We start from the raw sequence: 55641 nt of genomic DNA, 5'->3' as shown, positions 1-55641 counted from the left end.
CTGGGGCGGCGCAGGGTGTTCCTGGTCGCGCTCGGTGTCTTCGCCGTCGCCTCGTTGCTCGGTGGTGTGGTGGACGACGGCGCGCTGCTGATCGCGGCCCGGTTCGTCAAGGGTGTGGCCGCCGCGTTCACCGCGCCCGCCGCTTTGTCGATCATCACGACGACCTTTCCCGAAGGCCCGGAGCGCAACAGGGCGTTGAGCATCTTCACCGCCTGCGGCGCGAGCGGCTACTCGCTCGGCCTGGTGCTGTCCGGCCTGCTGACCGAGATCGGCTGGCGGTGGACGCTCCTCATGCCGGTGCCCGTCGCGGTGATCGCGCTGGTGGCCGCGTTGAAGGTGCTGCCGAAGGGCCGGGAGGAGCGGGCCGAGGGCGGCCACGACCTGATCGGCGCCGTGACGATCACCGCGTCGATGTTGCTGCTGGTGTTCACGGTCGTGCAGGCGCCCGAGGCCGGCTGGGCCTCGTTCCAGACGATCGGCTCGCTCGTGGGCGTCGCCGCGCTGCTCGGCCTGTTCGTCCTCGCCGAGCTGCGGACGCGCCACCCGCTGGTGCGGCTGGGCATCCTGAGGTCCGGGCACATCGTGCGGGCCAACCTCGGGCTGCTCATCCTCATGGGCTCCTACGTCTCCTTCCAGTTCGTGGCCATGCAGTACTTCCAGAACCTGCTCGGCTGGTCGGCCCTGGGCACCGCCCTGGCGTTCCTGCCCGCGGGCCTGCTCGTCGCCGTCACCTCGACGAAGATGGGCGACTTCGCCGACCGGTTCGGCACCGGCAAGCTGATCGTGATCGGCGCCGCCGCGCTGGCCGGCGGGTACGCCGTCTTCCTCGGCATCGACCGCACGCCCAGCCTGGGCGGCATGGTGATCCCCGGCATGATCCTGCTGGGCATCGCGTTCGCGCTGTCGTTCCCCTCGCTCAACATCCAGGCCACCAACGGCGTGGACGACGACGAGCAGGGCCTGGCCTCCGGCCTGCTGAACACCTCGGGCCAGGTCGGCGGCGCGATCGTGCTGGCCGTGGTGACCGCCGTGCTCACCTCCGGCGGCGGCCAGACGCTCTCCATCGGCTCGCTGCGCGCGGCGATCGTGGTGTCGCTGGTGCTGGCCCTGGTCGGGCTGGTGATCTCGGCCACGGGGCTGCGCTCCCGCAGGAGCGTGCCGGCCGTGACGGAGAACGTGAAGGCGTACGAGACCGTCTGAGCCGCCCCCGACAGGGCCCCGCCGGCACCGGTGGGGCCCTGTTCCGCGGGGAATGTCCGGAACGGCCTGCGAGGCTTGGCGCCGATCCGCCGTGACGCCGCTTGCAGGCCCGCACGCTGGGCATCTACCGGGCATGCGCTCGTCAACCCCGCCCCGCGGCCGGCCGTCGCGCGCGGCCGTTCCGCTCGCCTGCCGCGCCACCCTGCTCGCCACCCTGCTCGCCGCCCTGTTCGCCACCCTGCTCGCCGCGTGCGGCACCGCCCAGCAGACCGCCACGCTGCCGCGCCAGACCCCCACCGGGTCCGCCGCGCCGACCAGCACCGCCGAGGTGGACGTCGACCGGTCCGGGATCGAGCCCGCCGAGGTGACGGGCGTGCGGCACGCCGCGCACGGCGCGTACGACCGGCTCGTCGTGGACCTCAAGGGCGACATTCCCGGATACAGCGTGAAATGGGTGGACGAGCTCGTCCAGGACGGCTCAGGAAAGCCCATCGACGTGCCCGGCGGCGCGTACCTCCAGCTCACGCTCTTCCCCGCGAACGCCCACGACGAGGAGGGCACACCCACCTGGACCGGCGGGCCCGTCTACCCGGCCCGCCTCGGCAACCTCAAGGACGTCGTCAGGACCGGCGACTTCGAGGCACGCGTCGGCATCGCGCTGGTGCTGGGCAAGCGGGCGCCGTTCCGGGTCACCGAGCAGGGCTCGCCGAGCCGGCTGATCCTCGACGTGGCACACTGACGTGCGTGGTGAGAAAGATCGAGGGCCCGGCCCGCATCCCCGTACCCGGCGGCAAGCTCATCGACGAGCACATCGGCCGCGTCAGCAGCGGCGACGAGGCGGTCTCCATCGCCCACATGACCGCTCCTCCCGGGTGGGAGGAGCCGGCGCAGACGCCGTCGTTCACCGAGTACACCGTGGTCCTGCGCGGGACGGTGATCGTGGAGCACGCCGAGGGCACGACCCGCGTCGAGGCCGGGCAGTCGCTGGTGACCTCGCCGGGGGAGAAGGTGCGCTACAGCGTGGGGCCCGGCGGGGCCGAGTACGTCGCGGTGTGCCTGCCCGCGTTCTCGCCGGAGTCGGCGGGCCGCGACGACTGACCACGCGGGGGGACGGCCGGGCCTGGGCGCGCGGGCGGGCGGTGCTCATATCATGGCCAGATGAGCCCCACGCATGACGAGATCCGGCGCGCTCCCAAGGTCCTGCTGCACGATCACCTCGACGGCGGGCTCCGCGCCGAGACGATCGTCGAGCTGGCCAGGGAGAGCGACTACACCCGGCTGCCCACCACCGACCCCGCCAACCTGCGCCAGTGGTTCGAGGAGGCGTCGGACTCGGGGTCGCTCGAACGTTACCTGGAGACGTTCGACCACACGGTCGCCGTCATGCAGACCCGCGAGTCGCTCGTCCGCGTGGCCGCCGAGTGCGCCCAGGACCTCGCCGACGACGGGGTCGTCTACGCCGAGGTGCGGTTCGCGCCCGAGCAGCACACCACCAGGGGCCTGAGCCTGGACCAGGTGGTGGAGGCGGTGCTGGAGGGGTTCGAGCAGGGCTCGCGAGGCCGCCGCGTCCGGGTGGGCACGCTGCTGACCGCCATGCGGCACCAGGCGCGCTCCCGGGAGATCGCCGAGCTGGCCGTGCGATACCGCGACGGCGGCGTGGTGGGGTTCGACATCGCGGGCGCCGAGGCCGGCTACCCGCCCACCCGGCATCTCGACGCGTTCGAGTACCTCCAGCGGGAGAACGCCCACTTCACGATCCACGCCGGCGAGGCGTTCGGCCTGCCGTCGATCTGGCAGGCCATCCAGTGGTGCGGCGCCGACCGGCTCGGGCACGGCGTGCGCATCATCGACGACATCTCCGTGTCCGAGGACGGCTCCGCGAAGCTGGGGCGGCTGGCCGCCTACGTGCGCGACAAGCGCATCCCGCTGGAGATGTGCCCCACGTCCAACCTGCAGACCGGGGCCGCCGCCTCGATCGCCGACCACCCGATCGGGCTGCTGCGGCGGCTGAACTTCCGGGTCACGGTCAACACCGACAACCGGCTGATGAGCTCCACCAGCGTGTCGCTGGAGTTCCACAAGCTGGTGCAGGCGTTCGGCTACGGCTGGGACGACCTGCAGTGGTTCTCGGTGAACGCGATGAAGTCGGCGTTCATCCCGTTCGACGAGCGGCTGGCGCTGATCAACGGCGTGATCAAGCCCGGGTTCCAGCAGATCAAGTGGCAGCCGTGAAGCAGACCTACCGTTCCAGGACCGCGTTCGTGCTGGCGTGGGTGTGGCTGGCGTTCGTCGCGTTCAACGTCTGGGACCTGATCGTCCGGTTCAACGGCAAGCCGTCGCTCGTCGCGCTGGCCGTGCTCGGGGCGCTGACGGCGCTCGTCTACGCCGTCGCGCTGCGCCCCGCCACGGTGTTCACGGAGGAGGGGCTGGTGGGGCGCAACCCGTTCCGCACCACGTTCCTGCCGTGGGCCGCGATCGAGGACGTCACGGTGTCGCACGCCATCACCGTGCAGTACGGCGACGAGCGGGTGCTGCGGCTGTGGACGCCGATGAGCAGCGCCCGCGAGCGCGCCAAGGCGCAGCGCCGCGGCACCGCCACCGAGCAGCGGGGGCGGTTCAAGACCGAGCCCACGCTGCCCAGGGCCGAGCAGGCGGCGGTGGAGGCGTTCGCCGGCAAGACGCACGCCGACTGGGTGGGCGACCAGATCCGCGAGCGTGCCGAGTCGGCCAGGCGCCGTGGCGAGGAGGCGGCGCCGGCCCGGCTGAGCTGGTCCTACGACGCGATCGGGGTGCTGGTCGCCGCGGTCGCGCTGGTGGTCGCCGCCCTCGTCATCCCCTGACGCCGCTCCTGCTCCTGTTGACGAACGCGGTCATGCCGGCCTGGGCGATGCCCGACGCCTCCACCTGCCCGGCCGCCTCCGTCTCCGCCCGGAAGGCCCGCTCCACCTCCGCGGCCGACGGCCGCAGCAGGGCCAGGTGCACGGCGGTGGCGGCGCCGGGGGCGCTCCAGTGGCGCACCCGGGCGATCGCCGCCTCCACCAGCGTCCCGGCGGGCACGAGCTCGTCGAGCAGGCCCGCGGCCAGGGCGTCGGCCGCGCTCATCCGCGTCGAGTCGAGCACCAGCCGCAACGCCCTGCCGCCGACGAGCCGGGGGAGCAGGTAACTGGCGGCGTTGGAGACCGACAGGCCGATGTGGTTCTCCGGGAAGAAGTACTCGGCCGCGGGGGTGCCGAGGCGGGCGTCGAAGCAGAGGGTCCACTCGGCGGCCCCGCCCACGGCCAGGCCGTTGACCGCCGCCACCACCGGGACCCGCGTCTCCAGCACGGCCCTGGTCATGTCGTGGAACAGCTCCACCTCCTCGACCAGTGACCGGCCGACGGCCTGGTTGATGTCCTCGCCGGCCGAGAACGCCCGGCCGGCGCCGGTGACCACGATGCCCCTGACGCCCCTGGTGCCCGTGCCGTGCTCGCGCACGGCCGCCGCCAGGTCCGCGCGCATGGCGGCGGTGAGGGCGTTGAGCTTGTCCGGGCGGGCGAGCGTGATCAGGGCCACCTCGTCGCGTACGGTCACGTCGATCATCGCTGCTCCTTGTCGGGCTGGGGAACCTGGATGGCGGGGGCGGCGCGCTGGTCGCGCCCGGGGCTGAGCAGGTGGCGCTTCTCGATGCGGGCCGACGGGGTCAGCGCGAACTCCTCGACGAACTCCACGTACGCCGGGATCTTGAAGCGGGCCAGGCGCTCCCGGGCGTGCCCGATCACGCTCATGGCGGTGTCCCGGGTGCCCGCGTGGCCGGGACGGAGCTGGATGAACGCCTTCGGGACCTCACCCCACAGGTCGTCGGCGACGGGGACGAGGGCCGCGGACAGGACCGCGGGGTGCTGGGCGAGCACGTGCTCCACCTCGGCGCAGGAGATGTTCTCGCCGCCCCTGCGGACCATGTCCTTGATCCGCCCGGCGTGGCGCAGGCGGCCGTGCTCGTCGCGGACGCCCAGGTCGCCCGTGTGGTACCAGCCGCCTCTGAAGGCGTGGGCGGTGGCCTCGGGATGGTTCCAGTAGCCCTTCATCATGGGGACGCCCCTGACCAGGATCTCGCCGGTCTCCTCGTCCAGCGTGACCTCCTTGCCCGGCGGCGCGACGCCCAGCGCGCCGGTGCCGACCGTGTCGGTGGCGCCGAGGGGCGAGATCAGGTCGGGGCCGCTCTCCGTGGAGCCGTACAGCTCGCGCCACGGCGCTCCCCAGCGCTCCTCGAACGTGGCGTGCAGGCCGGGCTGGATGCCCGAGCAGAGCACCACGCGCATGCGGTTGTCGCGGTCGTGCGGGTGGGGCGGCTGCTTGTGCAGCAGGAGGGGCATGGTGCCCAGCACGTACGTGAGCGTCGCGCCGTGCTCCCTGGCCGAGGCCCAGAACCCGGAGGCGGAGAAGCGGGGGAGCACCACCAGGGGGATGCCGCCCATCAGGCAGAGGAGGGTGACCCACTGGGGGTCCATGTACGAGTACGCCTGCGCGATCATCATGACGTCGTCGTCGCGGAGCTCGACCTGGCCGGCGGCGATGCGGGCGGTCCTGAGCCAGTAGTCGTGGGTGAGCATGCAGGCCTTGGGAAAGCCCGTAGTGCCCGACGTGTACTGAAAATTTGCGACATCGTCGGGGTCGGCCTGCCGGGGAGGGCGAGGCGTGCCGTCCCGTAACGCGTCGAGGAGGTGCACGGCGCCGGGGACGTGCGGGGCGTGCTCGCCGGTGGTGATCGTGGCCACGGCGCCCGAGTCGCGCAGGACGTGCTCCAGGTCGGCGGCCCGGTAGCGGACGTTCACCGGCACGGTGACCGCGCCCGCCTTGAGCACGGCCAGCCAGCTCAGCGGCCAGCCGGGCACGTTGTCCATCATGATCGCCACGCGGTCGCCGGGGCGCACGCCCTGGTCGATCAGGGCGCCGGCCATCCGGCCGGAGCGCTCGTCGGCCTCGGCGAAGCTGAGGGAGGTGTCGGGGAAGCGGAGGAACTCGCGCGCGCCGTACGTGCTAGCGGCGTGCCTCATCAGGTCGGGGATCGTCGTCTCGGTCATCCAGCGGCTCCCACGGATAGTCGGGCAGCAGGGAGAGGTCGGCGGTCGCGAGGGACGCGACGGCGGGGGCGCGGACGGCGGCCAGGCCGATCGCGACGAACTCGGCGCACACCTGCTCCAGCGAGGAGCGCCCGTCGGGGCGGTACCACTCGCTGGTGCCGGTGCACATGGACATCAGGGCGAGCCTGGTCAGCCGCTCGTCGGCGACGCGGAAGGCGCCCTCGGCCACGCCGTCGGCCAGCGCGTCCTTCCAGTGGGCCTCGTAGGCGTCGCGCAGGCCGATGATCTCGTCGCGGGCGGCCGAGCCCGGGGTGAGCGAGCGCAGCTCGCCGTCCATCACGCGGGTGGTCATGGGGCTGCGGGCGTGGACGGCGGTGAGCGAGCCGATGAGCAGGGACAGGCGGTCGGCGGGCCGCCGGTACGGGGCGAGCATGCGCTCGGTGGCGTCGATGAGGCCGCGCTGGGCGACCCGCATGAGGTCGGCCAGCAGGGCTTCCTTGCTGGTGACGTGGTGGTAGATGCCGGCGTTGGTCATGTTGACCGCCTTGCCGAGGTCTCTGATGCTGGTGGCCGCGTAACCCTGCCGTGCGAACAGCAGCACCGCCGCCGTCCTGATCCGCACGCCGGCGTCGGTGTCGCGGTCCGTGAGGTCCTGGATCATGTCCCTACCGAACGTTCGGTCGCCCGCTTTGTCCAGAACGCTACCCCAGCGCGTGGGAATTGGCCATAGTTGACTCTGACACCGTGTCAGCCCCTACACCTGGAGAGGACATGTTCAGCATCGGAGAGTTCGCCAGGCTGGGGCTGGTGTCCGTACGCATGCTCCGCCACTACGACGCCATCGGCCTGCTGCGGCCCGCGCACGTGGACCCCGTCTCCGGTTACCGGTCCTACCAGGCCGGCCAGCTCGCCAGGCTCAACAGGATCGTCGCGATCAAGGATCTCGGCTTCACGCTGGAGCAGGTCAGGGCCATCCTCGACGAGAAGGTCGGCGTGGAGGAGCTGCACGGCATGGTGCGCCTGCGCCGTGCCGAGCTGGAGGCCAGGATCAGCGCCGACCTGGCCAGGCTGCGCAACGTCGAGGCACGGCTGCGGACGATCGAGACCGAGGGGCAGATGCGCCCGGCGGAGGTCCTGCTCAAGAGCGTGCCCCGCACGCGGGTCGCCCGGCTCGCCGCCAGGGCGGCCGGCTACGAGCCGGAGCACATCGGGCCGGTCATCACGCCGCTGTTCGACGAGCTGTGCCGGCGGCTGGAGAGCGCCTGCGTCCGGACCGCCGGTCCCGGCATCGCCCACTACGCGCAGGAGGACGACGGCTCGGTCATGGTGCACGCCTGCCTGCCGGTGAACGTGCCGCCCGGCCCGTACGGCTTCGACGTGGTGGACCTGCCGGCCATCGGGACGGCCGCCACGATCATCCACCACGGGGCGATGGAGGCGGCGTGGTCGACGTTCCAGACGCTGGCGCACTGGATCGAGGAGAACGGCTACCGCTCCCGTGACCTGGCGAGGGAGATCAGCCTGCACGTACCCTGCGACAGGGACGAGTGGGTGACAGAGCTGCAGATCGAGGTGATTCCGTGCTGAGCCCGGACCTGGACCATCAGGACCCGGAACCCGCGGACCTGGAGCGCCGGGACGCGGGACTCGCGGGCCTGCAGCCGGACCTGGAGCGCCGGGACGCGGGGCTCGCGGGTCTGGAGCAGGACCTGGAGCGGCACCGCGCCGAGCTGGCCGGCTACTGCTACCGCATGCTCGGCTCCGGCTTCGAGGCCGAGGACGCCGTGCAGGAGGCGTTCGTCCGGGCGTGGCGGACCTACGACCCCGCGCGCGGCCCGCTGCGCTCCTGGCTGTTCCACCTGGCCACGAACGTCTGCCTCGACATGCTCAGAGGCCCGCAGCGCCGCGCCCGCGCCATGGACCTGGGCCCCGCCGCCACCCCCGGGGCCGCCCTGGGCGAGCCGCTGCCGGAGAGCCGCTGGGTCCAGCCCGTCCCCGACGCCCGCGTCCTCGACCCCGCCGACCTGGCCGTCACGCGCGAGACGGTGCGGCTGGCGTTCGTGGCGGCCCTGCAGCACCTGCCGCCCCGCCAGCGGGCGGTGCTCATCCTGCGCGACGTGCTCAAGTGGAGCGCCGCCGAGACGGCCGCCCTGCTGGCCACCACGGTCACCTCCGTCAACAGCGCACTCCAGCGCGCCAAGGCCAGGCTCCCCGCCGTGGCGCCGCTCGACGCCGACGTGGACGAGGAACTGCTGGCCCGGTACGTGACGGCGTTCGAGCGCTACGACGTGGACACGCTCGTCTCGCTGCTGCACGAGGACGCGACGACGTCCATGCCGCCGTTCACCTGGTGGCTGCGGGGCCGGGAGGCCGTCCGCGCGATCCTGCTCGCCTCCGGCGCGCCGTGCGAGGGCTCCCGCCTGATCCCGGCGCGGGCCAACGGCTGCCCCGCCTTCGGCCAGTACGACGCGAACGGGGCGGCGTTCGCCCTGGTCGTGCTGGAGGTCTCCGGCGGGCTGATCGCGGGCGAGACCACGTACCTCGACCCCGGGCTGTTCCCGCTCTTCGGGCTGCCGATGAGTTTCGAGGCCGCGCACCGTACTGAGGGGTGAAGGAGGAAACATGCCACAGATCATCGAGTTCCCCGAGCGCCCGTACATCGGGGTGCGCCGCACCATCACCATGACCACCTTCGGGCTGGTCGCGGACCGCATCGGGGAGATCATCGGCTGGCTGGCCGAACGCGGCGCGCACCCGGCGGGGGCGCCGTTCCTGCGCTACGAGAGCATCGACATGGCGGCCGACCGGCTGGTGGTGCAGGCGGGGGTGCCGGTGTCCGCGCCGCTGGAGAGCGAGGGCGACCTGTTCGCCGCCGTCCTGCCCGCCGGGCGTTATGCCACAGTCACCCACCACGGCCATCCCGACCAGCTCTTCGGCGTCATCGAGTCGCTGCTGAAGTGGGGCGAGGAGCAGGGGCTGACGTGGGACATGGCGGAGAAGGACGGGGCTGAGCACTGGGGGTGCCGCCTGGAGCTGTTCCAGACGGACCCGCGGGTGGAGCCCGACCCGCACAACTGGGACACCGACCTGCAGTTCCGCCTGGCGTGACCGTCCTCTGGCGCTGGGCGGAGGCTCAGCGCCAGAGGGTCAGCGCCAGAGGGTCAGCAGGTGCTCCGGGGCGAGGTGCCGGTCGCCACGGTCACGCTCACAGACCCAGCCGGAGGGCGAGGTCCGACCTCAGGGCGTCGAGCCGCTGCTCGGCCACCGCCCTGGCCTGCGCCGGGGTGCCCGCGACGGGGACGACGACCTCCAGGTAGCACTTCAGCTTGGGCTCTGTCCCCGACGGGCGGACCACCACGCGGGCGTCGTCCGAGAGGCGGTAGCGCAGGCCGTCGGTGGGCGGCAGGCCGCCGTCGCCGCGCGCCAGGTCGTCCACCCGCTCCACCGCCAGGCCGCCCAGCGCCGGCGTGCGGTCGGCGCGCAGGCGGGTCATGGCGGCGGCGATCAGCGAGAGGTCGGCCACGCGGAACGAGAGCTGCGCCGTCGCGTGCAGGCCGTAGCGGCGGGCCTGGTCGTCGAGGAGGTCGAGCAGCGTGCGGCCGTCGCGCTTGGCCGCCGCCGCGATGGCCGCCACCGTCAGGGCCGCGCCGATGCCGTCCTTGTCCCTGACCGGCAGCCCGTCGTCGGAGCCGATGCTGTAACCGAGGGCCTCCTCGTAGCCGAAGACCAGGCCGGGGCCCGCCTTGATGATCCACTTGAAGCCGGTGAGCGTCTCGCCGTAGCGCACCCCGTGCTCGCGGGCGAGCTTGCCCAGCAGCGAGGAGGAGACGATGGTGGTGGCCACCATGCGGTCGCCGGTGGTGTGCGTGATGACGTGCTCGGCCAGCAGCCCGCCGACCTCGTCGCCGCTCAGCATCCGTACGCCGCCCCCGGGCAGCGGCACGCCCACCGCGCACCTGTCGGCGTCGGGGTCGTTGGCCAGCACCAGGTCGGCGTCCAGCTTGGCGGCCAGGGCGACGGCCAGGTCCATCGCGCCCGGCTCCTCCGGGTTGGGGAAGGCCACCGTCGGGAAGTCGGGGTCGGGGTTGCGCTGCTCCTCGACCGCCATCGGGCTCTCGAAGCCGGCGCGCAGGAAGGCGTCGGTGAGGGTGGCCGCGCCGACCCCGTGCAACGGCGTGTACGCCACGCGCAGGCCCCGGGCCTCGCCGAGCGGCAGGGCGGTCACGGCGGAGAGGTAGTCGTCGACGATGCCCTCGCCCAGCTCGGTCAGCGTGCCGGGGCCGTTCAGCGGCAGCTCGTCCACGCGGCCGACGGCGTCGATGGCGGCCGAGATCTCGCCGTCGACCGGCGGCGTGATCTGGGAGCCGTCGCCCCAGTAGACCTTGTAGCCGTTGTCGCGCGGCGGGTTGTGGCTGGCGGTGACCGTCACGCCCGCGTCGGCGCCGAGGTGGCGGACGGCGAAGGCCAGCACGGGCGTGGGCAGCGGGCACGGCAGCAGCGAGGCGTGCAGGCCGGCGCCCGTCAGCACGGCCGCGGTGTCGCGGGCGAACACGTCGGACTTGTGCCGCGCGTCGTAGCCGATGACCACGTGCTTGCCCGGCCCGAGCACCGCGGCCAGGCCGGCGGCGGCGCGCATGACGGTGACGCGGTTCATCCGGTTGGGGCCGGCGCCCAGCTCGCCGCGCAGGCCCGCGGTGCCGAACTCCAGCTTGGCGCCGAAGCGCTCCTCCAGGGCGGGCAGGTCTCCGGCGTCGACCAGGGCGGACAGCTCGGCCCGGGTGTCGGGGTCGGGGTCCTGCGCCAGCCAGGCGCGGGCCGTCTCCAGGAGGGTCACAGCCGGTCCACCACCTTGGACAGCAGCACGCCCATGCGCGCGGCCGTGGCGCGGCCCACCTCCAGGACCTCCTCGTGGTCGAGCGGCTCGCCGGACAGGCCCGCCCCGGGGTTGGTGACCAGCGAGATGCCGAGCACCTCCAGGCCGGCCTCGCGGGCGGCGATGGCCTCCAGGACGGTGGACATGCCGACCATGTCGCCGCCCAGCGTGCGCAGCATGCGGATCTCGGCGGGCGTCTCGTACGTGGGGCCGCGGAAGGCGACGTAGACGCCCTCGGCCAGGGTCGGGTCGATCTCGCGGACCAGCGCGCGCAGGCGGCGCGAGTAGACCTCGGTGAGGTCGATGAACGTGGTGCCGGTGATCGGGTTGGCCCCGGTCAGGTTGATGTGGTCGCTGATCAGGACGGGGTCGCCGACGTTCTGCGTCTCGGGCCGCAGGCCGCCGGCGGCGTTGGTGAGCACGAGCGTGCGTACGCCTGCCGCCGCCGCCGTGCGTACGCCGTGCGCCACCGCGTCCACGCCGAGCCCCTCGTACAGATGGGTGCGGCCGAGGAAGATCAGCGCGTGCCGCCCTGACGGGGTGCGGACGACGCGGATCTTCCCGCCGTGGCCCGCCACGGCGGGCGCCCGGAAGCCGGGCAGGTCCGTGAACGGGATCTCGCGTACCGTCTCACCGATCGCGTCGGCGGCGGGCACCCACCCCGACCCCATGACGAGGGCAGTGTCAAAGCCGGCGTCGGAGGTGTCGAGGCCGGCGGCGCTGCGCAGCGCCGCCGCGGCCTCGCTGGCCAGGGTGTATGCGTCTTTGGTCACACCTCAGTAGTTTAGGAGCAGCCTGTCCAGAACCCGCACCCCGAACTGCAGCGCGTCCACCGGCACCCGCTCGTCCACGCCGTGGAACATCGCCGCGAAGTCCATGTCGGCCGGCAGCCGCAGCGGCACGAACCCGAACCCGCGCACTCCGAGGTCGGCGAAGAACGTCTTGTTGTCGGTGCCGCCCGACATGCAGTACGGGATCGCCCGCGCGGCCGGGTCCTCCTCCTTCAGCGCCGCGATCATCGACTCCACCAGCGCCCCGTCGAACGTGGTCTCCAGCGCGATGTCGTGGTGGATGAACTCGCGCCGCACCTTCGGCCCGAGCAGCCCGTCCACCGTCTTGAAGAACTCCTCCTCGAACCCCGGCAGGAACCGCCCGTCCACCACGGCCGTGGCCTGGCCGGGGATGACGTTCGACTTGTAGCCGGCGCCGAGCTGGGTCGGGTTGGTGGTGTGGCGCAGCGTCGCGCCCACGAAGCGCACCAGCGGCCCGATCCTGTCCAGGATCGGCTGCGGGTTCTCCTCGTCGAACGGGATCCCGAACGCGTCCGCGACCTCGGTGAGGAAGCGGCGGACCGTCGGCGTGTAGGTGAGCGGCCAATCGTGGCCGCCGATCCTGGCCACGGCCTTGGCGACCTCGGTGACGGCGTTGTCGTCGTTCAGCATCGAGCCGTGGCCCGCCGTGCCGTCGGCGATCAGCTTCATCCAGGCCAGGCCCTTCTGGGCCGTCTCGATGAGGTAGAGCCGCAGCGACGGGTCCACCTCCAGGGAGTAGCCGCCGACCTCGCTGATCGCCTCGGTCACGCCCTCGAACAGCTCGGGGTGGTGGGCGGTGAGGTACTTGGCGCCGTACACGCCGCCGGCCTCCTCGTCGGCCACCCAGGCGAAGACGAGGTCACGGCGCGGCCTGCGGCCCTCGCGCTTGATCTGGCGCAGCACGGCCAGCATCATCGCGTCCATGTCCTTCATGTCCACGGCGCCGCGGCCCCAGATGTAGCCGTCGCGCACCTCGCCCGCGAAGGGGTCGACCGACCAGTCGGCGGCGTTGGCCGGCACGACGTCCAGGTGGCCGTGGACGAGCAGGGCGGGCAGCGACGGGTCGGTGCCCTCGATCCGGGTGATCACGTTGCCGCGGCCCGGCTCGCTCTCGACGTAGGTGGCCTCGATCCCGACCTCGGCCAGCCTGGACATGACGACCTCGGCGGCGGCGCGCTCGCCGGGGCCGCTGCCGTCGCCGTAGTTGCTGCTGTCGACGCGGATCAGCTCCACGCACAGGTCGGCGACTTCCTTCTCAGCAGGGGTCATGGTGTTCTCTCCAGTGTGAGCAGTCCGGACTTGTGGAGGTGGCCGCGCTTGTAGGCGCGGGTGATGAGCGTGAGGTCGACGTCGGTGATCTCGTCGTACCGGCCGACGACGCCGGTCATGAAACGGTAGAGCGCCGCCTCGTGCGCCGCCACGACCTGCACGATGAGGGAATGCGTGCCCGTGGTGGCGGCGCAGTAACGGACGCTGGGGTGCGCGGCCAGTTCCTGGCCGACCAGGTCGAGCCCGTGGGGGCGGACCTTCAGCCAGAGCATGGCCTCCACCTCCAGGCCGAGCAGCGCCGGCTCCACCTCGGCCCTGGGCAGCAGCAACCGCCGCTCGATCAGCGAGGTGACCCGCCTGCGCGCGGTCGGCACGGAGATGTCGAGCCGCTCGGCGACGGCGGTGAACGCGATGCGGCCGTCGGCGGTGAGCAGGTCGGCTATCTCCTGCTCCAGGGGCGACAGCCCCTCCTCGTCGGGCAGGGACTCGGCGGGCGGGCCCGGCCGCAGCTCGGCCACCTCCGGCTCGGTCAGGTAGGGGGCGTGCCACTCGGCGACGGTCCTGAACGTGTGCAGCACGACCTGGGTCTGCGTCTGCAGCACGCCGTCGATGTCGGAGACCTGCGAGGACAGGATGCGGTGCAGGTCCTCCCTGGACGGCGAGACCAGCTCGCAGCCGAGGTCGGCGGCCCCGGTCAGCGAGTAGACCGAGCGCGTGTCGGGCCGGTCGGCCAGCGCCTTGGCCACCTGCGCCGCCGTGCCCGGCCGCACCTGGACGTGCAGGTGCACCGGCCGCCCGTGCCCGGTGCGCAGGTCGTCGTAGATGGCCGTGACCCGGACCACGCCGTCGGTGATCAGCCGCTGCAGCCGCCGGGCGACCGTGCGCTCGTGCTCGCCCACGGCGCGCCCGATCTCACCCCACGACGCGCGGGGGCTGACTTGCAGCGCGGCCACGAGCCGCCGGTCGAGAACGTCCACCTGCACCCGTTTCATTGTCGGGAAGTTAAATATTTCAAGGAATATTTGACTGTTTCGGTCGCCCGAATGCACAGTAGGCCATTACCGCACTTGTCAGCAAAGGAGCCCACGTGGCGACCTCCCCCCTCGCGCCATCACCACTCGGCATCCCCAAGAGCCGCGTCCGCCAGCTCATGGCGGCCAGCATCGGCAACGTCGTCGAGTGGTACGACTGGTACGCCTACACCTTCCTGGCTGTCTACTTCTCCGAACAGGTCTTCCCGAAGGGCTCGGCCAACAGCCTCGTGCCGCTGCTGAGCTCGTTCGCCGTCTTCGCCGTGGGCTTCTTCATGCGCCCGCTCGGCGGCCTGCTCGTCGGCGCCTTCGCCGACAGGTACGGCCGCAAGAACGCCATGACGTTCACCATCGTGCTGATGGGCGCCGGCTCGCTGCTCGTCGGCCTGACCCCCACGTACGCGACCGTCGGGCTGCTCGCGCCGATCATCCTCACCCTGGCCAGGCTCATCCAGGGCCTGTCGGTGGGCGGCGAGTTCGCCGCCGCCACCACGTTCCTCGTGGAGTCGGCCCCGCACGGCCGCCGCGGCCTGTTCTCCAGCTTCCAGTACGTCAGCACCACCATCGGCCAGCTCATCGCCTCCGGCCTGGCGGCGCTGCTGGCCACCAGCCTCGTCGAGGCCGACATGAACTCCTGGGGCTGGCGCGTCCCGTTCTTCGTGGGCGCCGTGCTGAGCCTGGTCGGCCTGTGGATCCGCAAGGGCGCCGACGAGACCTCGGCCGTGGCGGAGGAGATCCGGCGGGGCGAGGCCGAGCGGCCCAAGCTGTTCGACTTCCTCAAGCACCACCCGCGCTCGGCGGCCACCATCGTGGGCATCACCATCGCCGGCACCGTCGCGTACTACACGTGGACCAGTTTCCTGCCCACGTACGCGCAGATCACCGTGGGCTTCGACAAGGCGGACTCGCTGCAGATCGGCACGATCTCGCTGGTCTTCTTCATGATCCTGCAGCCGCTGCTCGGCATGCTGTCGGACCGGGTGGGGCGCAGGCCGATGCTGATCACGTTCGGCCTCGGGTTCCTCATCCTGCCCGTGCCGCTGCTCGGCCTGCTCACCGACTCCTACGGGAGCCTGCTGGTCGTGCAGCTCGTCGGCATGGTCTTCCTCGGCTGCTTCACCTCGATCTCGGCCGCGGTGAACTCCGAGCTCTTCCCGACCCGGGTGCGGGCGGCGGGGGCCGGGTTCCCGTACTCGCTGACCGTGGCTCTCTTCGGCGGCACCGCGCCGCTGATCGGCACGGCGCTGCAGGAGGCGAAGAACCCGGGGCTCTTCCCGTGGTACATGTCGGCACTGGCGCTGATCTCGACGCTGGTCTACCTCTTCGTCCTGAAGGAGACCAAGGACCAGCCGCTGCGCTAACCCCCGAACGAGGTGCAGGGGCGCTCCCGCAACTCCTTGACGTAGTCGTCGGGGGCGCCCGCGCGCTCGGCCGCCTCGGCCAGGCTGCCCAGGTAGCGGGCCGAGGGCAGGCCGCCCTCGTAGCCGTCGAGCACGTAGAACCAGGCCACCACCTCGCCGTCGAGGGTCTGCACCCGGAGACGCACCTTGTGGTACGCGCCGCGCACGGCGCCCTCCCACTGGTCGAGCGAGGTCTCCTCCCAGTCGGGCACGTCGTAGAGCACCACGAACACGTGCTCGTCAGGGTCCTCGACGATCGTGGCGATCGCGCCCTCCCAGGCGAGGTCCATGCCGCCGAACGTCAGGCGCCAGCCGGGCAGCCATCCCACACCCCAGACCGGTGAGTGGGGGGCACGCATCGCCATCTGCTCGGGATCCATGTTGGTGCCGTACGCGCCGTACAGTCTGAGATCACTCGGCTTGCCCGAACGGTCCGAAGGCCATGCCACGATCCACCCCTCCCGCCGGGTGCCACTCGTCATCCCGCTACCCGCGCCATCCTGCCACGCTTGGGAGCCGCGCCGGTCCATCGCATCGGGCGGCGGGAGGTCGTGTCAGTTCTCGTCGCTCAGTCCCAGAAGTACACGTGCGGGATCGAAGGCGGGGCGTCGGCCGTGTGTGCTGGTGGGGCGCCTTGGTCGGAGGGCGTGCCGCACCTGTCCATCCCTCGTCCATCCAGATGGATGCGCTGTGATCACGGCCCCGTTGTCGCTTCGTCTGGCTGGTGCGGGAGAATGGATACGTGACGAGGATCGTGATCATCGGTGGCGGACCAGGCGGCTACGAGGCGGCGCTGGTGGCCGCTCAGCTAGGCGCGCAAGTCACGATGGTCGAGCAGGACGGCCCGGGTGGCGCGTGCGTGCTGACCGACTGCGTGCCGTCCAAGACGCTGATCGCGACCTCCGTGCGCAAGCAGGCGCTGCTCGACGCGCCCTCCCTGGGCGTGTCGTTCTCCGGCGGGCCCGACGGCGACGCCGGCGTGGTGGGGGTCGATCTGCCGCTGGTCAACAAGCGGGTCAAGGAGCTGGCGCAGGCGCAGTCGGCCGACATCGCGACGCGGGTCGAGGCCGAGGGCGTGGAGATCATCAAGGCGCGCGGGCGGCTGGTGGATCCGCAGGTGGTCAAGGCCGGCGACCGGACGATCAGGGCCGACGTGGTGCTGGTGGCGACCGGGGCGACGCCGCGGGTGCTGCCGGGGGCCGAGCCCGACGGGGAGCGCATCCTCACCTGGCGGCAGCTCTACGACCTGGAGGAGCTGCCCGAGCACCTGATCGTGGTCGGCTCGGGGGTGACGGGGGCGGAGTTCGCGGGCGCCTACCGGTCGCTCGGGGCCGAGGTCACGCTGGTGTCCAGCCGGGACCGGATGATGCCCAACGAGGACGCCGACGGCGCCGAGGTGCTGGAGGAGGTCTACCGGCGGCGCGGGATGAACGTCATGGGCCGCTCGCGGGCCTCGTCCGTCAAGCGCACGCCCGACGGGGTGGTCGTGACGCTGGAGGACGGGCGCACGGCCGAGGGCTCGCACGCGCTGATGACGGTCGGCATGATCCCCAACACCTCCGGCATCGGGCTGGAGGAGGCCGGGGTGCAGCTCGACCGGGGCGGGTTCGTCAAGGTCGACAAGGTGTCGCGCACGTCGGCACCCGGCGTGTACGCGGCCGGCGACTGCACGGGCGTGCTGATGCTGGCCTCGGTCGCCGCCATGCAGGGCCGGATCGCGGTGTGGCACGCGATGGGCGAGGCCGTGCAGCCGCTGCGGCTGGCCACGGTGTCCTCCAACATCTTCACCGACCCCGAGATCGCGGCCGTCGGCGTCGCCCAGCGGGCCATCGAGGCCGGCGAGATCGAGGCGAACGTGGTCAAGCTGCCGCTGGCCACCAACGCGCGGGCCAAGATGCAGGGGTTCAACGACGGCTTCGTGAAGCTGTTCTGCCGCCCGCACACCGGGATCGTGCTGGGTGGCGTGGTGGTGGCGCCGCGCGCCTCCGAGCTCATCCTCGCCGTGTCGGTGGCGGTGCAGCAGCGGCTGACCGTCGATCAGCTCGCGCACACGTTCGCGGTCTACCCGTCGCTGTCGGGGTCGATCACGGAGGCGGCGCGGCGGCTCATGCAGCCCGGGGTGTCCATCTAGGCCTTCCATCCGGGGTCTCGCCCGATGAAGGCGAGCAGCCTGTCCTGGGGTGAGGCGTCCGCGCCGACCTTCACCTCGGGGCCGAACACCTCCACGCCGGGTGCGAACGCGCCCGGCGTCCTGAACTTCTCCAGCAGGCCGGGCGGCAGCGCGCCCATGGCCGCCCAGCCGCGCTCGACGTCCTCGGGATGGATCGTGTCGTCCTGGGAGGTGGCGCGGGCCAGGTCCCAGCCGTGCAGCGGCAGGTCGTCGCTGATCACCTGATCGATGTTCCGCTCCGCCGTGACGCGTCCGGCGGGGGTGTCGCACTGCTGTCCCGCGCGGGCGGGGTCGTCGAGGATCGCCTGGACGTCCGCGCGGGCGGCGCGGAAGGCGGCGAGCGGGTCGTCGTCCACCGACGGGGCCGGGCTGAGGGCCAGGCCCAGCGGGCGCAGCATCACGTCGTGCATGTCGACGATGTGCCTGACGACGTCACGGGCGGTCCACCTCGCGCACGGCGACGGGTCCGCCCACTGCTCGGGCCGCACGGCGGCGATCTTGTCCTCGAACGCGGCGGCGCGCCTGCGGTAGCGCTCGGCGATCTCGTTCATTCGGGCCGTCCTCCCTTACGCGGGTCGTCAGAGCATGGTAACCCCGTTGACGTTTGTTGGTATGGACAGCAAACTAATTCACGAGTTGGCGCAGCCGTTCCGAAGGAGCCTCCATGCCCTATCGCCCGCCGCTGGTCGCGCACGAGTACTTCGTCGCCGACCCGCCCGAGTTGCCGGTCCGTGAGCGGGGCGAGGGCGGCCTGTCAGCGCTCACCTCCGCCGAGCTGGTCGCGGCCGACGGCGCCGAGGTGCTGCTGAAGGCGGTCACCGCGGCGGAGGAGACGCTGGTCGTGCAGGTGGGCGTGGCGGGCGAGGGAGTCATCAGGGTCCGGCTGTCGGAGGACGCGACCGCCAGGCCGCGCTCCGAGCGGGCCATCGGCCTGGTGTCGCCCGGCACGTACTCAGGGGCACGTGTCGAGGCGGCACCGGGCGCGCCGATCGTGATCGACGCCGGCGCGCTGCGCGCCGAGATCAGCCTGCACCCCTGGCATCTGCGTTTCACCGACGCGGCGGGGCGGACGCTGGTCGAGCAGGATCGCGGCCACATCGACATCAGCGGCCGGCTGCGTACGCTGCCGTTCGGGCGCTCCAGCTCCGCCGGTACGCCCGTGGCCTATCACGAGAGCTTCGCCGCCGCGCCCGACGAGGCGTTCTCCGGGTTCGGCGAGTCGTTCACCCGGCTGGACAAGCGCGGCCAGCGCCCGGTCATGTGGAACTTCGACGCCTTCGGGGCCGAGTCGCAGCGGGCGTACAAGAACGTGCCGCTCTACCTGTCGAGCAGGGGTTACGGCGTGCTCGTGGACAGCGGCGCGCCCACCGAGTTCGACGTGTGCCAGTCCACGCACAGCGTGGTGCAGATCGTGGTGCCCGACGACGTGCTCGACTACTACGTGCTGGCCGGGCCGACGCCGCCCGAGATCCTGGACCGTTACGACCTGCTGACCTGCCGGCCCTCGCTGCCGCCGAAGTGGGCGTTCGGCACGTGGATCTCCTCCGGGTTCTGCGTGGACAGCCAGGAGCGGGTGCTGGCCAGGGCGCGCACGATCAGGGAGCGCGGCATCCCGTGCGACGTGCTGCACCTGGACACGTACTGGCAGGCCGACGGGCACTGGTCGGAGCTGAAGTGGGACGCGGTGAACTTCCCCGACCCGGACGGCATGCTGGCCGAGCTGGACGGGATGGGGTTCAAGGTCTGTCTGTGGATGAACCCCTACGTCTCCCACCTCAGCCCGGCGTTCCACGAGGCCGCCGAGGCCGGATATTTCCTGAAGGACCAGGCGGGTCAGGCGTACGTCGCCGACTGCTGGCACGGCTCGTTCCCCGCCTGCGGGATCGTCGACTTCACCAACCCGGCCGCCGTCGAGTGGTTCCAGGGCCTGCTGCGCCCGCTGCTGCGCCAGGGCGTGGCCGTCTTCAAGACCGACTTCGCCGAGGGCGTGCCGAGCGACGCCGTGGCCTTCAACGGGATGACCGGCGCCGACCTGCACAACGTCTACACGCTGCTGTTCAACGACGTGGTCGCCGCCGTCACCCGCGAGGTCAACGGGCACGACCTGGTGTGGGCGCGCTCGTCGTACCTGGGCGGGCAGCGCCACAGCGCCCAGTGGGGCGGCGACACCTACACCAGCTACGCCGCCATGGGCAGCACGATCAGGGGCGGGCTCGCGCACGGCCTGTCCGGCGTGCCGTTCTGGAGCCACGACGCCGGCGGCTTCACCGGGCGGCCCACGGACGACCTGTACGTGCGCTGGAGCCAGTTCGGCGCGCTGTCCCCGCTGCTGAGGCTGCACGGCACCACGACCAGGGAGCCGTGGGAGTTCCCCGAGGTCGAGGCCGAGGCCGTGGCCGCGCTCAGGCTGCGCTACCGGCTGATGCCCTACCTCTACTCGGCCGCCGTCGAGGCCGCCCGCACCGGCGCGCCGATGATGCGGGCGCTGTGCGTCGACTTCCCGGACGACCCGGTGGCCTGGCAGGCCGACCTGCAGTACCTGCTCGGCCACGACCTGCTCGTCGCCCCCATGACCGCGCCGGAGGGCACCCGCCGGGTGTACCTGCCGCGCGGCCTTTGGGTGGACTACTGGACGAACGAGGTGCTGGAGGGCGCCCGTTACGTCACGGTCGGCAAGCCGCTCGACCAGATCCCCCTCTTCGTCCGGCACGGCGCGCTCATCCCCGTCCAGGAGCAGCAGGACACGGTGGACGTGCCGGCCGAGATCGCCCTCGTCGCCTTCGGGGGCGGCGACGGGACAACCGAAATACACGACGCGGACGGCGTGACGGTCGCCGTCGCCACCAGGGACGGCGAGGAGCTGCGTGTCGCCGTCACCGGCCCGAAGCGCGTCACCGGGGTCGAGATCGCCCCGGTGGCCGGAGCTCCCGTCCGGGCCGTCATCTCGTAACACCCCCTGGAGGGATCATGGTCAGATTGAGAGGCGCCGCGGTGCTCGCCGCCGCCGCGCTCGCCCTGTCGGCGTGCGGCTCGGGAGGAGACTCGGGCACTCCCAGCCCGGCGGGCACCGAGCCGCGCGTGCTGAAACTGTGGCACTACGAGACCGCCGACAGCGCCATGGGCAAGGCGTGGGCCGAGGCGATCAAGAAATTCGAGGCGTCGCACCCGAACGTGACCGTCAAGTTCGAGGAGAAGGGCTTCGAACAGATCCAGAAGACGGCCAGCATGGTGCTGAACTCCGACGAGGCGCCCGACATCATGGAGTACAACAAGGGCAACGCCACGGCCGGGCTGCTGTCCAAGCAGGGCCTGCTCGCCGACCTGAGCGAGGAGGCGGCCAAGCGCGGCTGGGACAAGCTGCTGCCCGGCGGCCTGCAGACCACCGCCAAGTACGACGACCGCGGCGTGATGGGCACGGGCAAGTGGTTCGGCGTGCCGAACTACGGCGAGTTCGTGATGGTCTACTACAACAAGGAGCTCTTCGACAAGCACAAGGTCGCCGTGCCGGCCACGTTCGAGGAGTTCACGGCCGCGCTCGACACGTTCGTCAAGGCCGGCGTGACGCCCATCGCCAACGCCGGCGCCGAGTACCCGGCGCAGCAGATCTTCTACCAGCTCGCGCTGACCAAGGCGCAGAAGCCGTGGCTGGATGCGTTCCAGTCCTACAAGGGCAAGGTGGACTTCCGCGGCCCCGAGTTCACCTACGGGGCCGACACGTTCGCCGACTGGGTGAAGAAGGGCTACATCGCCAAGAACTCGGCCGGGATCAAGGCCGAGGACATGGGCGTGGCGTTCATGAACGGCAAGTTCCCCATCGTGATCAGCGGAAGCTGGTGGTACGGCCGCTTCGCCTCCGAGATCAAGGACTTCGAGTGGGGCCACTTCCTGTTCCCCGGCGCCACGATGTCGCCCGGATCGAGCGGCAACCTCTGGGTCGTGCCCGAGAAGTCGGAGAACAAGGACCTGGCCTACGACTTCATCGACATCACGATGAGCAAGGACATCCAGAACCTGCTCGGCAACTCCGGCGGTGTCCCCGTGGCCGCAGACCCGGCCGCGATCACCGACGCCAAGAGCAAGGAGCTCATCGAGAGCTTCAACAAGCTCACCGCCGCCGACGGCCTGGCCTTCTACCCCGACTGGCCCGCGCCCGGCTACTACGACGTGATGGTCGCCGGGGTGCAGGAGCTCATCAACGGCAGCAAGACCTCGGCCCAGGTGCTGGACGAGCTCGCCAAGCCGTACGAGGACAACCTCGCCGACCTTGGTAACTAGATGAGGGATCGTACGAGGGGATACTGGCTCTACCTGATCCCCAGCCTGCTGCTGTTCCTGGCCGTCATCGTCGTGCCGTTCCTGATGAACGTCGGCGCCAGCTTCACCCGCTGGTCGGGGGTGGGCACGCCGAGGTGGATCGGGTTCGACAACTACACCAGGCTGCTGGCGGACGAGCGGTTCTGGGAGTCGTTCCAGCACAACGTGGGGCTGATCGTGGCCATGGCCGTCGTGCCGACCATGATCGGCCTCGTGCTGGCTGCCGCGCTGTTCGACTACATCGGCAAGCGCTTCGGCACGCGCACGGCCTCGGCGCTGCGCGCGATGTACTACCTGCCGCAGGTGCTGCCGGTGGCGGTGGCCGGCGTGGTGTGGGGGTGGATGCTGCACCCGTCGTACGGCGCCGTCAACCAGATCTTCGGGCTGGACCTCGACTGGCTCGGCGATCCCGACCTGGCGCTGGCCACCGTCATGGGCGTCATGGTCTGGTTCCAGCTCGGCTACCCGGTCGTGATCTTCATGGCCGGGTTGCAGCGAGTGGACCCGTCCTACTACGAGGCCGCCGAGATCGACGGCGCCTCGTGGTGGCGCAAGTTCTGGCACATCACGATCCCGCAGATCCGGCCGGAGATCTTCGTGGTGCTGCTGACGTGCACGATCGCCGCGTTGAAGGTGTTCGGGCCGATCTTCGTGCTGACCCGCGGAGGGCCCGGCAACGCGACGATGGTGCCGTCGTACTTCTCGTACCTGAGCTTCTTCCAGAAGAGCAACGTCGGGTACGGGTCCGCGATCGCCACGGTGCTGGCGTTGATCATCATCGTGGTGACGTTCCTGTTCCTGCGCGTGCAGGAGCGTGAGTCATGAGGGGCCCGGGACGCTGGGCGGTGCTGTTCGCGCTGGTCGTGCTGGCCGTCGTGATGATCTTCCCGTTCCTGATCGTGGCGATGAACGCGGTCAAGTCGCCGGCGGAGTACAGCTCGCAGGGGCCGCTGAGCCTGCCCGACGGGCTCTACCTGCAGGGGATCGTCGACTTCTGGAACCGGGTGGAGTTCGGCACCAAGCTCTGGAACAGCCTCGTCATCAGCGCGTCCGTGTCGGTGCTGGCGGTCGTGCTGTCGGTGCTCAACGCGTACGCGCTGGGCATCGGCAGGGTGAAGGGGCGGCTGTGGATCCTCGTGCTGTTCCTGGTGGCCAACACGCTGCCGCAGGAGGCCCTGGCCTATCCGCTGTACTACCTGGCCAAGGCCGTCGATCTGTACGACACCCAGCTCGCGGTGATCATCGTGATGACCGCGATCCAGGCGGCGTTCGGCACGTACCTGCTGAGCGCGGTGCTGGGCCAGTTCCCGAGGGAGATCCTGGAGGCGGCGGCGATCGACGGGGCCGGGCGGCTGCGCTCGTTGTGGCGGATCGTGGTGCCGATCAGCCGGCCCACGATCAACGTACTGCTGATCTTCTTCTTCATCTGGACCTGGAACGAGTTCTTCCTTCCGCTGATCTTCCTGATCTCGAACGACACGCAGACGGTGCCCGTCGCGCTCGGCGTGCTGCAGGGCCAGAGGTACATGGACGCCACCATGTCCAGCGCCTCGGCCCTGCTCGGCATCGTCCCGGCGGTCGCCTTCTTCCTGATCTTCCAGCGCACGCTGACCCGTGGTGTGACGGTCGGCGCCATCAAGTGATGGAGAACCTCTTAATGCGAAAAATCCCGCTATTAGCGGCTTTAGCCCTCACTGCTTCCCTGCTCGCCGTGCCCCCCGCGCACGCTGAGGCGTACCCGTTCCAGAACCCGGCCCTGCCGCTGGAGCAGCGGGTGAGCGACCTGCTCGGCCGGCTCACGCTGGACGAGAAGCTGAGCCTGCTGCACCAGTCGCAGCCCGCGATCCCGCGCCTGGGCATCGCCTACCACAAGAACGGCACCGAGGCCCTGCACGGCGTCGCCTGGTCCAACCACCTCAACGACAACTGGAACCAGAAGTTCGCCACCGGCACCGTCTTCCCGCAGGCCGTGGGGCTGGCCAGCACGTGGGACACCGAGCTGATCAAGAAGGTCGGCTCGGCCGTGGGTGACGAGACCCGCGGCTACAACGCCGCCGACCCCGTGCTGTGGGGCCTGCAGGTGTGGGCGCCGGTGGTGGACCTGCTGCGTGACCCGCGGGCGGGCCGCAACGAGGAGGGCTACTCCGAGGACCCGCTGCTGACCGGGGCCATCTCGACCGCGTACGGCAAGGGCCTGCAGGGCGACGACCCCTTCTACCTCAAGACCGCGCCCGTGCTGAAGCACTACCTGGCCTACAACAACGAGACCAACCGCAGCCTGACCTCCTCCAACCTGACGCCCAAGCTGAAGCACGAGTACTACGAGCCGGCGTTCAAGGCGGCGATCTCGGCCGACGCCGCGACCGGCGTGATGGCCTCGTACAACCTGGTCAACGGGCGGCCCAACCACGTCAACCCCGACCTGAACGACGTGGTGCGGTCGTGGACCGACAAGACGCTCTACAACCCCAGCGACGCCTGGGGGCCGCACGCGCTGACCGACCTGGAGAAGTACTACGACAACAAGCCCGAGGCGTTCGCCGCGGTGCTGAAGGCCGGGCTCGACAGCTTCACCATCGACAACAGCGACATCAGCGTGATGGTCACGAACCTCAAGGCCGCGCTCGACCAGGGCCGCCTCACCGTGGCGGACGTGGACAAGTCGGTGCGCAGCGTGTTGTCGATCCGTACGCGGCTGGGGCACTTCGACCCGGACGGCGGGCCGTACAAGAAGATCACCGCTGATGTGATCAACAGTGCGGCGCACCAGCAGCTCAACCGCGAGACGGCCGGGAAGGCGGCGGTGCTGCTGAAGAACTCCGGCGTGCTGCCGCTGGCGCGGCCGAAGTCCGCGGCCGTGGTCGGCCCTCTCGCGGACAGGCTCTACCGTGACTGGTACTCGGGGCAGCTGCCGTACCAGGTGACACCGCTGGACGGGATCAAGGAGCGGGTCTCCGACGTCGCCACCGGCGAGGGGCTGGAGCGCGTCGCGCTCAAGCACCTCGACTCCGGCAGGTACGTCACCGCCACCGGCACGGGCCCGAACGACAACGCCACGCTCACCGACACCGCGCCCACCGCGGCCTCGCAGTGGGACCTCACCGACTGGACCGGTGGCGTGTCCACGCTGCGCAACGCGGGCAACGGCCGGCTGCTCGGCGGCGACTGGCGCTCGCTCGACACCGACGACGCCGAGCCCGACGGCTGGTACGTCTCCCAGCAGTTCGCGCTGGAGAAGCAGCCGGACGGCAGCCACCTCATCCGCTATGCCGGGTTCGAGACCGTCGAGAGCTGGTTCGCCCTGCCCGACGCGTACGTCGGGATCACCGCCGAAGGCACGCTCGGCCTGGTGCCCAAGGCGCAGGCGGCGAAGTTCGCCAAGGAGGTCGTCTCCGACGGCGTCGCCGCGGCCGCCGCGCAGGCGGCCGAGGCCGAGGTGGCGGTCGTGGTGGTGGGCAGCCACCCGTTCGTGGCCGGGCGCGAGTTCCACGACCGCGACAACCTGCAGCTCGGCGAGGGCCAGCGGCGGCTGATCGAGGCCGTGCGCAAGGCCAACCCCCGCACGGTCGTCGTCCTGGAGACCAGCTATCCCGTCATCGTGGACGCGCCGACGCTGCTGTGGACCACGCACGCGGGCGCGGAGACTGGGCACGCCGTCGCCGACGTGCTCTTCGGCGACGTCAACCCGGCCGGCCGGCTCACCCAGACCTGGCCGGCGACCGACGAGCTGCCGAGCCTCCTGGACTACGACCTGACCAAGACCGGGATGACGTACCTGTACGGCGACGACAAGCCGCTCTACGCCTTCGGTCACGGCCTGAGCTACACCACCTTCTCCTACCAGGGCCTGCGCGTGCAGGGCGACCGCGTCAGCGTGAAGGTCACCAACACCGGCCAGGCGAAGGGCGACGAGGTCGTCCAGCTCTACACCCACCAGCGCGACTCCCGCTTCGAGCAGCCCGTCAAGCAGCTGCGCGGCTTCCAGCGGGTCTCGCTGAACCCGGGCCAGTCCCGTACGGTCACCTTCCCCCTGAAGAAGTCGGACCTGGCCGTCTGGGACCACACCAGGAACAAGTGGACCGTCGAGAACGCCACCCACGACATCCTCGTCGGCTCCGCCTCCGACCGGATCCGCCAGTCCACGACGCTGCGCGTGTCCGGCGAGACCGTTCCCGTGCGCGACCTGGCCAGGACGACCCGGGCGATGGACTTCGACGACTACTCGGGCGTCGCCTTCGCCGACGAGAGCAAGGCGGGCGGCGAGGTCGTCGAGGGCTCGGCGGGCGACTGGGTCTCCTTCACCGGCGCTTCCTGGGGCTCGCGGCTGACCGCCTCGGTGGCCTCGGCGAGCGGCGGCTCGTTCGAGGTGCGGCGCGGCTCGCCGACCGGCACGCTGCTCGCGACCGTGCAGGTGCCCGCCACCGGCGGGATCTACCAGTACGGGACGGTGAACGCCGCGGTGAAGGCGGGCGCCGGGAGCGTGTACCTGGTGTTCAAGGGCAACCTGCGGATCAAGGGCTTCGCCTTCGCCAGGTGACGGCCTTGCCTTCGTTGGATAGCTGTGTTATCTAATAACTAGGCAGTACAGCTATCCAACGGAGGCTCTCCATGACTGTGATCGTTCTGCTGGTCGCCACGGTGGTGTTCCGGCTGCTCGGGGCGCTCGGCGTGCGCCGGTTCCGTACGTGGCGCATCAGCGCCGCCCACGGCCTCGCGGTCATGCTCGTCATGACCGCGAGCGCCCACTTCGTCCCCGGCGACGTGACGTTCATGCCGAACTACGACGACATGGTGGCCATGGTGCCGTCATTCGTGCCGTTCCCGGGCCTCATGGTGTACCTGAGCGGCGTGCTGGAGCTGGCCGGAGCCGTCGGGCTGGTGCTGGAGCCCACCCGCAAGGCCGCCGGGATCTGCCTGGCCCTGCTGTTCGTCGCGCTGCTGCCGGCCAACGTCAACGCGGCCGAGCTCGGGCTGGAGGACGTCGGGTCGCCGCTGTGGCAGCGGGTCCCCGAGCAGGTCCTCTACATCGGCATCGCGCTCTGGGGCGCGGGGCTCTTCACGCGATCGGCCGGCCGCCCTTCGGCGGGGCTCGTCTCAGCGGACCGTCCAGCCGCCGTCGATCACCAGCGTGTGCCCAGTGACCAGCGCGGCGGCCGGTGAGGCCAGGAAGAGCACGGCGCCCGCGACGTCCATCGGCTCGCCGATGCGGTGCAGCGCCGCGATCCGCTCGATCACGTCGGCCTCGAACGCCGGGTCCGAGAGGGCCGGTTCGGTGCCCGGGGTGCGGATGAAGGTGGGGGCCACGTTGTTCACGGTGATGCCGTGCGGCCCCCACTCGACGGCCAGGCAGCGGGTGAGATGGGCGATGGCCGCCTTGGTCATGCAGTAGACCGACTCGCCGGGCAGCGCCACCTCGCCCGCCTGTGAGCCGACGTTCACGATCCGGCCGTGGCCCTGCCCGATCATCGCCCGGCCCGCCGCCTGGCTGGCCAGGAAGGTGCCCTTCAGGTTCACCTGGAGGGTCCGGTCGAAGTCCTCCTCCGTGACGTCCTCGGCCGGGTTGCCGGGCGCGATGCCCGCGTTGTTGACCAGGATGTCGATCCGGCCGAACCGGTCCAGCGTCCGCTGGACCGCCGCGGAGATCTGGCCGGGGACGGTCATGTCCATCTGCAGCGGCAGCGCGGCGCGCCCCAGCCGCTCGATCTCCTCCGACAGCCCGCCGTCCGCCGCCGCGTCCCGCAGGCCCAGCGCGACGTCGGCTCCGGCGTCGGCCAGCGCCAGCGAGATCGCCCGGCCGAGGCCCCGCGCCGCGCCCGTGACCAGCGCGATCCTCCCGTCCACCCGGTACTCGGGAAAGCCCGTCATGATGCCCCTTAATTGGTTGCCTGTCCAAACTATTGACCAGTATTGCGCGTGTGTGTGAGCCTGCTGTGTGAAAGCTCATGCGCGAAGGCGCGGCGACGGTCAGGGTCGGTGCACTCTGCTCGTGCATGGCGGTCATCTGACGCCTTTGGGGCGCCTCTCGGCGTGCCTGGAAAGGAAGAGCCGCGCATGCGAAAGAGATTATTCGTCATGCTCGCGACCGCCGCCGTCCTGCTCGTGGCGGCCGTGGTGCGGATGTCGCCGGTCTCGGCGGTCGCCGCGGACCCGTACGCGTACAAGAACGTGCGCATCGACGGCGGCGGGTTCGTGCCCGGGATCATCTTCAACCCGACGGAACGCAACCTCGTCTACGCCCGCACCGACATCGGCGGCGCGTACCGGTGGAACCAGTCCACCAAGTCCTGGACCCCGCTCCTCGACTGGGTCGGCTGGGACAGATGGGGCTACAACGGCGTGATCAGCATGGCCACCGACCCCGTCCAGACGAACCGGGTGTACGCCGCCGTCGGCATGTACACCAACTCCTGGGACCCGAACAACGGCGCCATCCTGCGCTCGACCGACAAGGGCGACACCTGGCAGGTCACGGCGCTGCCGTTCAAGCTGGGCGGCAACATGCCGGGCCGCGGCATGGGCGAGGCCCTCTCGGTGGACCCCAACGACAACCGCGTCCTCTACTTCGGCGCGCCCAACGGCAACGGCCTGTGGCGCAGCGCCGACTACGGCGCCACCTGGTCGAAGGTGACGAGCTTCCCCAACGCCGGCAACTACGCCCAGGACCCCGGCGACCCCAACGGCTACCTCAGCCACCGGCCCGGCGTCGTCTGGGTGACCTACGACAAGCGCTCGTCCACCGCGGGCAGCGCCACCAGGACGATCTACGTCGGCGTCGCCGACAAGGAGAACACCGTCTACCGCACCACCGACGGCGGCGCCACCTGGTCCCGGCTGGCCGGGCAGCCCACCGGCTACATCGCGCACAAGGGCGTGCTGGACACCGTCAACGGCTACCTCTACCTCGCCACCAGCGACACCGGCGGGCCGTACGACGGGGCCAAGGGCGACGTGTGGCGCTACGCCACCGCCACCGGCGCCTGGACCCAGATCAGCCCCGTCCCGTCCTCCAGCGCCGACGACTACTTCGGCTACAGCGGCCTGACCATCGACCGGCAGGACCCGGCCACGATCATGGTGGCGACGCAGATCTCCTGGTGGCCGGACGTCATCTTCTTCCGCTCCACCGACTCCGGCGCGACGTGGACCCGCGTGTGGGACTGGACCTCCTACCCCAACCGCTCCTTCCGCTACAAGATGGACGTCTCCGCCAACCCGTGGCTGACCTTCGGCACCAACCCGCAACCGCCCGAGGTCACCCCCAAGCTCGGCTGGATGACCGAGTCGCTGGAGATCGACCCGTTCGACTCCAACCGGATGATGTACGGCACCGGCGCCACCATCTACGGCACCGAGGACCTGGGGCTGTGGGACTCCGGCGGCCAGTTCACCATCAGGCCCATGGCCAAGGGGCTGGAGGAGACCGCCGTGCTCGACCTGATCAGCCCGCCCAGCGGCGCGCCCCTGGTCAGCGGCCTCGGCGACATCGCCGGCTTCCGCCACACGAGCCTGGACGCCGTGCCGCCCATGATGTTCACCCAGCCGAACTTCACCTCCACCACCAGCCTCGACTACGCCGAGAAGTCGCCCTCGATCATGGTCAGGGCCGGCAACTTCACCGACGCCGACCGCCCGAACGACAGCCACGTGGCCTTCTCCACCGACGGCGGCGCGAACTGGTTCCAGGGCAGCGAGCCCGGCGGCGTCAACGAGGGCGGCACGGTCGCCGCGGCGGCCGACGGCTCCCGCTTCGTCTGGGCGCCCAAGGGCGTCACCCCCGTCTACTCCGTCGGGTACGGCAACTCCTGGCAGACCGCCTCCGGCCTGCCCACCGGGGCCACCGTGGAGTCGGACCGGGTCAACCCGATGAAGTTCTACGGCCTCAGCGGCGGGCGCCTCTACGTCAGCACCAACGGCGGCGCCACCTTCACCGCCACCGCCGCCACGGGCCTGCCCGCGACGGCCACCAAGTTCAAGGCCGTGCCCGGGATCGAGGGCGACCTGTGGCTGGCCGGCGAGGGCGGCCTGTGGCACTCGACCAGCAGCGGCGCCTCCTTCACCAAGGTGTCCGGCGTCACGAACTCCGTGAACGTCGGCTTCGGCAAGGCGGCGCCCGGCGGGACGTACCTGGCGATCTACGCGGTCGCCACGATCGACGGCACCACCGGCCTGTACCGCTCCGACGACGGCGGGTCCGCCTGGGTGCGCATCAACGACGACAAGCACCAGTGGGGCAACATGGGCGAGGCCCTGACCGGGGACCCGCGCGTGTACGGCCGCGTCTACCTGGGCACCAACGGCCGCGGCATCATCTACGGCGACCGCACCGGCCCGCCCGTCACCGTCACCCCCACCGTCACGCCGACCGTCACGCCGACCGTCACCCCCACGGTCACCCCCACCGTCACCCCCACCGTGACCCCGACCGTCACGCCCACCGTCACCCCGACCGGCTGCACGGCCACCTACAAGCCGGGCAACTCCTGGCCGGGCGGCTTCCAGGCCGAGGTCTCCGTCCAGAACACCGGCACGTCCGCCATCACCGGCTGGAAGGTGACCTGGACCTGGACCGGTGACCAGAAGATCACCACGATCTGGAGCGCCGGCCAGACACAGTCGGGCGCGAACGTCACCGCCGTGAACGCCGGCTACAACGGCAACCTGGCGGCCGGCGCCACGACGTCGTTCGGCTTCAACGGCACCTACACCGGCACCAACACCCCGCCCACCACCCTCACCTGCACCCCGGCGTAAGGATCGGGCGCCGCTCGCAGCATCGCGAGCGGCGCCCTGCCGCGACGCCCGGAGCCGCGTCAGGGCGGACCTGCCCGCCGGAGGTGCGCGCAGAGATGGAGGCGCTGATCCGATCGGCCGACTTCCTGCTCGGCGCGGAGAACGCGCGCCTGCCGCGCCTGTCGCTGCGGCTCTCCACGTGAGGCTCTCCTCAGGCGGCGTCGAGGGCTTCGGTGATCTTGCGGGCCATTTCGGTGGTGGTGGGGCTGGTCTGGCCCTGCTGGGCGGCTTGGACGGTGGTGAGGACGGTGCGGCGGAAGTTGCCGGCCTCGTCGGGGGCCTGCTGCTTGAGCAGGTCGATGGACTGGGTCAGGGCGGGCAGGACCTGGTCGGCGAGGGTGGCGACGGTCTTGCCGTGCTTGATGCCCTTGGGGGCTTTGGCCAGGACGTGTCCGGTGAGGCCGGTGGCGGAGGTGAGGGCGATGGAGCCGTCGCTGCGCTGACACGAGCCCGCGTCGTGTTCCTCCCGGCTCCGCGGGTAGCAGCCCCCCATGCACACAGTCGTCAAAAGCCTGATAGCGGGTGCGGCAGGCACCAGCGCGCTCAACATCGCCACCTATCTCGACATGGCGATCCGGGCCCGCGGCGCCAGCAGCACCCCGCAGCAAGCCGTGGCGAAGCTGACCGACCTGACGGACGTCAGCCTCGGGGACGGCGAGCAGGCCGAGAACCGCAAGGAGGCCCTCGGCTCACTCCTCGGCTACGCCACGGGCGCGGGCGCGGCCCTCTGCTACGGCCTGCTCACCCCGTCGGGCCGCAGCCTCCCGTGGCCGGTGGGGGTGTCGGCGCTGACGGCTCTCGCCATGACGGGCTCGAACGCTCCGCTGACGGCACTCGGCACCACGAACCCGCGCGAGTGGCCGGCCTCGGCCTGGATCTCGGACGCCGTCCCGCACCTGGCGTACGGGATCACCGCGTACGTGGCCTACGAGCTGCTGCGCTCCTGACAGGCGGGCCGCAGGGCGCCGCCGCGGTCTTGACAGGGGCGACGGGCGGGCGAAGCGTGACGCTCACACGCCCAACCCGAGGGGCCCGCCATGGCCGTACACGAGATCCGCATCGACCCCGCCCTCCCGCTCCGCGACGAACCGGACACCGGCCACAACCGCTGGCACCCGGACATCCCGCCCGTCGTCCGCTGCGCCCCCGGCGACGAGGTCGTCATGGAGACCAGGGACGCCTTCGACGGCCAGATGGGCCCCGAGGCCACGCTGAAGACGGTCGAAGCCCCCGACCTCGACGTCGTCCACCCGCTCACCGGCCCCGTCCACGTGGAGGGCGCGCAGCCGGGCGACCTCCTGGAGATCGAGATCCTGGAGATCGTCCCGGACGCCTACGGCTACACGGTGCAGGTGCCCGGTTTCGGCTTCCTGCGTGATGTGTTCCCCGAGCCGTTCATCGTGCGCTGGCGCCTCGCGGACGGCTGGGCGACCTCGGACGACCTGCCGGGCGTGCGGATCCCGGCGGCGCCCTTCATGGGCACGATCGGCCTCTCGCCCGGCCACGCCTCCCTGTCCAGGATCGCCGCCCGCGAGCAGGCGGCCCTGGAACGCGGCGGCTTCGTCCTGCCGCCGTCCCCCGACGGCGCCGTCCCCGCCGCCGTCGGCGAGACGGGCCTGCGCACGATCCCGCCCAGGGAGCAGGCGGGCAACGTGGACATCAAACAACTCGGCGCCGGGACCCGCCTGTACATCCCGGTGGACACGCCCGGCGCGCTCTTCTCCGCCGGTGACGCCCACTTCGCCCAGGGCGACTCGGAGGCCTGCGGCACGGCCGTCGAGATGCGCGCCACGCTACGCGTCCGGTTCGCCCTGCACCCCGGCGAGGCGGCGGCCAAGGGCATCAGGAGCCCCCGCTTCACGCGCTCGGACTACTGGGTCGCACCCGCGTACGCGGCCCCGCGGCGCTTCTACGCGACCACCGGGATGTCGGTGAGCCGCGACGGCGAGGTGGCGGCCGAGGACGCGACGCTGGCCGCCCGTAACGCGCTGCTGGAGATGATCTCGCATCTGGGGGAGCGGGGGTGGAGCGCGCAGCAGGCGTACGCGATCTGCAGCGTCGCGGTGGACCTCAAGGTGAGTCAGCTCGTGGACGTGCCCAGTTTCCTGGTGTCGGCGTTCCTGCCGGAGGACATCTTCACGGATTAGCCCGACGCCGGCCTGAGATGGTTCAGAGCCGTACCAGTGCTTTGACGGCGCGGCGCGCGCCCATCTCCCGGTAGCCGGCCGCCCGGGCGGGTGAGGGACAGGGCGAGGTCGAGCGCCGATCGCGTCCCGGCGCATCCGGCGACCGATCCGAAGCCACCGCCTGTCTGGTCGAGCAGCGCGGCGACGGCGTCCGCGGCAAGGCCGTCCGCGGGCGGCGCCCGCCCGGCGGGCGGCCAGCACCGCGCACAGCCCCACGGTCGAGACGCCGCGGCTGCGATCAGGAGGTGTCTCGGGATGTCAGCCGCCGAATCGTCGATGGGCGCCGTTGACCTGCGGATCGTCCGCGAGCTGACCGGTGACGCGCGGATCGGCCACGCCGAGCTCGGCCGCCGGGTCAGCCTCAGCAGGCCGGCCGTCGCCGAGCGGGTGCGGCGGCTGGAGGAGCTCGGCGTGATCACCGGGTACGGCGCGCACGTGGACCTCGGCCGGCTCGCGCTCGGGTTGCAGGCCCGCGTCTCCCCGCGCCCCCGCCAGCGCACGGCCAAAGGCGCCGGACGGCTCAGGGAACGGTTGCTCGCCATGGGCCACGTGCTGTCCTGCGTGCACGTCACCGGGGAGAACTGCTACGAGCTGGCGATCGCCGTCCGCGACGCCGCGCATCTGGAGCAGGTCATCGAGCAGTTGAGCGAGCTGGGCGACGCGACGACGGCGGTGGTGCTCTCCGAGACCGTCACCTCCCGGGACGTGGACGTCACCGCCTGGACGTCCTCCCCTCGCGCGTAGCCGCCGGATCGGCATCGTCGCACAGCCGGCCGCCACGACCGCCCCGCGGCGAGGAGCGTTAGCGAGCCGGTTCATGGACGAGGCCGGCCGGGCGCCGGGCCACCGCGGCGGCGCCCGTGCCGGCCAGGACGAAGAGAACGGCCAGGCAGGCCCAGCCCACGGTGCCGTGTTCGACGACGGTGGTGGCGAGGATCGGGGAGAACATGGCGGCGATCGCGTAGCCGGTCTGGCTGAGCCCCTGATAGGCGCCGGCGCTGCGCTGGTCGGCCAGTTCGAACGCCATGCCCCAGCCTCCCGCCTCGCCCAGGATCTCCCCCATGGTGTGGGCGAACGCGGCCAGGACGAACAGCGCGCAGGCGACGATCACGTTCCCGTAGCCGGCCAGGGCGTACAGCCCGCAGGCGATCGCGAGCAGCCACGACGCGCGCCTGACCGTGAGCCCGGCCGTGCGCACGTCGTCGGTGCCGCGCGAGACCCGTACCTGGAGCGCGGCCACGACCGCGGTGTTGAGGACGAGCAGCACGGAGACGATCGCGGTGGGCGCGCCGGTGGTGGCGACCCAGAGCGGCACGCCGACGGTCATCAGGCCGAACTGCACGGCCATCACGGTGTTGCAGGCGACGCTCGCGAGGTACGTACGGTCCCTGAGCGGCGAGGGGCCGGTGGACGCGGCGCGCTGCCTGACGGCGGTCATCCTGGCGGCGAGCTCCGGCACCCGACGCCCGAGCCCGGCCAGCGGCACGGTGGCCGCCAGCAGCAGGACGCCGGCGGCGGACACCGCCACCCGGTACGCCGCCGCGGTGCCGATCAGGAGCGCCGCCGCGGCGGCCACCGTGCCCAGGCCGATGAAGACGTTCGTGACCACACGCATCCGGGCCCGGACCTCGACCCGCTCGGGGCCGGTGTACCAGCGCGCCAGCATCGCCTGCTTCGACGAGGAGCCGGCCGAACGCATGATCACGGCCAGGCAGGCGATCAGGGTGAACATGACGGCGTCCGAGACGAACGTGTAGGCGAGCAGCGCGACCCCGTTGAGCCCCGTCGCCACCGTCTGGACGTGGTGCGCGCCGACCCGGTCGGCCAGCCATCCTCCCGCGTACGCGGCCAGCACCCCGGTGCCGCCCGCGATGCCCAGCCCCAGACCCACCGTCGTCGCGCCGAGCCCGATGACGAGCGTGAAGTACAGCGTGCTGACGGTGTAGAAGACGCCGCTGGAGAGCGCGAACGCCATCGTGCTGAGGGTCAGCGAGCGGGCGACGCGGTCCTGGGGAAAGAAGGTCTGGAGCACGCGGACCTTTATCCCGTAATACGGCCTTTGTCACCAATTGATGTAGCGTATAGCTTCATGGCCGGGCTGGTGGAGTACGAACTCGCGGGGATGGACGTGGCCGACGTCCGCTTCGCCATCTCGCCGCTCAACGAGCTCACGCTGTCGTTGCGCACGTTCCGCGAGCCCGGGCGCTATCCCGCGCACCTGCCCTGGCTGAGCCGCACGGAGCGGGCCCGATCCACGCTGGACCTGCCCTTGCTGCGGGCGCTCACCAACGACGACATGTGGACACCGGACTACCTGTCACCCCGCCCGCACGCCCCGCTCACCCGCATCGACGACGAGCTGGAAGCCGTCGCCCGGGTACCGGCGGACCGGGTGCTCGGCGATCTGCGCGCCCTCCATCCCCGGCTCCCCGAGCCGCTGCGGGGCGACCCGTCGGCTCGCATCCTGGACGCGCTCCGGGTCTACTGGCGCACCTGCTTCGCGCCCTGGTGGCCCAGGATGCGCGCGGTCCTGCAGGCCGACGTGGTGTACCGGGGCCAGGTCATCTCGGCACATGGCCTGGCCGCGATGTTCGCCGACCTCAGCGAGCGCGTGCAGCTGAAGGACGGCGTCGTACGCATGCGGCTGGTCAGCGACGCCCGCTACCGGCGCTCCACCAGCGGAGAGGGCCTCACCCTGGTCCCGACCCTCTTCACCCGGGCCGCCACCGTCCCCATCTCCCCGTCCGAGCCCCCATTGATCATGTACGGCACCCGCGGCGTCGGCACGCTCTGGCAACCGGAGCCCCGTCATTCCCCAGGGGTGCTCACCGACCTGCTGGGCGCCACCCGGGCAGGGCTGCTCGCCATGCTCGAAACCCCCGCCTCCTCGACCGAGCTGTCCGGCCGTCTGGGCGTCACCACCTCCGCCGTCAACCAGCATCTGCGCACCCTGCGCGCCGCCGGTCTCCTGGCCAGCGCCCGCCACGGCCGCTCGGTCCTGTACCTGCGCTCGGAACTCGGGGACGCCCTGGTCGCCGGATCAGGGCTCAGGGCCGATGGCGCCGATGACCACGGAGCGGAGGGCATCGGGTCCGAGTAGGCGAGGCCTATCCGGTCTGCCAGCGGCGGTTCGCGCGGGAGAGCGAGCGCGCGTCCGAGTAGCCGAGACGCCGCGCGAGGCTGTTGAGGGCGGCGGGCCGCATGCGGTGGTACTCCGCTCGCCGTACGCGATCGAGCTCTGCCCGCCAGGTGGTGCCGTGGGCGGCGAGCCGCCGTTGCAGGGTGCGCGGGCTGGTCGCCAGACGCGCCGCGACGGCGTCGATGGTGGGGCCCGTCACCAGCGAGTCCCGTAGGAGCCGGCGGAACTCGTCCAGCCAGGTGGTCCTCACCGGCAGGGGCGGAAGGTGCTCGGCCTGGTGGCGCAGGATCGACGCCAGGAGCGAATCGGCCCCGAGGAGGGGCAGCTGCAGGTCGGACTTGCGCATCGTGACGGTGTCGGCCGCGGCGCCGAAGTCCACCCGGTCGGTCTGGAAGAACGCGTGGAACGCGTCGTGGCGCCGCGGCGCGGGCTGCCGGAAGGCGACCCGCACCGGGTTGACGGGACGACCGGTGGCCGTGCGGGCGCGGGCGAAGGCGCCGGCGATCCCGAACTGCATGGCCAGGTCGGCGCCGCGCCCCGCGCCGGTGTTGAGATGGACGGTGAAGGAGATGTCCTGCTCGGTCTCCTCGGCGGGCTCGAACCGCCAGTTCGTGCTGATGGTGTTCATGTAGGTGCCGGTGGCGGCCATGCCGTCCCAGAGGGTGGGCGCGGTGATGAACAGGTAGTCGTAGAGGCCGAGCGCGCCGACCACGTAGCCGTCGGCGATCAACAGGGCGATGTCGCGACGTTCCGCGCCGTGCTCGACGAGCTCCCATGCTCGCAGATAGCAGTCGCCGGTGATCCTTGCGTGATCGGTGCCCAGCGCCCACACGGGAATGCCGGCCTGCCGTGCTATCGGCTCGGGGTCGAGGCCGGACCCGCTGATGATGAGTCTGGGAAGAAGTGCGAGATCTAACCCGTCCACAGGGCAAGCGTGGCAGCACCGTGGCGCGGTTTACCACCCAGTTGGCGTGATTTGTCCTATCCAGCTCCGGGTGCCGTCCTTGATCCTCTTCTTAATCGCGACACGGGGGAGTGAGAGGAGCCTGATGTCCACCGCCAACACCGCCCCAGCCGCCACCGTCACTTCGCGAACCGCCCTCTGGGGCCGGCTCGCGCTGGGTACGGCAGCCGGCGCCGTTCTGTTCACCGTTGCCTGGATCGTGCTCAGCTTCGTCAGCGACGGGTACACCATCGGCGGCGACCGCATCGCGCCCTATTCCAACCTCACCCAGCCCATCAGCGGGCTGGGCATGGGCGAGACCGCCCCGTACATGAACACCGCGTTCGTCCTCAGCGGGCTGCTGCTCGGGGCCGGCTTCCTCGGCTTCTTCCGGGCCTTCGGGGCAGGACACGCGATCGTACGGGTGCCGGCCGCGATCGGCCTCGGCCTCGTACCGATCGGCCTGGCGCTCATCGGACTGTTCGATCTCGAAGCGCCCGGGCCGCACTTCGCCGGCGTGGCGCTGGCCTTCCAGCTACCGGTCCTGACCTTCGTGGCCGTCGGCCTGTTCCTGCGCGACGTCTCCGCCCGGCGCCTGGCGAATCTGCTGCTCTACGTGGCCACGCCGATCACGCTGATCCTCATGGCGGTCTTCTTCGGCACCTTCGACGAGGCGACCACGGCCGACGGTGAAGGCGTCGCCGGCCTGACCCAGCGCCTGTGGCTCACCTGGGTCCTGGCCTGGTACGCCGTCCTCGGATGGGCCGCTCACCGCAGAACCGGCGGGTGAGAGCCCGTGCCGTGCCGAGCCGGCGAGGGCGGCGCTCACGGGCGTCGCCGGGAACCTCCTCGACCTCCTTCGCGTCCTACAAGTCATGTTGAAGATCGCTACTGTGGCCATCGCCGGGTCCGGCATCCTCATCTGTTCGTCCGCCTGTAGCGCCACAGCCGCCGTTTCCCAGGAAACCTGCACCTTCACCTGGTCCGATGTTCAGGACCGTGACATGCTCACCGCGGTCTCCGAGGCGAAGACGTTGGCGAAGGGCGAGAAGTGGGTCCCGGCCATGCGGGTGGTGAAGTCGGGCGTCGCGCAGGTCACCGGGGTGAAGCTGGACAAGCCGCATGCGGCGATCGCGTCGTTGCGCACGCGGGTCGGCCACGCGTTGGTGCCGATCGGCCGGACGTACCCGTCCGAGGTCTCTCGTGGTGAGACCTCCTTCGGCGGCGCGGGACGGTTCGTCCTCTATCAGGTGACGCCTCGCCTGGTGGACGCCGACTTCGTCGTGGAGTGCGATGGGAAGCGGCTCGGCTCGGGGCATGCCACTTCCTGGCAGGACGACGACATCAGGGGAACGGCGCAGTGCGGCGTCGAGACGCTGGACGACAGCCGCGTCGCCGACGAGGCGCTCCGGATGGCTTGCTAGACCCCCACGGGGCGGGCTGGAAGGCCCTCCCGCCCCGGGCTCGTGGCGGCGCCGCGGGCCCGGGGCTGGGATCAGCCCTTGATGGCGCCCACGATGACGCCCTTGGTGAAGTGGCGCTGGACCAGCGGGTACATGATGAGCGCGGGGATGACGGCGATCACCACGATGGCCATCTTGATCGCCAGGGTGGGGGGTGCGTCTCCGGTGACGCCGGCCGTGGCCGCCGGCAGGGGGTTGGAGTCCACCACGTACTGGCGGAGGATGAGGGCCAGGGGCCATTTGCGGGTGTCGTCCATGTACAGCATCGCGTTGAACCAGGCGTTCCAGTACCCGACCGCGTAGAACATCGCCACCACGGCCGTGACCGCCTTCGACATCGGCAGCACGATGCGGAACAGGATGCGGAACTCCCCGGCCCCGTCGATCCGGGCGCTGTCCAGGATCTCCTGCGGGATGTTCATGAAGAACGACCGCAGCACCACCACGTTGAACGCCGACACGGCCGTCGGCAGGATCAGCGACCAGTAGCTGTCCTTCAGCCCCAGCCCGCTGACCATCAGGTACACGGGGATGATCCCGGGGAAGAAGACGAACATCAGCAGCACGCTGAACAGCAGCGGCCGGTGCAGGAACGAGCCGGGCCGCGACAGCGAGTACGCCCCCAGGATGCTCACCCCGGCGCTGATCAGCGTGCCGACCACGGTGACGCCGGTGCTGACCATCACCGCCCGGCTGACCACCGTGTCGGAGAAGATCTGCCGGTACGCCTCGAACGTGATCCCGTCGGGCACCAGCACGAGCCCGCCGGCGCGGGTGACGGTGGCGGAGGAGCTCAGGCTGGTCAGCACGATCGTGTAGAGGGGCCCGAGCACGGCGACGAGGATCACGGCGAGCAGGGTGCCCTTGCCGAGCTGCCCGGCCGGTGAAGGACGCTCCTCCCACGGCGCCAGCCGCGAGGGTTTCCGCGAGGTCAGCGTGGTCATGATCTCGAATACACCCCTCGTTCGCCGAACGCGTGCGCCACCCGGTTGGCCGCGATGATGAGCAGCAGCCCCACGACGCCCTTGAACAGCCCGGCCGCCGCCCCGTACCCGAGGTCCCCGGTGCGGATGCCCGACCAGTACACGAACGTGTCGAAGACCTCGGACGCCTCGCTCCCGACGGCGCTGCGTTGCAGCATGAACTGTTCGAAGCCGACGTTCAGGGCGTCGCCGAGGCGCAGGATCAGCAGCAGCACGATCACGGGGCGCAGCCCGGGCAGCGTGATGTGCCACATGCGCCGCCACCTGCGGGCGCCGTCCACGGCGGCGGCCTCGTACAGGTTGGGGTCGATGGTGCTGAGGGCGGCCAGGAAGATGATCGCGCCCCAGCCGGCGTCCTTCCAGATGGTCTGGGAGGTGAGCAGCAGGATGAACGTGTCGGAGTTCGTCATCAGGTCGACGCCCTCGTAGCCGTTCTGCCGCAGGGTCTGCGCCAGCAGGCCGGCGCCGCCGAACATCTGCTGGAAGACGGCGATGACCAGCACCCAGGAGAAGAAGAACGGCATGTAGACCACGCCCTGCACGAACGCCCTCAGCCTGGCCGAGACGATGCTGTTGAGCAGCAGCGCCAGCATGATCGGCACGGGGAAGTAGAAGACGAGCTGGAAGGCGGTGATCGACAGGGTGTTGGTGATGGCGCGGATGAACTGCGGGTCCTGGAAGAGCAGCGCGAAGTTGGTGAAGCCGATGATCGGGCTGCCGAGGATGCCGTCGGTGTACGGGTTGTAGTCCTGGAAGGCGATGACGTTGCCGAGCGCCGGGACCCACCAGAAGGCCACGACGATCAGCAACATCGGCAGGTTCATCACCAGCAGGGGCCAGTCCCTGCGGAGCTTGGCCCGCCAGGTCAGGTCGGGGGGCTTGGTGCCGGTCGACGGGGGTGCGGTGCGTCCGGGGGAGCGCCGCCGGGTCGTCACGACGCCCACGGGAGGCCCCTCATCACGTTCATGAAGAGCTCCTCAAAGCCTGCCGTTCTCGCGCGCGACTTTCATGTAGAACTCGCGCGCCTCGTTGCCGCCCTGCTCCTGCCACTCCTTGAGGATCTTGGGCCACTCGGAGACCGGGCGCTTGCCGCGGAAGATCTCCTGCATCTTGTCCTCGGTGGGGGTGGTCAGGCTGGCCATCTTGGACGGCGTCTCCACGCGGATGCCCACGAACGGGTCGTTCTCCAGGATCTTGGACGCCTTGGTCTGCCAGTCCCACGAGGCCTGGACGAGACCTTCGTACTGGCTCATCGAGTTGGCGTTGGGCCGGCCCGACAGGAACAGGTAGGTGGGCGCGACCTCCTTACGGCCGAGCGCGGTCTGCTTGACCTTGCCGTCCTCGACCGTGTAGTGCTTGCCCTCGACGCCGTTGTAGCACAGCTCGTACTCCTGGGTGCCGAAGGGCGCGGAGGCCCAGTTCGACAGCGCGAGCAGCTCGCGGGTGCGGGCGTCGCCGAGGCCCTTCTTGATGAAGACGAACATGCTGGCGGGCTCGTTGCGCCACATGATGGGCGTGCCGCCGGCGTGCGCCGGGTACGGGTCGACGATCTGCATGTCGAACTTCGGGTTGTCGGCCTGGAAGCGGCCGAGGGCCTCGTGCCAGGCGCCGAGGCCGTCGCGGTAGACGACCATCTCGCCGCTGCCGAAGATGGCCTTGTTGTCGGCGTCCTTGTTGGCCACGATGTCCGGGTGCACGTAGCCGGCCTCGAAGAGCTTGGTGAGGAACTCGATGTGGGCGGCCCACTCCTCGGTCTCGTACTTGTAGACGAGCGTGCCGTCGCCCTTCTTGCGCCACTCGCGCGGCGCGCCGAAGGCCCGCTGGAGCTCCTGCTCCATGCCGCCGCCGAACGCCCAGCGCTTCTTCTTCTCGTCGGTGATGGCCTTGCCGAGCGCGACCAGGTCGTCGGCGCTCTTGGGGTGCTCCAGGCCGAGCTCCGTCATGATGTCCTGGCGGACGAAGGTCGCGAACGGGTACGGGTCGTTCTGCCAGGGGATGCCCTGGAGGATGCCGCCGAAGACGCCGTACTGCCAGGCGGCGGTGTCGTAGTTGGCCAGCAGCGGGAACTCCTTGGCCTTGTCCCCGGCCAGGTAGGGGGACAGGTCGGCGAAGAGCTTGTTGGCGGCCTCGGTGAAGTGGCCGATCTTGATCAGCTCCCACTGCGGAACCATGACCATCTCGGGCACGTCGCCGCTGGCCAGGACGGTGCTGAGCTTCTGCCCGTAGGTGTTGCCGTCGGAGATGTTGAAGCGGACGACGCCCCCGAGGCGCTTGTTGACCTCCTCGTAGTAGGAGTTGTCGCCGAGGCCGGGCGGCACCGTGCCCCACAGCGGCGTCATCGCGGTCACCTCCTTGCCGCTGGTGAGCGGCGGGGTGGTGACGGCCTGCACCATCTGCGCGGGGCGGGTCAGGAAGCCGGGCTGGACGAACTCGCTGCCGGCCAGGTCGGGCTTGAGCCCGGAGATCTCGAACGGGATCCTGTTGGGGACCAGGCTCTTGAGCTTGTCGGCCGCCACGGCCGTGCCCTTGGACACCTGTCTCTTCTCGGCGCAGCCCGCCACCAGAACGCTCGCACCGACCAGGCCGAGGAACCCGCGGCGAGTCGTGGACATGGGCATGGCTCGCTCCCTTCTCCGAGTGGGGATGGCCTACAGAAATTAGTTGGTATTCCGGCCAAACAAATTAGTAGACTGTGACGGCACCCACAAGTGAGCTCGGTGGTCACAGGTTGGTGAAGGGAGCCAGCGATGCGGCATGCTGGGGTCATCTCTTGGCGGGAACGGGGCTGATATTGATCACTTCTACGACCGGCCCTCAGCCGGCCGACTTCGCCGACGTACGGGCCACCAATCTCGCGGTCGTGCTGCGGTTCGTACGCGAGCACGCGCCCTGCTCGCGCGCCGACATCGCGGCCTCCACCGGGCTGAACAAGGCGACGGTCTCCAGCCTGGTCGCCGACCTCATCGACCGCCGGCTGGTCCGCGAGACCGGGCTCACGGAGAACCGCGTCGGCAGGCCGGCCACGATGCTCGTGCTCGACGGCTCCCCGTACGCCGCCATCGGCGTCGAGATCAACGTCGACACCGTGTCGGCGGTGGCCACCGACCTGGCGGGGGAGCGGCTGCTGACGTGGCGGCGCTCGTTCTCGGGGGGCGAGTCGGTCAGCCAGGGCGTGGCGGGCGTCGGCGCGATCATCAGGCGCGTGGTGAGCCGCATGGCCAAGGAGGAGCGCCAGGTGCTCGGCCTGGCCGTGGCCGTGCCGGGGCTGATCGACGTGCAGGGCACCGTGCGCATCGCGCCCAACCTCGGCTGGCGCGACGCCGACCTCGGCGGCGATCTGGCCAAGGCGCTGCGCGACCCGGGCTTCCCCATCCAGGTCGACAACGACGCCAACCTCGGCGCCCTGGCCGAGCAGCGCTTCGGCGCGCACGCGGGCGCGTCCGACCTGGTGTATCTCACCGGTGAGCTGGGCGTGGGGGCCGGCGTCATCCTCGACGGGCGGCTGCGGCGCGGCGGGCGCGGCTACAGCGGCGAGATCGGCCACGTCCAGCTCGACCCCGAGGGCCCCGTCTGCCGCTGCGGCCGGCGCGGCTGCCTGGAGGCCATGGCGGGCATCGGCGCCGTGCTGCGCAGGGACCCGTCGCCGGCGGAGATCCAGATCGAGATCGAGGAGGTCGTGCGCCTGGCGCGGGCCGGTGACGCCGGCACCCTCGGCACGCTCGCCGAGGTGGGCCGGAGCCTGGGCAGGGGCGTGTCGATCCTGGCGAACCTGCTCAACCCCGAGGTGGTGATCCTCGGCGGTTACTACGTGCCGCTGGCGCCGTGGCTGCTGCCGGGCGTGCACGAGGAGGTCGGCTCCCGCGTGATCGCCGCCGAGGCCGGAGGGCTGCAGGTCGTGGCCTCGACGCTGGGGTACGACGCCGCCGCGCTCGGGGGTGCGGCCAGGGTTCTCGACTCCGTCGATTCGGGAAAGTTGCCGGGGGGATTGTCGCGAATCCCTTGACCTTGGTCACGGGGACGTGCACCCTTCAGTCAACCCACCGAAATGTCCGCGTAACTTCCCCAGGCCGGTCGTCGAAGCGCTTCGACACTCTCAGAGGGATGATCATGCAACAACCCCCCTTCCGCGACCCATCGGCCCCGCTTCGAGACCGGATCGACGACCTGATGAGCAGGCTCACGCTCGAGGAGAAGGTGGGCCTGCTGCACCAGTACCAGGCGCCGGTCGAGCGGCTGGGGCTCGGCGCGTTCCGCACGGGCACCGAGGCGCTGCACGGCCTGGCCTGGCTCGGCCCGGCCACCGTCTTCCCGCAGGCCGTCGGGCTGGCCTCGACCTGGGACCGCGACCTGGTCCGCAGGGTCGGCGAGGCGACGGGCGACGAGGTGCTGGCCTTCCACCACAAGGACCCCGCCGGGGCGGGGCTCAACGTGTGGGCGCCCGTGGTGAACCCGCTGCGCGACCCGCGGTGGGGGCGCAACGAGGAGGGGTACTCCGAGGATCCGTGGCTGACCTCGGTCATGGCCACCGCCTACGCCTCTGGGCTTCGTGGGAGCGCTCCCGAAATCCTCAAGACGGCCCCGACCCTCAAGCACTTCCTGGCCTACAACAACGAGACCGACCGCTGCACCACCTCCAGCAACCTGCCGCCCAGGGTGCTGCACGAGTACGAGCTGCCGGCCTTCCGCGGGCCCATCGAGTCGGGCGCGGCGGTGGCCGTGATGCCGTCGTACAACCTGGTCAACGGCCGCCCCGCGCACCTCAGCCCGCTGATCGGGCGGGCGTTGCGCGCCTGGGCGCCGGACGACCTGCTGGTGGTCAGCGACGCCTACGCGCCCGGCAACCTCACCGCGCTGCAGGGCTACCACGACTCGCTGCCCGAGGCGTACGCGCACGCCGTCAGGGCGGGGCTCGACAGCTTCACCCAGGACGACGACCGCTCGCAGACCACGCTCGGGCACCTGCGGGACGCACTCGCCCAGGGCCTGCTGGCCGAGGAGGACGTCGACGCGGCCGTGCGGCACACGTTGTCGATCCGGTTCCGGCTGGGCGAGTTCGACCCGGCGACGCCGTACGACGACATCAACGACAACGTGGTCAACTGCCCCGAGCACCAGGCACTGGCCAGGGAGGCGGCGCGGCGCTCGTTCGTGCTGCTGGAGAACGACGGCCTGCTGCCGCTCGCGGACGTGACGCGGATCGCGGTGATCGGGCAGCTCGGCGACACGCTCATGGAGGACTGGTACAGCGGCACCCTCCCGTACGCCGTCACCGCCCGCGCGGGCCTGGAGGAGAGGTGCGCGACCACGTTCTGCGAGGCCGTGGACCGGGTGACGCTGACCGCCGACGCGGGGCCCGTCACGGCCGACCCCGCCGGCGGGCCGCTGCGCGCGGGCGCCGCGGAGCCGGGGCTGTTCGACCTGTTCGACTGGGGCGGCGGCGCGTACGCGCTGCGGGCCGTGACCACCGGCCGGTTCGTGTCGGCGGACGGGACGACGCTGGTCAACGACCAGCCGGGGCCGAACGGGTGGGAGGTGCGCCAGACGTTCCGCATGGAGGAGCGCCCGCGCGGCACGCTCGCGCTGCGCCACATCTCGACCGGCTGCTACGTCGGCGTGGCGGAGGACGGCGTGCTGCGCCTGGTGGACGACGCCGACCAGGCCGCCTGGCTGGCCATGGACGTGGTCAGGAGCGGCACCGACGAGGCCGCCCGCCTGGCCGCCGAGGCCGACGTGGCGGTCGTGGTGGTCGGCGACCACCCCCTCGTCAACGGCCGCGAGACCGAGGACCGCATGACGCTGGCCCTGGCCTCCGCCCAGGACGCCGTGGTGCGCGCCGTGCGCAAGGCGAACCCGCGCACCGTCATGGTCATCACCAGTGGCTACCCGCTCACCTGGACCGAGGGCGAGCTGCCCGCCGTGCTCTGGTCGGCGCACGGCGGCCAGGAGTACGGCCACGCCCTGGCGGAGGTGCTGTTCGGCGACGCCGACCCCGAGGGCCGCCTCACCCAGACGTGGTACCGCTCCGAGCAGGAGCTGCCCGACCTGCTCGACTACGACATCATCGCCTCCGACGCCACCTACCAGTACTTCCGCGGCGTGCCCCTGCACCCCTTCGGCCACGGCCTCAGCTACACCACGTTCGACTACGCCGGCCTGCGCGTCCGCCTGGCGGGCGACGTGCTGGAGGCCGACGTCACGGTGACGAACACGGGCTCGCGGCCCGGCGTCGAGGTCGTCCAGTTCTACACCCACCAGCAGCGCTCGCGGGTCAAGCAGCCGCTGCGCCGCCTGCGCGGGTTCGAGAAGGTGCGCCTGGAACCGGGCGAGAGCCGGGCCGTCGAGCTCCGCCTGCCGGTCGCGGACCTGGCGTTCTGGGACGTCACCAGGGGCCGGTTCGTCGTGGAGCGCGCGCCGCACCGGCTCATGGTCGGCCGCAGCGCCACCGACCTGCGGCTGAGCGCCTGCTTCGAGGTCGAGGGCGAGGTCGTCCCGCCGCAGTCGGGGCTGCTGCGCGCGGCCGACCACGACGAGTACGACGCGATCACGTTCGTGGACGAGACCAGGCAGGACGGCGACGCGGTGCGCTCCGACGCCGAGGGCGCCTGGATCCTGTTCCGCCAGGTGGACCTGACCGGCACGACGACGTGCGTGGCCACGGCGGGCAGCACCGAGGGCGGCATGATCACCATCCGGCTCGGCGACCCTCTCTACGGCAGGCCGGTGGCCGCGTTCCCGGTGCCGAGGACCGAGAGGTACGACTATCACGCCGTCACGGCATCGCTCTCGGGCGTGGACGGGGTGCACGATCTCTTCGTGGTCTTCGAGAACGAGGGTGTGACCCTGACGGCCGCCGACTTCGGAGCCGGGGCTTGAGCGGGCGCACGGTCACGATCGCCCAGGTCGCCAAGCACGCGGGCGTGGCCGTGAGCACGGTCTCGTACGTGCTCAGCGGCAAGCGGACGATCTCCGCCGACACCAGGCGGCGCGTGCTCGACAGCATCAGCGCGCTCGGCTACCACCCCAACGCCGGCGCCCGCGCCCTGGCCAGCAAGCGCTCGAACGTGATCGCGCTGGTGCTGCCGCTGCGCGCGGGCATGCACGTGCCGGTGCTGATGCGCTTCGCCAGCGCGGTCGTCACGGCCGCCCGCCGCTTCGACCACGACGTGCTGCTGCTGACCGCGGACGAGGGCACCGAGGGCATCCGCCGGGTGGCCGCGAGCGCGCTGGTGGACGCGCTGGTGCTGATGGACGTGGAGCTGGACGACCGCCGGGTGCCCCTGCTGCGCGAGCTGCCCGAGCCCAGCGTGCTCATCGGCTTCCCCGCCGAGCCGGCCGGGCTGACCTGCGTGGACCTCGACTTCGCCGCCGCCGGCGCGCGCTGCGTGGCGCACCTGGCCGAACGGGGGCACGAGGAGATCGCGCTGCTCGGGGCCCCCTCGGTGGTGTACGACCGGGGCACCGGCTTCGCCACCCGCACCCGGGAGGGTTTCGTGGAGTCGCTGGACGACCACGGGCTCAAGGGGGTCGCGCTGCCCTGCGAGGAGACGTTCGACGAGGTGTACGAGACCGTGCGCGACCTGCTGCTCGACCGTCCGGGGCTGTCCGGTCTGGTGGTGCACAACGAGGCCGCGGTGAGCCACGTGCTGGCCGCGCTGCGCCAGCTCGGCCGCCGGGTGCCGGACGACGTGGCCGTGGTGGCGATCTGCCCCGACGACGTGGCCGAGCGGGCCGGCCCGCCGCTCACGTCCGTGCTGATCCCGGCCGAGGAGGTGGGCAGGGAGGCGGTCCGGCTGGTGATGGAGAAGCTGGAGGGCCGTACGGTGCCCGACTCCACCCTCCTGACGCCTCTTCTGGCCGTCCGCGCCAGCACCTGAGCCAAACTCCCCGGCGCCTCAAGATTGCGGCTCGTGATCGACCGGTGCCTCTATGTATGTCAAATCTGTCGGATTTTTAGCTCTATGTGGTTCCCTGTCCTTTTTTCACGGGCACGCTCGCTGAGGTAAGGGGGGAACCACATGACATCTGTGCAGCCGGCGGCAGCAGCCGGGCAAATGGGCGGGCGAGGCGGCCCCACGGGTCTGGCCGACGTGATCGACTCGATCCTGGACAAGGGCCTCGTGATCGACGCCTACGTCCGGGTGTCGCTCGTCGGGATCGAGATCCTGACCATCGACGCCCGCGTCGTCGTGGCCAGCGTCGACACCTACCTGCGTTTCGCCGAGGCCGCCAACAGGCTCGACATGTCCAAGAGCGAGAAGGGCCTGCCCGACGTCATCAAGGACGCGAAGGGCGTCCCCAGCCAGGACGCCACCAAAGAGGTCATCCAGGGCGTGGTGGAGACCGCGGGCGACACGCTGCAGGAGCTCACGCAGAAGCAGCGTGACCCCGCGGCCGAGGCGGAGAGCGCCGCGGAGGAGCCGGAGATGACCGTGGAGCGCGAGTCAGGGCCGCCCAAGCGGAAGATCCGGCCGAAGCGAGAGGAAGGGTGAGCATGGGACGCTCGACGAAGGTCTCCGGAGCCTCCGTGCCCAAGCAGGGCACGCGCAAGACCCAGAACCTGGGCTGCTACGTCTACGGCATCGTGCCCGCCGACACCCGGCTGGACTCCGGCCAGCGGGGGCTGGGCGACCCGGCGGGCAAGGTCAAGCTCGTCGAGCACGGCGAGATCGCGGCCGTCGTGAGCGACGTCAACGTGGAGGAGCCCCTGGGCCGGCCCGGTGACTTCCTGGCCCACGAAGGCGTGCTCGACACCGTGGTGGCGAGGGGGCCGGTGCTCCCGTTCCGGTTCGGCGCGGTGCTCACCAACGCGGACGCCGTGGTGCAGGAGCTGCTGGAGCCGCACCACGACGACTTCCTCTCCGCCCTCGGCGAGCTCAGGGGCATGGCCGAGTACGTCGTCAAGGGCCGCTACGCCGAGCAGGCCGTGCTCACCGAGATCCTCGCCGAGAGCCCGGAGGCGCAGAGCCTGCGCGAGGCACTCAGGGGCCGGTCGGAGGACGCCACGAGGAACGAGCGCATCAGGCTCGGCGAGATCATCACGGCCTCGGTCGAGGCCAAGCGCGACATGGACACCCGCATGCTGCTCGACGGCCTGTCCGGGCACTACGCCCAGGCGTCGCTGCGGGAGCCGACCCACGAGTGGGACGCCGTGCACGTGGCCCTGCTCGCCAAGGTGGATGACCAGAAGGGCCTGGAACGGGCGTTGCAGGAGTTCGGCGAGCGCTGGACGGGCCGCGTGGACCTGCGGTTGCTCGGCCCGATGGCGCCGTACGACTTCGTCATCGCCCAGGCGTAGGAGGTGAACAGCCATGGGCCTGGTGAGCAGCATCTTCACCTGGCCGCTGGCGCCGGTGCGCACTCTGATGCGGCTGGGCGAGCTGATCCAGGAGCAGATCGACCGAGAGCTGCGAAACCCCGCCGCCGTACGGAGGCGGCTGGAGGAGATCGAGGCGGCCAGGCAGGCCGGGACGATCTCCGAAGAGGAAGAACGCGAAGCGGTCGAAAGCATTCTGCGTCAGGCGACAGGGAGGTGAGCATGGCCACCAGGGAAGAGACCGTCACGGAGGAGCTGAACGCCGTGACGGCCGGCGGGGTCGGTCTGCGGCACATCGCCGACCTCACCGCGAAAGAGGTCGAGGGCATCACGTCGGTGCAACCGGCCGAAGAAGGCTGGCTGGTCAACGTCGAGATCGTCGAGGACCGGCGCATCCCCTCATCCGGCGACATCCTCGCCATTTACCAGGCTCAGATCGATGAGGAGGGAAGATTGCTGTCCTATAGGAGGCTACGGCGATACAAGCGGGCGAACGCCGATTCGGGCGAGGCGTTGTGAGATGGACAGAATCTCACCGTCCGGACCGGTGGTCCGGCCCTCGTACGGCGCGGGGCCCGCGAACCGGGAGCCCGCCAACCTCGGCGACATCCTGGAGCGCGTGCTCGACCGCGGCGTGGTGATCGCCGGAGACATCCGGGTGAACCTGCTGGACATCGAGCTGCTCACGATCAAGCTACGGCTCCTGATCGCCTCCGTCGACACAGCCAGGGAACTGGGCATCGACTGGTGGGAGCACGACCCCTACCTGTCGGGGCGGGACCGGGAGCTGGTGGCGGAGAACCGCCGCCTGCGCCGCCGCCTGGCCGCCGTCGAGGGCAGGGACGACGCCGATGTCTGAGCTGACCTACCTGTACGCGGTCGCGCGCGAGCCGCTGCCCTGCCCTCCCGGCGTGGCCGGCGCCGCCGTGCGGACCGTCGCCGGCGCCGGGTTGGTGGCGTACGTGAGCTCGGTGCCGCTGGAGCAGTTCGGCGAGGAGCCGCTGCGGCGTTCGCTGGAGGATCTGGACTGGCTGGCGGAGACGGCCCGCGCGCACCACCGCGTCGTGGACTCCGTGGCGGCGGCCACGACGACGGCGCCGGTCAGGCTCGTCACGGTGTACGGCGACGACGACCAGGTGGTGGAGCTGCTGGAGCGGCGCTCGGCCGCCTTCACCGAGGTGCTCGCGCACGTCACGGGTCGGCGCGAGTGGGGCGTCAAGGCGTACGCGAGCCCGCGCGAGGAGCCGGTGAACGCGGAGGAGACGCGCGGCGGCGGCCGGGCGTGCGAGGGCGACCGGCAGGCCGGGCGGCCGGGGACCGCGTACCTGCAGCGCCGCAGGGCCACCCTGCGCGGGCGGGAGCAGGCCCGCAGGCAGGCGCTGCAGCGTGCCGACCACATTCACCGGGAGCTGGCCGCGCTCGCCGCCGCCGGGCACCGGCACCGCGCCCAGGACCCGCGCCTGTCGGGCCGCGACGACGTGATGTTGCTGAACGGCGCGTACCTGGTGGACGAGGGCCGGGCCGAGGAGTTCGCCGTGCGGGCGGGGGAGCTCGGCGGCGACGGGGTGGAGATCAGGGTGACCGGCCCCTGGGCGCCGTACTCGTTCACGGTCATGGAGCCGGCATGAGACGCGACGTGGTGGCCTGCGAGGAGCTGCCGCCCGAGCGCGTGGCCCTCGTGGACCTCCTGGACCGGCTGCTGGCAGGCGGCGTCGTGGTGACCGGCGACCTGGTGTTGTCGATCGCCGACATCGACCTGGTGCACATCTCGCTGCGCACGCTGCTCGTGTCGGCCGACGAGCTCGAAGGGAGCCTGTAGATGGACACGCCGCGCTGGCGCGTCGCCGCCGATCCCGACACGGTCGAGCGTGACCTGAGCCGTCTCGTGCTCACGCTCGTCGAGCTGGTGCGTCAGCTCGTGGAGCGCCAGTGCGTACGCCGGATGGAGCAGGGCAACCTGACGGACGAGCAGATCGAGGTGCTCGGCGTCACCCTGATGCGGCTGGAGGGGGCGATGGCCGACCTGTGCGAGCGCTTCGACGTCGCCCCCGAGGATCTCAACCTCGACCTCGGCCCGCTGGGGACGCTGCTGCCCACGCAGTGACGCCCACGGGCACGCCCGCGTCCACGGCGTCGATGACGGGCGCGGCCGACTCCGGGCCCGGCGTGCCGTACAGCTCGATGAGCTGCAGCCCGCCGGCCAGCTTGCCGGCCACCTCGGCCGCCGACGCCTCGTCGGGCACCGCCACGAGCGTCGTGCTACCCGCGTCCCTGTCGCGCACGACCCGGTCCACCTCCGGATCGGCCCCTTCGTGCACGATGAGGAACGCCTCCGACAGCGTCTCCCCGGCCTCGAAGCGCTGCTTGTACGACGCCACGCCCGGCAGCGACTCGAACCCGTAGTAGATCGCGCCGACCGCCGCCTGCCCGCCCGCGGCCTGCCTCGCCCGCGCGTGCCACACCGCGCCGAACCCGCCGCACAGCTCGATGCGATCGACCCCTTCGCCGACCAGCTCCGTCACCAGGCGCACCATCTGGGCCGGCTCGGCCACGGCACGCACCCGGGTGCGCCCGTGGTGGTTCGCCACTGCCAGGACGTCGGCCAGGGGATCCGCCCCGGCCTCCTCGTAAATGATCACTCTGTTCTTCGTCATGCCACCAGACTGCTACCTCGACCTTACTTGAGGTCAAGGGTGCGGCGAGAACTCGAAATCCACGTCCGGGTGAAAGAGGGTGAAGGACAGAAGAACGGAGCTCTGTGCAGGCCGGCCGGATGCCGGACGCGGTGGGCCGGCAGGGTGTCGGCATCGCCTGCTACGCCTCCGCCGGGCCGGCCTCGGGGGTCGTGGACCGGCCCGGCGTCACTCCCTGAGGGCGCGTTCCGGCGTCACGCGCCGGTCATCTCGGCGGTGATGGCCCAGCGCTCGTGGTCCCGCCAGGCGCCGTCGATGAACTGGAAGTTCGGCGAGTACCCTTCGCGCAGGAAGCCGACGCGCTTGATCAGGCTGAGCGAGGGGGTGTTGTCGGGCTGGATGTTGGCCTCCAGGCGGTGCAGCCCCATCTCGCCGAACGCGTGCTCGACCAGCAGCCCCAGGCCCTCCGTCATGTAGCCGCGGCCGGTGGTGGAGGCGTAGGCGGAGTAGCCGATCATCGCGCTCTGGTGGGTGCCCCGGATGATGTTGTTGACGTTGACCCGGCCCACGATCGCGCCGGTGTCGCGCAGGCAGATGAGGAAGCCTTCGTTCAGCGGGCCGTCGAACCTGGACATGTACCGCTCGAAGTCCGCGTACGTGACGATGGGCCCGCCGGGCATCCACCGGGCGAGCAGTTGCGCGCTCTCCTCGTGCAGAGCCGCGAGCTCCTCGAAGTCGCGCAGGCTGATGTAACGGATGGCCACCCGGGGCCCCTCGGCGAGATGGATCACACCGCACATTCTGCTGGCCCGGCGTGGCAGGCGCGCTTCTCATTGACTAGAAGAGCCTCTAATGAAAGAGTCTAATTACATCCAATATTGCCGCAGAGAAGAGGAAGCTCCGTGACGCTCCCCGCCTTACTGACGACGCTGGCGCTGCTCAGCCCCCAGGCCGCCGTGACCGAGCCCGAGTTCGCGGGCACCTGTACGGTCGTCGGCCAGGAACTCCGTTACACCGCCGAGCCCGGCGTGGCCAACGAACTCACCCTCACCAGGGCCAAGTACAACCTCCACCTCCATGACGGCGCCGGCCCGATCAAGGGGTGCACCCCGGACGCCGAGCCGGGCGACGTCATGTCGTTCGCCGTGCTCAAGCGCGTCAAGATCTCCGTCGGCGACGGGGACGACCGCGTCGACATGAAGGCCCCCGACCTGGTCGTCATCCAGGGCGGCGACGGCGACGACGTGCTGCGCGCCGGCACCAACGAGGACCTGCTGATCGGCGGCGACGGCGACGACGACCTGCGCGGCGGCGACGGCAAGGACGAGCTCAACGGCGGCAAGGGCGACGACGAGCTCAACGGGGGCAAGGGGAACGACGAGCTCAACGGCGGCAAGGGCGAGGACGGCCTCGAAGGCGGCCCGGACACCGACACCTGTGACGGCGGCCCCGGCCCCGACACCCTGGAGAACTGCGAGTAGAGGCGGATCAGCGGACGGCGCGCGGCCTCGGGGGATGGCGTGCAGCACGAGCCTTGGGCCCGCAGCCACCGCGCAGACCCCGACGTCGCACGACGCGCGCGCGGCCTGCTTCCGGCAGCATGAGAGGCATGCTCATCGTCATCGGCGGTCTTCCCGGCACGGGCAAGACGACGCTGTCCCGCCTCCTGGCCAGGCGCCTGGCCGGCGCGGTCCACGTCCGCATCGACACCATCGAACAGGCGATCGTCCGTTCCGGCCTGGCCCGCCAGCCCCTCGGCCCGGCCGGATACGCCGTCGGCTACGCCCTCACCGAGGACCACCTCCGCCAGGGCCTCACGGTGATCGCGGAGTCCGTGAACCCGCTGTCGATCACCCGCGACGCCTGGCGCGAGGTGGGAGTCCGGGCCGGGGTGCCGGTCGCCGAGGTGGAGGTGATCTGCTCCGCCCCTGACGAGCACCGGCGCCGCGTGACCACCCGCAGCACCGACATTCCGGGCCATCGGCTGCCGGAGTGGGAGGAGGTGGTGGAGCGCGAGTACGAGCCGTGGGAGCGCGACCACATCACCGTGGACACCGCGGGTCAGGCGCCGGAGGAGTCGCTCGCGACGCTGGTGGCGCAGTTGGAGTAGCCCGCCGGGCAGGGGCGGCTCGGCTCACGGGTAGGTCTTGAAGATCACCTGGTAGGGATCGACGCAGGTCCGGTCCGGGACGGCGTTCAGGTCCGTCCAGCAGACCTTGGCTTCGAGCTTGGAGACGTCCTCGTGCTGGAAGGTGAATTTCACCCGCTGTCGCGGCACGCAGCTGCGGTAGCGCTTGCCCGTCTCCTTGGGCGTGGCCTGCTCGTAGTCGTAGTAGGTGATGCGGAAGACCACCCAGGTGCAGCGGTCGTCACGATCTCCGACGTCGATGATGCCCCCGAGCAGGGAGAGCGTGCCGGTGGGCCGGATGCGGTCGGGGTCCAGGCCCGTGAGGCTGTAGGCGCCGTAAGCGGGGAAATATCTCTTGCCACCCGCGATCGGCTTGTCGACGATCCACTTCTCGTTCACCACGTCGGCGTGCGCCGGCGATGCGGTGAGCAGGGTGAGTGCGGCCAGCAGGGCGCCGGTGAGGGTTTTTCTCATGTGGTCTCCGTCTCGGGTTCATGGGTCGGCGTTCAGTTGCGGTCGAGGGTCTGGACGGTGATCAGGCAGGCGAACGCCGCGAGCGCGAGCACCGTCCGGACGAGGTGCAGGCTCAGCCACCGCCGTCGGGTCTCGTGCCAGTCGGCGGGCAGGAGGTCGGGATCCCAGGTGTCCACCACCCGGTTGAGGGGCTCCATGCCCGCCAGGGTGAGGACCACGGTGAGAATCACCAGGAGCAGGGCGGCGGCGCTGACGCCGAGGACGAACCAGCCGCGCCGCCACGACAGGGCGGTCACGACGATCAGCGCCGCGATGCCGGCCAGCAGCAGCGGCGGCATGGCCCGGCCGTAGTCGGCGTTGAGCGCCTGCCAGTACCGGACGTACGCGGGCCCCGGCAGGCGGGTCACGGACGGGGCGAGCACCACGAAGGCGACGCCGCCCGCGTACAGGCCGACCAGCAGTAGCGCGAGCATTCTGGACGCGGCAAGCACCGAAGTCACCGCACCTTCCTTCCACGAGAAGGATCTACTAGAAGCGAACTCTTTCATTAGATACGCTTCTAGTCAATCCAGGTCTGGAATCATGGTGCGCGATGACTGAGCAGAAGAAGCGCCGTTCCTACTCCAGCGCCCTGCGGCAGGAGCAGGCCGAGGCCACGCGGCAGAAGATCGCGGCCGCGGCGCGCGAGCTGATGATCAGGAAGGGCTACGCCGACACGACCATGGCCGAGGTCGCCCGCGAGGCGGGCGTGGCGCTCCAGACGCTGTACACGTCCTCGCCCGGCGGCAAGCCCGCCCTCGCCAAGCTCGTCTACGACATCACGCTGGCCGGCGACGCCCGGCCCCTGCCGCAGGCCGGCCGCCCCGAGGTCCAGGCGATCATCGACGAGCCCGATCCCGCGCGCAAGCTGGCCCGGTACGCCGCCATGGCCACCGGGATCCTCCGGCGCGTCCAGCCCGTGCACCGCGTCCTGCGCGCGGCCGCCGCCGCCTCCCCGGCCGACGCGGGGCTCCAGGAGGTCCTGGCGGACATCGAACGCGAGAGGCTGAAGGGCGGCCACGGGCCCGCCCATCACCTGCACGCGCTCGGCGTCCTGCGGCCTGGCCTCACGCCGGCCAGGGCGGCCGAGGAGATCTACGTCCTCACCTCGACGGAGAACTTCGAGAAGCTGATCGAGGTCTGCGAGTGGAGCGAGGCCGAGTACGAGGAATGGCTCGCCGGGATCCTGGCGGCCACCCTCCTCCAGAGGTGACGTCGCACGCCTATCATCACGGTGTGCGTACTCTTCATCACACCCTGCCACGACTCCGGGTGGCCGTGGCCGCCGTCTTCGTCGCCGGTGCCGTCGTCGTGGCCGCCGGCTCCCCGGCCGCGGCCAACTGTGTCCCCAGGTCCGACTACGAGGAGCACCCCGCGTCGGGGCAGGGCGGAGGGGGTCTCCATCCCGAGGGGTACGTCGA

Annotated in this window: 58 protein-coding genes (2 of these 58 running past the window's edge); 38 read left to right on the top strand and 20 right to left on the bottom strand. The window is 71.0% G+C overall.

Annotated elements, in window-relative coordinates:
• From HD597_RS44825 to HD597_RS44805, 5 genes are all read left to right on the top strand, one after another.
• On the top strand, positions 1 to 1200 hold the 3' portion of the coding sequence (locus tag HD597_RS44825; protein ID WP_253752273.1) for an MFS transporter. 162 nt of this gene lie to the left of the window's left edge; only the last 1200 of its 1362 coding nucleotides appear in the window; the start codon falls outside the window, past its left edge; it ends in the stop codon at positions 1198 to 1200.
• A gap of 133 nt (positions 1201 to 1333) precedes the next feature.
• Complete coding sequence (locus HD597_RS44820) at positions 1334 to 1939, top strand: AMIN-like domain-containing (lipo)protein (RefSeq protein WP_253752270.1); 606 nt, start codon at positions 1334 to 1336, stop codon at positions 1937 to 1939.
• A gap of 5 nt (positions 1940 to 1944) precedes the next feature.
• Positions 1945 to 2298 (top strand): cupin domain-containing protein, encoded by a 354-nt coding sequence (locus tag HD597_RS44815; RefSeq protein WP_253752267.1) that lies wholly within the window; start codon positions 1945 to 1947, stop codon positions 2296 to 2298.
• Positions 2299 to 2358: 60 nt separating this feature from the next.
• The gene (locus tag HD597_RS44810; RefSeq protein ID WP_253752264.1) at positions 2359 to 3432 is read left to right on the top strand and encodes an adenosine deaminase; all 1074 of its coding nucleotides are present in this window, start codon (positions 2359 to 2361) and stop codon (positions 3430 to 3432) included.
• Entirely contained in the window at positions 3429 to 4040 is a 612-nt protein-coding gene (locus HD597_RS44805; RefSeq protein WP_253752261.1) for a PH domain-containing protein, read from the top strand. Before HD597_RS44810 ends, HD597_RS44805 begins: the two co-directional genes overlap by 4 nt.
• Here the strand turns inward: HD597_RS44805 and HD597_RS44800 are convergent.
• The 3 genes from HD597_RS44800 to HD597_RS44790 are packed head-to-tail and all read right to left on the bottom strand — an operon-like array spanning position 4030 to position 6921.
• The gene (locus HD597_RS44800) at positions 4030 to 4779 is read right to left on the bottom strand and encodes an enoyl-CoA hydratase/isomerase family protein (protein ID WP_253752258.1); all 750 of its coding nucleotides are present in this window, start codon (positions 4777 to 4779) and stop codon (positions 4030 to 4032) included. The two genes, HD597_RS44805 and HD597_RS44800, sit on opposite strands and share 11 nt — an antisense overlap.
• A complete protein-coding gene (locus tag HD597_RS44795) occupies positions 4776 to 6260 on the bottom strand; it encodes an AMP-binding protein (RefSeq protein ID WP_253752255.1) in 1485 nt (494 codons plus the stop codon). Before HD597_RS44795 ends, HD597_RS44800 begins: the two co-directional genes overlap by 4 nt.
• Positions 6217 to 6921 (bottom strand): TetR/AcrR family transcriptional regulator, encoded by a 705-nt coding sequence (locus HD597_RS44790; protein ID WP_253752252.1) that lies wholly within the window; start codon positions 6919 to 6921, stop codon positions 6217 to 6219. Before HD597_RS44790 ends, HD597_RS44795 begins: the two co-directional genes overlap by 44 nt.
• A gap of 110 nt (positions 6922 to 7031) precedes the next feature.
• On the opposite strand from HD597_RS44790, the gene HD597_RS44785 reads away from it, so the two are divergent.
• Genes HD597_RS44785 through HD597_RS44775 form a run of 3 tightly spaced genes read left to right on the top strand, consistent with a single transcriptional unit; the run spans position 7032 to position 9368 of the window.
• Entirely contained in the window at positions 7032 to 7847 is an 816-nt protein-coding gene (locus HD597_RS44785) for a MerR family transcriptional regulator (protein WP_253752249.1), read from the top strand.
• Positions 7841 to 8872, top strand: coding sequence for an RNA polymerase subunit sigma-70 (locus HD597_RS44780; protein WP_308210825.1), 1032 nt, complete (start codon positions 7841 to 7843; stop codon positions 8870 to 8872). The genes HD597_RS44785 and HD597_RS44780 overlap by 7 nt, the downstream gene beginning before the upstream one ends.
• Positions 8873 to 8882: 10 nt before the next feature.
• Positions 8883 to 9368 carry a GyrI-like domain-containing protein gene (locus HD597_RS44775; protein WP_253752231.1) on the top strand — a complete coding sequence of 162 codons (486 nt, stop codon included), beginning with the start codon at positions 8883 to 8885 and terminating at the stop codon, positions 9366 to 9368.
• A gap of 97 nt (positions 9369 to 9465) precedes the next feature.
• On the opposite strand, the gene HD597_RS44770 is transcribed toward HD597_RS44775, so the two are convergent.
• The 4 genes from HD597_RS44770 to HD597_RS44755 are packed head-to-tail and all read right to left on the bottom strand — an operon-like array spanning position 9466 to position 14206.
• Entirely contained in the window at positions 9466 to 11094 is a 1629-nt protein-coding gene (locus HD597_RS44770) for a phospho-sugar mutase (RefSeq protein ID WP_253752228.1), read from the bottom strand.
• Entirely contained in the window at positions 11091 to 11906 is an 816-nt protein-coding gene (locus tag HD597_RS44765) for a purine-nucleoside phosphorylase (protein WP_253752226.1), read from the bottom strand. Before HD597_RS44765 ends, HD597_RS44770 begins: the two co-directional genes overlap by 4 nt.
• 3 nt (positions 11907 to 11909) lie before the next feature.
• Positions 11910 to 13214, bottom strand: a complete 1305-nt coding sequence (locus HD597_RS44760) for a M20/M25/M40 family metallo-hydrolase (protein WP_253752224.1) — start codon at positions 13212 to 13214, stop codon at positions 11910 to 11912.
• Positions 13211 to 14206: an Lrp/AsnC family transcriptional regulator gene (locus tag HD597_RS44755; protein ID WP_253752221.1), complete on the bottom strand. Its 996-nt coding sequence runs from the start codon at positions 14204 to 14206 to the stop codon at positions 13211 to 13213. The genes HD597_RS44760 and HD597_RS44755 overlap by 4 nt, the downstream gene beginning before the upstream one ends.
• A 95-nt stretch (positions 14207 to 14301) precedes the next feature.
• Here HD597_RS44755 and HD597_RS44750 point away from each other — a divergent pair, with 95 nt between their 5' ends.
• Entirely contained in the window at positions 14302 to 15606 is a 1305-nt protein-coding gene (locus tag HD597_RS44750; RefSeq protein ID WP_253752218.1) for an MFS transporter, read from the top strand.
• On the opposite strand, the gene HD597_RS44745 is transcribed toward HD597_RS44750, so the two are convergent.
• Entirely contained in the window at positions 15603 to 16094 is a 492-nt protein-coding gene (locus HD597_RS44745; RefSeq protein ID WP_308210824.1) for a gamma-glutamylcyclotransferase family protein, read from the bottom strand. The two genes, HD597_RS44750 and HD597_RS44745, sit on opposite strands and share 4 nt — an antisense overlap.
• Before the next feature lie 293 nt (positions 16095 to 16387).
• Between HD597_RS44745 and HD597_RS44740 the strand changes: the two genes are divergently transcribed.
• On the top strand, positions 16388 to 17776 hold the full coding sequence (locus HD597_RS44740) for an NAD(P)H-quinone dehydrogenase (RefSeq protein ID WP_253752215.1): 1389 nt from the start codon (positions 16388 to 16390) through the stop codon (positions 17774 to 17776).
• Here HD597_RS44740 and HD597_RS44735 read toward each other — a convergent pair.
• Positions 17773 to 18366 (bottom strand): TIGR03086 family metal-binding protein, encoded by a 594-nt coding sequence (locus tag HD597_RS44735; protein WP_253752212.1) that lies wholly within the window; start codon positions 18364 to 18366, stop codon positions 17773 to 17775. The two genes, HD597_RS44740 and HD597_RS44735, sit on opposite strands and share 4 nt — an antisense overlap.
• Positions 18367 to 18479: 113 nt before the next feature.
• On the opposite strand from HD597_RS44735, the gene HD597_RS44730 reads away from it, so the two are divergent.
• From HD597_RS44730 to HD597_RS44705, 6 genes are all read left to right on the top strand, one after another.
• A complete protein-coding gene (locus tag HD597_RS44730; RefSeq protein WP_253752209.1) occupies positions 18480 to 20765 on the top strand; it encodes a TIM-barrel domain-containing protein in 2286 nt (761 codons plus the stop codon).
• A gap of 17 nt (positions 20766 to 20782) precedes the next feature.
• On the top strand, positions 20783 to 22090 hold the full coding sequence (locus HD597_RS44725; RefSeq protein ID WP_253752206.1) for an ABC transporter substrate-binding protein: 1308 nt from the start codon (positions 20783 to 20785) through the stop codon (positions 22088 to 22090).
• Entirely contained in the window at positions 22091 to 22954 is an 864-nt protein-coding gene (locus HD597_RS44720; RefSeq protein WP_253752203.1) for a carbohydrate ABC transporter permease, read from the top strand.
• On the top strand, positions 22951 to 23772 hold the full coding sequence (locus HD597_RS44715; protein WP_253752200.1) for a carbohydrate ABC transporter permease: 822 nt from the start codon (positions 22951 to 22953) through the stop codon (positions 23770 to 23772). The genes HD597_RS44720 and HD597_RS44715 overlap by 4 nt, the downstream gene beginning before the upstream one ends.
• Before the next feature lie 68 nt (positions 23773 to 23840).
• Entirely contained in the window at positions 23841 to 26666 is a 2826-nt protein-coding gene (locus HD597_RS44710; protein WP_253752197.1) for a glycoside hydrolase family 3 protein, read from the top strand.
• 71 nt (positions 26667 to 26737) lie between these two features.
• On the top strand, positions 26738 to 27289 hold the full coding sequence (locus tag HD597_RS44705; RefSeq protein ID WP_253752193.1) for a DoxX family protein: 552 nt from the start codon (positions 26738 to 26740) through the stop codon (positions 27287 to 27289).
• On the opposite strand, the gene HD597_RS44700 is transcribed toward HD597_RS44705, so the two are convergent.
• The gene (locus HD597_RS44700; RefSeq protein WP_253752191.1) at positions 27224 to 27994 is read right to left on the bottom strand and encodes an SDR family NAD(P)-dependent oxidoreductase; all 771 of its coding nucleotides are present in this window, start codon (positions 27992 to 27994) and stop codon (positions 27224 to 27226) included. The two genes, HD597_RS44705 and HD597_RS44700, sit on opposite strands and share 66 nt — an antisense overlap.
• A gap of 186 nt (positions 27995 to 28180) precedes the next feature.
• Between HD597_RS44700 and HD597_RS44695 the strand changes: the two genes are divergently transcribed.
• Complete coding sequence (locus HD597_RS44695; protein ID WP_253752188.1) at positions 28181 to 30880, top strand: cellulose binding domain-containing protein; 2700 nt, start codon at positions 28181 to 28183, stop codon at positions 30878 to 30880.
• Between the two features lie 190 nt (positions 30881 to 31070).
• Here the strand turns inward: HD597_RS44695 and HD597_RS44690 are convergent, their stop codons facing one another.
• Positions 31071 to 31412: a hypothetical protein gene (locus HD597_RS44690; protein ID WP_253752185.1), complete on the bottom strand. Its 342-nt coding sequence runs from the start codon at positions 31410 to 31412 to the stop codon at positions 31071 to 31073.
• On the opposite strand from HD597_RS44690, the gene HD597_RS44685 reads away from it, so the two are divergent.
• From HD597_RS44685 to HD597_RS44675, 3 genes are all read left to right on the top strand, one after another.
• Positions 31411 to 31866: a hypothetical protein gene (locus HD597_RS44685; RefSeq protein ID WP_253752182.1), complete on the top strand. Its 456-nt coding sequence runs from the start codon at positions 31411 to 31413 to the stop codon at positions 31864 to 31866. The two genes, HD597_RS44690 and HD597_RS44685, sit on opposite strands and share 2 nt — an antisense overlap.
• Positions 31867 to 31956: 90 nt before the next feature.
• Positions 31957 to 33066: an acetamidase/formamidase family protein gene (locus HD597_RS44680; RefSeq protein WP_253752180.1), complete on the top strand. Its 1110-nt coding sequence runs from the start codon at positions 31957 to 31959 to the stop codon at positions 33064 to 33066.
• 294 nt (positions 33067 to 33360) lie between these two features.
• A complete protein-coding gene (locus HD597_RS44675) occupies positions 33361 to 33849 on the top strand; it encodes an Lrp/AsnC family transcriptional regulator (RefSeq protein WP_253752177.1) in 489 nt (162 codons plus the stop codon).
• A 58-nt stretch (positions 33850 to 33907) separates the two neighbouring features.
• On the opposite strand, the gene HD597_RS44670 is transcribed toward HD597_RS44675, so the two are convergent.
• On the bottom strand, positions 33908 to 35137 hold the full coding sequence (locus HD597_RS44670; protein ID WP_253752174.1) for an MFS transporter: 1230 nt from the start codon (positions 35135 to 35137) through the stop codon (positions 33908 to 33910).
• A gap of 57 nt (positions 35138 to 35194) precedes the next feature.
• Here HD597_RS44670 and HD597_RS44665 point away from each other — a divergent pair, with 57 nt between their 5' ends.
• On the top strand, positions 35195 to 36205 hold the full coding sequence (locus HD597_RS44665; RefSeq protein WP_253752171.1) for an ArsR/SmtB family transcription factor: 1011 nt from the start codon (positions 35195 to 35197) through the stop codon (positions 36203 to 36205).
• A 7-nt stretch (positions 36206 to 36212) separates the two neighbouring features.
• Here HD597_RS44665 and HD597_RS44660 read toward each other — a convergent pair whose 3' ends face one another.
• Positions 36213 to 37169 carry an AraC family transcriptional regulator gene (locus tag HD597_RS44660; RefSeq protein ID WP_253752167.1) on the bottom strand — a complete coding sequence of 319 codons (957 nt, stop codon included), beginning with the start codon at positions 37167 to 37169 and terminating at the stop codon, positions 36213 to 36215.
• Between the two features lie 124 nt (positions 37170 to 37293).
• Between HD597_RS44660 and HD597_RS44655 the strand changes: the two genes are divergently transcribed.
• Together HD597_RS44655 and HD597_RS44650 are read left to right on the top strand one after the other, a co-directional pair.
• Complete coding sequence (locus HD597_RS44655) at positions 37294 to 37977, top strand: DUF998 domain-containing protein (RefSeq protein ID WP_253752163.1); 684 nt, start codon at positions 37294 to 37296, stop codon at positions 37975 to 37977.
• A gap of 85 nt (positions 37978 to 38062) precedes the next feature.
• The gene (locus HD597_RS44650) at positions 38063 to 38611 is read left to right on the top strand and encodes a hypothetical protein (protein WP_253752160.1); all 549 of its coding nucleotides are present in this window, start codon (positions 38063 to 38065) and stop codon (positions 38609 to 38611) included.
• Between the two features lie 71 nt (positions 38612 to 38682).
• On the opposite strand, the gene HD597_RS44645 is transcribed toward HD597_RS44650, so the two are convergent.
• The 3 genes from HD597_RS44645 to HD597_RS44635 are packed head-to-tail and all read right to left on the bottom strand — an operon-like array spanning position 38683 to position 42245.
• Positions 38683 to 39594, bottom strand: coding sequence for a carbohydrate ABC transporter permease (locus HD597_RS44645; protein WP_253752157.1), 912 nt, complete (start codon positions 39592 to 39594; stop codon positions 38683 to 38685).
• The gene (locus HD597_RS44640; protein ID WP_253752154.1) at positions 39591 to 40577 is read right to left on the bottom strand and encodes an ABC transporter permease; all 987 of its coding nucleotides are present in this window, start codon (positions 40575 to 40577) and stop codon (positions 39591 to 39593) included. Before HD597_RS44640 ends, HD597_RS44645 begins: the two co-directional genes overlap by 4 nt.
• 33 nt (positions 40578 to 40610) lie before the next feature.
• Positions 40611 to 42245 (bottom strand): extracellular solute-binding protein, encoded by a 1635-nt coding sequence (locus tag HD597_RS44635; protein ID WP_253752140.1) that lies wholly within the window; start codon positions 42243 to 42245, stop codon positions 40611 to 40613.
• A gap of 179 nt (positions 42246 to 42424) precedes the next feature.
• Between HD597_RS44635 and HD597_RS44630 the strand changes: the two genes are divergently transcribed.
• The 11 genes from HD597_RS44630 (at position 42425) to HD597_RS44580 (ending at position 51050) form a co-directional block, all read left to right on the top strand.
• Positions 42425 to 43636, top strand: coding sequence for an ROK family transcriptional regulator (locus tag HD597_RS44630; protein WP_253752137.1), 1212 nt, complete (start codon positions 42425 to 42427; stop codon positions 43634 to 43636).
• Between the two features lie 98 nt (positions 43637 to 43734).
• Positions 43735 to 46506: a glycoside hydrolase family 3 protein gene (locus tag HD597_RS44625; RefSeq protein WP_253752134.1), complete on the top strand. Its 2772-nt coding sequence runs from the start codon at positions 43735 to 43737 to the stop codon at positions 46504 to 46506.
• Positions 46503 to 47507 carry a LacI family DNA-binding transcriptional regulator gene (locus tag HD597_RS44620; protein ID WP_253752131.1) on the top strand — a complete coding sequence of 335 codons (1005 nt, stop codon included), beginning with the start codon at positions 46503 to 46505 and terminating at the stop codon, positions 47505 to 47507. Before HD597_RS44625 ends, HD597_RS44620 begins: the two co-directional genes overlap by 4 nt.
• Positions 47508 to 47648: 141 nt before the next feature.
• The gene (gvpJ, locus tag HD597_RS44615) at positions 47649 to 48122 is read left to right on the top strand and encodes a gas vesicle protein GvpJ (RefSeq protein ID WP_253752128.1); all 474 of its coding nucleotides are present in this window, start codon (positions 47649 to 47651) and stop codon (positions 48120 to 48122) included.
• A 2-nt stretch (positions 48123 to 48124) separates the two neighbouring features.
• Complete coding sequence (locus HD597_RS44610) at positions 48125 to 48928, top strand: GvpL/GvpF family gas vesicle protein (RefSeq protein WP_253752125.1); 804 nt, start codon at positions 48125 to 48127, stop codon at positions 48926 to 48928.
• A 13-nt stretch (positions 48929 to 48941) separates the two neighbouring features.
• The gene (locus tag HD597_RS44605; protein WP_253752123.1) at positions 48942 to 49166 is read left to right on the top strand and encodes a gas vesicle protein GvpG; all 225 of its coding nucleotides are present in this window, start codon (positions 48942 to 48944) and stop codon (positions 49164 to 49166) included.
• Between the two features lie 2 nt (positions 49167 to 49168).
• Positions 49169 to 49465 (top strand): gas vesicle protein GvpO, encoded by a 297-nt coding sequence (gvpO, locus tag HD597_RS44600; RefSeq protein WP_253752120.1) that lies wholly within the window; start codon positions 49169 to 49171, stop codon positions 49463 to 49465.
• Between the two features lies 1 nt (position 49466).
• Positions 49467 to 49805 (top strand): gas vesicle protein, encoded by a 339-nt coding sequence (locus HD597_RS44595; protein WP_253752117.1) that lies wholly within the window; start codon positions 49467 to 49469, stop codon positions 49803 to 49805.
• On the top strand, positions 49798 to 50574 hold the full coding sequence (locus HD597_RS44590; RefSeq protein ID WP_253752114.1) for a GvpL/GvpF family gas vesicle protein: 777 nt from the start codon (positions 49798 to 49800) through the stop codon (positions 50572 to 50574). The genes HD597_RS44595 and HD597_RS44590 overlap by 8 nt, the downstream gene beginning before the upstream one ends.
• Complete coding sequence (locus tag HD597_RS44585) at positions 50571 to 50765, top strand: gas vesicle protein (protein WP_253752110.1); 195 nt, start codon at positions 50571 to 50573, stop codon at positions 50763 to 50765. Before HD597_RS44590 ends, HD597_RS44585 begins: the two co-directional genes overlap by 4 nt.
• Positions 50766 to 51050, top strand: coding sequence for a gas vesicle protein K (locus HD597_RS44580; RefSeq protein ID WP_253752107.1), 285 nt, complete (start codon positions 50766 to 50768; stop codon positions 51048 to 51050).
• Here the strand turns inward: HD597_RS44580 and HD597_RS44575 are convergent.
• On the bottom strand, positions 51004 to 51600 hold the full coding sequence (locus tag HD597_RS44575) for a DUF6506 family protein (RefSeq protein WP_253752104.1): 597 nt from the start codon (positions 51598 to 51600) through the stop codon (positions 51004 to 51006). The two genes, HD597_RS44580 and HD597_RS44575, sit on opposite strands and share 47 nt — an antisense overlap.
• Before the next feature lie 233 nt (positions 51601 to 51833).
• Positions 51834 to 52370 (bottom strand): GNAT family N-acetyltransferase, encoded by a 537-nt coding sequence (locus HD597_RS44570; RefSeq protein WP_253752101.1) that lies wholly within the window; start codon positions 52368 to 52370, stop codon positions 51834 to 51836.
• 111 nt (positions 52371 to 52481) lie between these two features.
• On the opposite strand from HD597_RS44570, the gene HD597_RS66200 reads away from it, so the two are divergent.
• Positions 52482 to 53060, top strand: coding sequence for a calcium-binding protein (locus HD597_RS66200; protein ID WP_308210821.1), 579 nt, complete (start codon positions 52482 to 52484; stop codon positions 53058 to 53060).
• Positions 53061 to 53188: 128 nt separating this feature from the next.
• The gene (locus HD597_RS44555; protein ID WP_253752099.1) at positions 53189 to 53689 is read left to right on the top strand and encodes a P-loop nucleotide/nucleoside kinase family protein; all 501 of its coding nucleotides are present in this window, start codon (positions 53189 to 53191) and stop codon (positions 53687 to 53689) included.
• A gap of 24 nt (positions 53690 to 53713) precedes the next feature.
• On the opposite strand, the gene HD597_RS44550 is transcribed toward HD597_RS44555, so the two are convergent.
• Both HD597_RS44550 and HD597_RS44545 read right to left on the bottom strand, forming a co-directional pair.
• The gene (locus HD597_RS44550; protein ID WP_253752096.1) at positions 53714 to 54181 is read right to left on the bottom strand and encodes a hypothetical protein; all 468 of its coding nucleotides are present in this window, start codon (positions 54179 to 54181) and stop codon (positions 53714 to 53716) included.
• 32 nt (positions 54182 to 54213) lie between these two features.
• On the bottom strand, positions 54214 to 54681 hold the full coding sequence (locus HD597_RS44545; protein ID WP_253752093.1) for an anthrone oxygenase family protein: 468 nt from the start codon (positions 54679 to 54681) through the stop codon (positions 54214 to 54216).
• 92 nt (positions 54682 to 54773) lie between these two features.
• Between HD597_RS44545 and HD597_RS44540 the strand changes: the two genes are divergently transcribed.
• Both HD597_RS44540 and HD597_RS44535 read left to right on the top strand, forming a co-directional pair.
• Positions 54774 to 55433: a TetR/AcrR family transcriptional regulator gene (locus HD597_RS44540; protein WP_253752090.1), complete on the top strand. Its 660-nt coding sequence runs from the start codon at positions 54774 to 54776 to the stop codon at positions 55431 to 55433.
• A gap of 23 nt (positions 55434 to 55456) precedes the next feature.
• A protein-coding gene (locus tag HD597_RS44535) for a hypothetical protein (RefSeq protein ID WP_253752087.1) crosses the window boundary here: on the top strand, positions 55457 to 55641 show its 5' portion. The gene runs 91 nt beyond the window's last position; the window shows 185 of its 276 coding nt (coding positions 1-185); it begins with the start codon at positions 55457 to 55459; its stop codon lies beyond the right edge, outside the window.

Origin of the sequence: Nonomuraea thailandensis, assembly GCF_024172165.1 — a bacterium.
Taxonomy (GTDB): Bacteria; Actinomycetota; Actinomycetes; order Streptosporangiales; family Streptosporangiaceae; genus Nonomuraea; species Nonomuraea thailandensis.
Note: the sequence above shows the minus strand (reverse complement) of the source record. Positions and strands in the feature narration are given on the sequence as shown.

Bases quoted from the DNA above. Each gene is read 5' to 3' on its own strand.
- HD597_RS44820 (WP_253752270.1), top strand. From the start codon at position 1,334: ATGCGCTCGTCAACCCCGCCCCGCGGCCGGCCGTCGCGCGCGGCCGTT.
- HD597_RS44810 (WP_253752264.1), top strand. From the start codon at position 2,359: ATGAGCCCCACGCATGACGAGATCCGGCGCGCTCCCAAGGTCCTGCTG.
- HD597_RS44800 (WP_253752258.1), bottom strand. From the start codon at position 4,779: ATGATCGACGTGACCGTACGCGACGAGGTGGCCCTGATCACGCTCGCC.
- HD597_RS44795 (WP_253752255.1), bottom strand. From the start codon at position 6,260: ATGACCGAGACGACGATCCCCGACCTGATGAGGCACGCCGCTAGCACG.
- HD597_RS44790 (WP_253752252.1), bottom strand. From the start codon at position 6,921: ATGATCCAGGACCTCACGGACCGCGACACCGACGCCGGCGTGCGGATC.
- HD597_RS44785 (WP_253752249.1), top strand. From the start codon at position 7,032: ATGTTCAGCATCGGAGAGTTCGCCAGGCTGGGGCTGGTGTCCGTACGC.
- HD597_RS44775 (WP_253752231.1), top strand. From the start codon at position 8,883: ATGCCACAGATCATCGAGTTCCCCGAGCGCCCGTACATCGGGGTGCGC.
- HD597_RS44760 (WP_253752224.1), bottom strand. From the start codon at position 13,214: ATGACCCCTGCTGAGAAGGAAGTCGCCGACCTGTGCGTGGAGCTGATC.
- HD597_RS44755 (WP_253752221.1), bottom strand. From the start codon at position 14,206: ATGAAACGGGTGCAGGTGGACGTTCTCGACCGGCGGCTCGTGGCCGCG.
- HD597_RS44735 (WP_253752212.1), bottom strand. From the start codon at position 18,366: ATGAACGAGATCGCCGAGCGCTACCGCAGGCGCGCCGCCGCGTTCGAG.
- HD597_RS44730 (WP_253752209.1), top strand. From the start codon at position 18,480: ATGCCCTATCGCCCGCCGCTGGTCGCGCACGAGTACTTCGTCGCCGAC.
- HD597_RS44725 (WP_253752206.1), top strand. From the start codon at position 20,783: ATGGTCAGATTGAGAGGCGCCGCGGTGCTCGCCGCCGCCGCGCTCGCC.
- HD597_RS44720 (WP_253752203.1), top strand. From the start codon at position 22,091: ATGAGGGATCGTACGAGGGGATACTGGCTCTACCTGATCCCCAGCCTG.
- HD597_RS44715 (WP_253752200.1), top strand. From the start codon at position 22,951: ATGAGGGGCCCGGGACGCTGGGCGGTGCTGTTCGCGCTGGTCGTGCTG.
- HD597_RS44705 (WP_253752193.1), top strand. From the start codon at position 26,738: ATGACTGTGATCGTTCTGCTGGTCGCCACGGTGGTGTTCCGGCTGCTC.
- HD597_RS44700 (WP_253752191.1), bottom strand. From the start codon at position 27,994: ATGACGGGCTTTCCCGAGTACCGGGTGGACGGGAGGATCGCGCTGGTC.
- HD597_RS44695 (WP_253752188.1), top strand. From the start codon at position 28,181: ATGCGAAAGAGATTATTCGTCATGCTCGCGACCGCCGCCGTCCTGCTC.
- HD597_RS44685 (WP_253752182.1), top strand. From the start codon at position 31,411: ATGCACACAGTCGTCAAAAGCCTGATAGCGGGTGCGGCAGGCACCAGC.
- HD597_RS44690 (WP_253752185.1), bottom strand. From the start codon at position 31,412: ATGGGGGGCTGCTACCCGCGGAGCCGGGAGGAACACGACGCGGGCTCG.
- HD597_RS44680 (WP_253752180.1), top strand. From the start codon at position 31,957: ATGGCCGTACACGAGATCCGCATCGACCCCGCCCTCCCGCTCCGCGAC.
- HD597_RS44675 (WP_253752177.1), top strand. From the start codon at position 33,361: ATGTCAGCCGCCGAATCGTCGATGGGCGCCGTTGACCTGCGGATCGTC.
- HD597_RS44665 (WP_253752171.1), top strand. From the start codon at position 35,195: ATGGCCGGGCTGGTGGAGTACGAACTCGCGGGGATGGACGTGGCCGAC.
- HD597_RS44655 (WP_253752163.1), top strand. From the start codon at position 37,294: ATGTCCACCGCCAACACCGCCCCAGCCGCCACCGTCACTTCGCGAACC.
- HD597_RS44650 (WP_253752160.1), top strand. From the start codon at position 38,063: ATGTTGAAGATCGCTACTGTGGCCATCGCCGGGTCCGGCATCCTCATC.
- HD597_RS44645 (WP_253752157.1), bottom strand. From the start codon at position 39,594: ATGACCACGCTGACCTCGCGGAAACCCTCGCGGCTGGCGCCGTGGGAG.
- HD597_RS44635 (WP_253752140.1), bottom strand. From the start codon at position 42,245: ATGTCCACGACTCGCCGCGGGTTCCTCGGCCTGGTCGGTGCGAGCGTT.
- HD597_RS44625 (WP_253752134.1), top strand. From the start codon at position 43,735: ATGATCATGCAACAACCCCCCTTCCGCGACCCATCGGCCCCGCTTCGA.
- gvpJ (WP_253752128.1), top strand. From the start codon at position 47,649: ATGACATCTGTGCAGCCGGCGGCAGCAGCCGGGCAAATGGGCGGGCGA.
- HD597_RS44610 (WP_253752125.1), top strand. From the start codon at position 48,125: ATGGGACGCTCGACGAAGGTCTCCGGAGCCTCCGTGCCCAAGCAGGGC.
- HD597_RS44605 (WP_253752123.1), top strand. From the start codon at position 48,942: ATGGGCCTGGTGAGCAGCATCTTCACCTGGCCGCTGGCGCCGGTGCGC.
- gvpO (WP_253752120.1), top strand. From the start codon at position 49,169: ATGGCCACCAGGGAAGAGACCGTCACGGAGGAGCTGAACGCCGTGACG.
- HD597_RS44595 (WP_253752117.1), top strand. From the start codon at position 49,467: ATGGACAGAATCTCACCGTCCGGACCGGTGGTCCGGCCCTCGTACGGC.
- HD597_RS44590 (WP_253752114.1), top strand. From the start codon at position 49,798: ATGTCTGAGCTGACCTACCTGTACGCGGTCGCGCGCGAGCCGCTGCCC.
- HD597_RS44585 (WP_253752110.1), top strand. From the start codon at position 50,571: ATGAGACGCGACGTGGTGGCCTGCGAGGAGCTGCCGCCCGAGCGCGTG.
- HD597_RS44580 (WP_253752107.1), top strand. From the start codon at position 50,766: ATGGACACGCCGCGCTGGCGCGTCGCCGCCGATCCCGACACGGTCGAG.
- HD597_RS44575 (WP_253752104.1), bottom strand. From the start codon at position 51,600: ATGACGAAGAACAGAGTGATCATTTACGAGGAGGCCGGGGCGGATCCC.
- HD597_RS44555 (WP_253752099.1), top strand. From the start codon at position 53,189: ATGCTCATCGTCATCGGCGGTCTTCCCGGCACGGGCAAGACGACGCTG.
- HD597_RS44550 (WP_253752096.1), bottom strand. From the start codon at position 54,181: ATGAGAAAAACCCTCACCGGCGCCCTGCTGGCCGCACTCACCCTGCTC.
- HD597_RS44540 (WP_253752090.1), top strand. From the start codon at position 54,774: ATGACTGAGCAGAAGAAGCGCCGTTCCTACTCCAGCGCCCTGCGGCAG.